Here is a 57,671-nt window from a genome sequence, read left to right as displayed (position 1 = left end):
AGGGTGCTAGACCTGTGGCAATCACCCTGCAACATTATACTTTAAAACTCCAAGAATTCCAAGTTTATTGACTGAATTATCATCGCGCGAAGCGTAGCAACAAAGCAATCCAAAATCTCGCTTTAAAGATTCCATTGTCTATTTACTTAAGTTCCTTGGTATAGATTGCCACGAGTTTTTACAAAACTCTCGCAATGACGCAATAGTAGAATCGCGAACTGCCACACTCTCTCACAACAACAAAAGGCAAAATCTTAACAATTTCTTGCAAAAACCTACAACTTGTTTTGATGAAGCGCAGAATCAATCCCTTGCACACACACCCACGCGCTCGCCCACGCAAACGCAAGATTATAGCCCCCGCGCTCCCCTACAATATCCAACATTTCACCGATGATATAAAGGTTTTTATGCTTTCTAGATTCCATTGTGTTAGGATTGATTTCCTCGCTTCTCACGCCTCCACCGCTTACTTCCGCGCTTTCAAAGCCTCGTGGAATAGGGTTTTTTAATTCAAAATTTTTTAGCCCAAACACAAATTGCTTCAACTGCTTTGTGTTTGCGAGATTCCAAGTGTTGTTTTGTGTAAAAGCTTTGGCGATTTTAGGGTGCAAAAACCCGCTTAACAAAGTGGCAAGATTCCGGTTCGGATAAGCTTTGATAAGACTTGCAAGTTGGTTTTCTAGTGTTTTTTCTTCTAAAAATGGCAAAAAATCTAAGTAAATGGTCAAACCCTGCTCCAACGCCACAAATACCGATAAGTCTAAAACCCCAAATCCAGAGATTCCATAATCTGTAAAAAGCGTATCTCCAAGCACTTCTGCTACGATTTGATTGCTCTTTTTTAGCGTCAATTTTGCCTTGATTTTCACACCGCTTAAACTACTAATCAGCCGAGATTCCACACACAGCGGCACTAAAGTAGGGTAGGTCGGGGCAATCTTTAAATTAAGACTCTTAGCGAGTTGCAATCCTTTATTACTCCCGCCTAGCTTTGCTGCCGCTTCACTGCCACAAGCCAACACGACAAAAGAACACAGAATCTCGCCACGATTGCTTTTAAGTGCAAATTTTTCATCTCTTTTTTGCAGTCCCAAAATTTCAGTTTCCAAACAAATTTTGCAATCTTTGGAAGTTTTAAGCAAATCTTCAAAGACTTCCAGCACAGATTTTGCCGCATTTGCAAGAGGATAGACTTTGCCATCTTCTTGAATCTCCAATGCGATTCCAAGCTTTTGGCAAGTCTTGCAAAACATCTTGAAATCAAATTTTTGTAAAATGCTTTGGATTTCTTTCGCCTTAAAACTTGAAGTTTGGTAATGCTTTACACTTGTATTTTGGTTATGGATATTGCAGCGTCCATTTCCAGTGGCAAGGAGTTTTTTGCCTAAAGTTTTGTTTTTGTCTATTAAGATAACAGGAATCCCCAAAGATAAAAGCGTAATTGCGCAAAAGATTCCACTTGCTCCTGCACCGATGATTGCGACTTTTGGAATATCTTGCAAAGGATTTACCTAACTGCGGAGATTTGATAAAAGCTTTAATTAAGGCTTATTGGAAGCTTCCATAAGCCATTAATTTATTATAGCGATTCTGCAAATAATTAGAATCTGATTGAATCTCTTTCAAAGCAGTTAAAAAGTAATCTTTAATCGCCTGTGCTGCGCTTTCTTTGTCCCTATGTGCACCGATTTGCGGCTCTTGAATAATCGCATCAATTAATTTGGATTCTTTCAAAGCTTCCGGAGTGATCTTTAAAGCTTGTGTAGCGTTTTCAATCTTGCTTGGGTCATTCCACAAAATCGCGGCGCAACCCTCCGGAGAAATTACGCTAAACACGGAATATTGCATCATCGCAAGTCTATCTGCAACACCAATAGCAAGTGCACCACCACTGCCCCCCTCACCAATCACAATAGAGATTGTCGGCACTTTGAGTTTGCTAAATTCCTGTAAATTTTTGGCAATCGCCTCACTCTGTCCGCGCTCTTCCGCTCCAATTCCGGGATAAGCTCCGGGAGTATCTACAAACATTAGAATCGGGATTCTAAACTTTTCCGCCATTTTTGCCGCACGCAATGCTTTGCGATAGCCTTCTGGATTTGGCATACCGAAGTTTCTTTGGAGTTTGTTTTTTGTCCCGCGCCCTTTCTCCTCGCCAATCACCATAACTTTTTGTCCATCAATTTTGCCAAGAAAACAAACAATTGCATGATCATCGCTAAAATGCCTATCTCCGTGAATCTCTAATGGCTCTTTTAGCAACAAAGAAATATAATCCATCGCATAAGGTCTATCCGGGTGTCGCGCTAATTGAAGTTTCTGATAATCCGAAAGATTGGAATAGACTTTTGCCACTTCTTTGTCTAAATCCTTTTGCAGAATCGCAATCGCGTGGGTGTCGTTTTTGAGTTGCGCGGTTGCAATGTTTTCTTGAATCGTTTTGATTTTTACTTCAAAGTCTAAATAAGTCGCCACGATTTACACTCGTTTAAAAATCACAACCCCATTAGTTCCGCCAAAACCAAAAGAGTTACTCATAATTGCATTGACTTTTGCTTCCCTTGCGTAGTTTGGAATGTAATCCAAATCACAATCTGGGTCTTTTTGGATTTGGTTAATCGTTGGTGGCAGGATTCCTTTTTGCATCGCCATAATAGAAATTACCGCTTCCAAACCTCCCGCAGCTCCCAAACAATGCCCAATTTGTCCTTTGGTAGAACTCACAGGCGGAACTGCGCCATTGAAGATTTTTTTGAGGGCTAAAGTCTCGTAGTAATCGTTATATTTCGTGCTTGTTCCATGTGCATTGATATAATCAATCGGAATCCCCGCCATTTGCAATGCCATTTTCATCGCGCGATAAGCTCCCTCGCCCTCTGGTGCTGGGGTTGTGATATGGTTTGCGTCTCCACTCTCACCAAACCCTGCAAGTTCTGCGTAGATTTTCGCCCCTCTTGCTTTGGCAGTTTCGTATTCTTCAAGCACTAATGCAGCCGCTCCCTCACCCATAACAAAGCCATTGCGCTCCCCATCAAAAGGTCGGCTTGCGAGATCTGGAGCGTCGTTTCTATCGGATAATGCTTTCATTGCAGCAAATCCACCGATTCCAACACCGCAAATCGCAGCTTCTGCGGCGACAACCAACATTCTATCTGCGCAGTTTAGCATAATCGTTTTACCCGCCTCACTGATTCCATGTGTCCCCGCCGCACACGCGGTAACACTTGCTAGATTTGGACCTTTAAGAGAGAAGTCAATAGAAATAAACCCGCCAAGCATATTTACAAGTGCCGATGGGATAAAGAAAGGTGAAATACGCTTAGGACCGCGTTCAAAATTAATAATAGAGTTTTTTTCAATATTTCCTAAGCCCCCAATCCCTGCGGCAGAACTCATACCAAATCGCTCCGCATTGACGCTCTCTAGTAACTTCCCGCTACTATCAAGCAAACCGCTATCTTCCATTGCTTCTTTGGAAGCTTTGATTCCAAGCTGGATAAAGCGATCTGCCTTTTTGACTTCTTTTGCGTCCATTACACAAGTGGGGTCAAAATCTGTAATTTCTGCGGCGATTTTGACGGGAAATTCAGAGACATCAAAAGAGGAGATTGTTTTAACTCCACATCTGCCATCTACAATAGCTTTAAAAGAATCTTCTCTATTTAATCCGAGTGCATTAATCATTCCTATCCCGGTAACTACTACGCGTCTCATATTTCTCCTTTGTTGATAATTTTAAACAAGGTATGCCCAGTGGCATACCAAAAGCCTTAAAGAATCCAAAGCAGCCAATTAAGCTTTTGCTTTTTCAATATATGCTACAACATCGCCAACGGTTTGGATTTTTTCTGCTTCCTCATCGGGAATTTCAATTTCAAATTTCTCTTCTAGTGCCATTACAAGCTCTACTACATCTAAAGAATCCGCACCCAAATCATCTACAAACTTAGATTCTGGCTTCACTTCGCCTTCATTTACATTGAGCTGTTCTACTACAACTGCCTTTACATCATCAAACATTGCCATTTGCTTACTCCTTAAAAAATTTCAATAAGTTGATATTGTAGCTAAGTTTTTCTTAAAAAACTTCTTAGTCTGCTACATATATAATCCGCCATTGACTTTTAACACTTCACCGGTAATGTAATTTGCGTTCATAGAGAGCAAAAACGCTACCGCACCCGCGACTTCTTCTCCGCTTCCAAATCTTCCCAATGGGATATTTTGCGCATAAGCTTGTTTAATCTCTTCTTTGAGTGTTTTTGTCATATCGCTTTCAATAAACCCGGGCGTAACGCAGTTAAATCGGATTCCTTTGCTTCCACCCTCTTTGGCAAAAGATTTCGTCATCGCAATCATTCCACCCTTACTTGCGGCATAATTACACTGCCCCAAGTTGCCAATCTCACCGATGATAGAAGCGATATTTACAACCGCTCCATAGCCTTGTTTGCGCATAATCTTCAAGGCTTCTCTGCAACCAATAAAACTAGAAGTGAGATTCGCTTCTAATACCGAAGTAAAATCCTCTACTTTCATACGCATAGAAAGCTTATCATTGGTGATTCCCGCGTTATTAACCAAAAAGGCTAATTCCCCATCACTCTCGCAAATCGCATTAAGTCCTGCTAAAAACTCCTCTTCTTTCGTAGCGTCAAAGCACACAACCGCAGCTTTTCCTCCTGCTTGTTCAATTGCTTGTTTTAAAGAATCCGCAAGTTCAGGCTTGGAGCGGTAATTAATCCAAACTTTCAAGCCCTCTTTGGCTAAGACTTTGGCAATCTCCGCACCAATGCCCTTACTTGCTCCGGTGATTAAAACATTTTTTCCACAAAACTTCATTAAAAATCCTTAAAAATAAAAAAGGTAAGAAATTATACACTATTTCAAATACTTTTGATAACATAAGTCAAAACAACGCGCCTTAGGGATTCTGTGTGTGCTTGGCAAACAGAATCTAGCTCCAAACCCTCTAAACAAAGATTCTCTAAATCCCCCAAATGTCTTATTTGAGACTGCGCACAAGCCCGAAGCAAAATACCACGATAATGTTTAGCATAATGGCTCACCACCTTGCCATTTTTAATAAAATTTGGCTCATAAACCAAAATTTCGCAATTTTTAAGATTCTTTGGGGGTTTGCCTAAATCCAAGCATTTTTGATAGAATCCCGCGCGTAAATCCAAAAACTCCAACGCTTCTTTAGGATTCTTTGGGCTTTGGGATTCTTCGTTTTTGGGATTGATGAAATATTCCCAAATCCTTTCTGTGTTTTTTGCATAAAATGATTTGGTTTGAAATTTTGTGTTTTGCCAAAGAAACCCGACTCCTTGCTTCAAATCATAATAAGGAATCTTATCAAAACAGCGCAAAAGCCCAAAAAGATTAGAAAATATCAACAAATGTTGGCGCAAATACTCCTGTGCTTTTGCGTCTAAATGTTCAAAATCCAATGCGCTAAAAGCTACGCCAACATAACGCAAAACCGCAGGTAGCAAGGGGGATTCCATCAAATTTTGTGCGAGGGCTAATTCATCTAAAACAATGTTTTTGACGCCAAAGACTTGCCCAATCTCTGCCTCTCCACCACTCTCTAACAATCCTTTATAAGCTTGTAAAGCTTCCTCCAAACCATTTTTGCAAATAAAGTTTTGATAAAAACGAAGTGTTTGGGATTCTTTATTGGGGTATTGTGATTTGGCGTGTTCTAGGCATTTCTTTTCGCTGGGGGAAAATAGAATCCACATTTTGACTCCTTTGAAATTGTTTCTAGCATTCTACAATGAAACCTTTTAAAATGACTATGGGATTATGGATTGCTTCGGCTTTGCCTCGCAATGACGCAGTAGTAAAATTGTGGGTAATTTTAGATTATGGATTACCACGACTTCTACGAAGTCTCGCAATGACGAAAAGCCGAGATTCAACATTGTAAATTGCTTTGTCGCTATGTTCCGCGCAGACGCATTGGCGGAATCACGGTTGTTGCAGATTGCAAATTACCTCACTGCGTTTGCAATAATGCGAGGCTTAGCTAAGGTAGTATCGAGTCTTTCGAGTTACTATTTTACACAAAGTGGATTCTATATAGAATCTCTAATGGGGCGATTCATTATCATTTGTAAATGTGCTAAGCATTTGCGTAATATGTGCGGAGGTTCTTGCATTGTTTGTCTCCAAATCAAAAACTGAATAAAAAAAGATTCCAAAAATAATCACTAAGGGCAGAATCAAAAGCGTTTTGGTTGTGTGCAATCGCCAAAACTGATTCCACCGATTTTCTTTGCATTGCGGATTGAATTTCTTTTCAAACACCATTTCTGGATTGGAATCCAAAAGGGGCGTGATCGCAGAAGCAATGTTATTACAAAGTAAAATCACTCTTTCTTCCACATCTTTTTTTTCGGAATACTTGCCCTTATATCCCAAAATAAGGCAAGTATAAATAAACTCCAAAAAGTCTTTATTGTTTGCAGGATTGTTGAGCCAAAACTTCACAATATCATAAAAGTTATTCCCGCCTAAAGTTTCATCAAAAAGTCGGACGGTCAAAGTGCTGTGCGCCCACGAACTATTCATAAACAATTCATTGCGCATAATAATTTCGTCCATAAAGACACACAAACAATATCTAAACTTGATAATATCCTTTTCGTTATATTCGCGATAAGAGCCTAATTTAGCACTAATTGCTAGAATATTGTTAATCATATTTTCTTTGATTTCTTCAATTCTGCTCATTTCTAGTTCGTTGATTTTAGATAGCCTAAAAGTAAGCAACAAAAGCTCCAATGATAAATCTAACACTTTGTTTCTATACAAGCCACAAAAGCCATTGCTAAGCAACAAACTAGGTTCTTGTTGTGGGTTTGTTATTGCTTCTTCCATTAAAACACCGCCCATACTTTTATGTCTGGATTCTTAATGTTGTTGGTGATATAAATGCTAAGAGTGCTTTCGCCCTTGAAACTAGAGAATAATTCATCTCTTTTGTCTAGTTTATAATAAATATATCCATTCAAATAGGGAATCGTTGTTGGAATGCTAGGGATTTGTTCAATATTAAGCCCTCTTAGTTGGGTTGCTACGATATTTTTGATTTTGCTTTGTGTATGCACTTTGCTTTGCGACTTGAAATTTCTTAAGAGATATTCATGATTGACATTTGCGTTAATGGCAAGATAGATTTCTCCCTCTTCTAAAATCCCCGCATTATCAAAGAGTATATCATAGAATCCATTTCCATTGTCTGCGATTCTTGCCATTGTGTATTTTGGACTTGTGATTTTAGCAAACAAGATTCTAACATTATTCATAAGCGGCAAAAATGTTTCGCTAAGTCTCTCGTGTTTATAAGGTATAAACTCCAAAAACATATCTTCACTATTAAAAGAGCCTAATTCTCCTTGAAATTCTATAAGTTTTTCATATAAAAACTCCGGGTGGAGTTTGTCTTTGTTGGCTAGATAAGAAAGCATTAAATACCATTTTTTAAGAAGATTCAAAGATAAATAAGTGCTAAAATCCAAAGTGTTTTTGGTTTGATCAATCCCTTTGAAAATGTTGTTTAGCACCATTTTGTGCTGTTTGATAGAATGGATAGTTTCTTTCAAAAAAGATTCAATCATTGGAATCTTATTGATGTTTAAACAAGTCGGGATAAACTCATAGTCTAATTCTATGCTTTTATCAGCTCCCACGCTTTTGATTCTTGCGATAGGGATTTCAAACTCATCGGTTACAGAATCTCTAAAAATGCCTAATTTCAGCCTTAAACTCGCGAGTGTTACATTGAATTTTTCTTGCGTGAGGGATAGCTCATTTGTCTTATAATCCTCGTTTAACTGCTTGAGGACTTCGTTGCTTTCATCATCATAATTTCTTGAAGCAATCACGCTTCTCGTGCTAATGTATTTAGAATCTGACAAATTGTTTTTTAAAGCAAGATCCGCAATCGCCGATAATCCAGTTGGAATCTTTAGCGTAACAACAGAATCCACTAAGGAATCGTAACTCACTTCAAAAGGTTCGGGCAAAATATCTTGTTCGGGAGCGTCAAAGATACTACCATCTTGCGCGATTCCTGAAACGCTCGTAAGGGCGATTTTGCCTTGAGCAAGCATTGCACTAGAAAATTCTAGATTAATAATTCCATACCAATTATCAAGAACTTTTATTGTTTTGGAATCTATACTTCTTTGGATAAATCTTTCTTGCTGTTCAAAATGAACAGAACTTACATTCATTCCATCAAACCACGCGACTTTTAATTTGTTAGCCATATTTTATTGCTCCGATATTTAAGCTACTTCAACGATTTGTTTTAACGCCTTCCTTTGTGATTTCAAATTCTATTCTTTTTTCTGCGAACCAAAAACCACTAGCGTCCTCCGTTTTAACCCACGCTTTAGTTGTCTTTTTAGCACTATTTGCAAACAAAGCCATAAGCCCTATGTATTGCACTTCTTCATCATCAACCTTAACAGCAATCACCTCATCTTGGGGGGCTATTTGGATTCTAATAGAATCTATTTTGTCTTTGCCCAATATCGCATCTTCTCTTGTGGCTAAATCCAAATCACTTGCGGATTCAAACTTCTTAATATCATTGAGTTGATACACGATAATGGTTAGAGGCACATCATCTTCTCTGTTGTTTAGATTAGAGCCTTCAATATTATTGACCTTGACATTTACCATACTTGAACACGCAGATAATAACAATGCCACTACGAAAGGAAATATTATTTTTGACATTTAAAAACCCTTTATTTGGTTTTAATTTTTTAAAGTGGGCAATTTAACACAAACTTTGTTAGAATATGATAAATTATAAGCTTAAATCTACCTTGATTTAAGAATCTTGTTTTGGAGATGGCAATATGGCTTTTTGTGAGCATTTTAACAAACAAACAAACGAACTAGAAATTTATAATATACTAGAAGATGAAATGTCTAAATACAAGACATTAAACCATGAAAAAATCCAATGGAATCTAGTTTATCAATCTTCATTAGAGATTCTAACTTCGCATTCTTTAGATATGAAAATATGTAACTATTTTACACTTGCTTGTCTTCATTTAAACCAAGTAGAATACTTTAACCAACTCTTAGAATTTCTTGTTTTTCTAAATAAGATTTTTAAAAGCGATTCAGAAAATTTAGAGGAATCGCGATTCGCCATTACTAACCAAAAAAAGCGATTCATTGCAGCGATGAAAAACTTTGTCGATGAGGTAAATAAATCGGATTTTCATCTCGCAAAAACAGAAGAATTTAACGCTGTTTTTAAAGAATTAGGAGCGATTTTAGAATGCAGTTTTCCCGAACTTAAAAATACTTCTTCCACTCCAACAAACAATCAAGAAAACAAAAGTATCACCAACCAAACCCACCACGCAAATACCAAAGAAATCAATATAAATTCTTTGGATGATAGAGAATATAGAATCTTTTGCGAGAAGATTACCTTAGAGCTTTTAGAAAATGATTTGGACAATCCCAATGCTTATGCAATGTTTTTTGAAGCAATGTGGGGAAGAATCCATAGTTTGCCCCCGAATAATAACAATATAACGCACATTAGATACCCCGATTCTCATTTGATTAGATTGTTAAAAAACGACAACGAAAACTATCCCGAACAAATCAAGTTTTTTGTTAAAAACCTAATACTACAACCTTTTTGGATAGACGGATTACAAATTTTTTGTGAAGTTTTAGAAAAGAATCATAAAGAGAATCTTTGCAAGACATTTAAACTCTCAGTCAATTCCTTTTTGAAAAAATTTCAAAATCTTAAAAACTTAAAATTCCAAAATGGGGAAAATCTGTGCAGCAACTCTGCATTGCAATACTTCGCTAAGGATTTGTATTCTGATAAGGAGACGCAACCCAAAAGCAAAAAAAAGCAATCCAAACTTAGCATAGAACAGCATCTTTTGCAGCTCAATAAAGAAAACTCTGATAATTCTTTGTATTCTAATTTAAACGCATTTATGGAAATGAGTCAGTTGTTTGAAGAAAATCAGATGAATCAAAATGCTAAAGCAATCTATTCTTATCTTGTAGATAAAATGGAAAACACGCTATTAAAAGATTATTTGAAAGAATATTATTTGTCAATTCAACAAAAATTAAAGAAAGATTAGATTACATTTATTATTTTTTCACTATAATTCAAGCGAAAATAAATCTAAATTTTAGGATTGTCTTATGTCTGAGGGTTCAAATGCTCCAAAAGAGCGCATTAATATCACATACAAAGCGAAAACAAACGGGCAAAATGCAGAGGTTGAATTACCTTTAAAGCTAATGGTAATGTCTAATTTGACAGGTGCGGATAATGCGCAGCCATTGGAAGAAAGAGAGATTTTACAGATTAATAAAAACAACTTCAATCAAGTGATGGAAAAGTTGAATATCAACGCGAGATTTAATGTCAAAAACACTCTAAATAATGGTGCGGAAGAATTGGATATTCATCTAAATATAGCAAGTATGAAAGATTTTTCTCCTGATAATATTGCAAAACAAGTTCCAGAGATTGCAAAACTTCTTAAGCTAAGAGAAGCTTTAATGGCTTTAAAAGGTCCGATGGGGAATATTCCAAATTTCAGAAAAGCCGTGCTTGAAGCGTTAAAAAACAAAGATACTAAAGAAAAATTACTCTTAGAAATCAAGCAAGAAGAAAGCGAGGAACAATAAATGGCGCAAACAAAAACGAACTTGCCAATCATTGAAAACATTATGAAAGAAAGTAAGTTTTCGCAAGAAGATGAGAGTTATAGTATCGCTAAACGCGGGGTTGCAGAGTTTATTTCTGCGATTATTGAAAGTGATAATGTTGAAGACAAAATCAATAAATTCGCCCTTGATGAAATGATTGCCCACATAGATGATGTAATTTCAAAGCAAATGGACGAGATTTTGCACAATGAAGAATTACAAAAACTAGAATCCACTTGGCGCGGATTGCATTTTTTGGTTGAAAGAACGGATTTTAACGAAAACATCAAGATTAATCTTTTTAATGTTACCAAAGAAGAGGTGTTAGAAGACTTTGAAAACAATCCAGATATTACTCAAAGTGTGATTTATAAAAACATTTACTCTGCTGAATATGGACAATTTGGAGGTGAGCCTGTTGGTGCGATTATTGGCGATTATCAGCTTAGTGCATCAAGCCCAGATATGACATTTCTAAACAAAATGGCAAGTGTATCTGCGATGAGCCATGCTCCTTTTTTAACCTCTTGTAGTCCTAAGTTTTTTGGGCTTGAAAACTATTCAGAACTTGCAAATATCCAAGATTTAAATAGTTTGCTAGAAGGTCCGCAATATACGAGGTGGAGAACCTTTAGAGAAAATGAGGATTCAAAATATGCAGGGCTTATGGTAACAAGATTCTTAACGCGCTCGCCCTATGATCCGGAAGAGAATCCTATCAAATCTTTTAACTACAAAGAAGATGTCCATCAATCCCACAACCACTTATTATGGGGAAATTCTGCGTATGCGTTTGCAACAAGATTGACAGAAAGTTTTGCCAAATACAGATGGTGCGGTAATATTATTGGTCCAAAAAGCGGCGGAAGCGTGAGAGATTTACCCACTTACTTTTACGAAAATTTTGGCACTTTACAATCCAAGATTCCAACAGAAGTCTTAATCACCGATAGAAGAGAATATGAATTAGCAGAGGCTGGATTTATCACATTAACCTTACGCAGAGATACCAACAATGCAGCTTTCTTCTCTGCAAATTCCGCTCTAAAACCAAAGGTGTTTCCCAACACGCCTGAAGGCAAAGAGGCGGAAACAAATTACCGCTTAGGAACACAACTCCCTTATATTTTCTTGATTTCAAGATTGGCGCATTATCTAAAAGTCTTGCAAAGGGAAGAGATTGGAAGTTGGAAAGAAAGAAGTGATATAGAAAATGGATTGAATGAATGGGTAAGACAATATATTTCAGACCAAGAGAATCCACCTGCAGAAGTCAGAAGCAGACGCCCTTTTAGAGGTGCTAAAATCAATGTAGAGAATATTCCGGGTGAAGCTGGTTGGTATAAGATTGGCTTAAGTGTCCGCCCACACTTTAAATATATGGGAGGCAATTTTGAACTCTCGCTCGTAGGCAAGCTAGATAAAGAATAATGTCGCTGTTAGATAAAGTTATTCACGAGTTAGATGATCAATACCAAGGAGTTCCTTTTCATCAGAACCAACATAAAGATATAAAAAACAATATTGGGTTATTGCTAAACACAAAACTTGATGATTGCCTAAGCACAAGGGATTTGGGAATGTCAAGTCTCGCAGAACTCGGGCTAAACTCAAGTGAGTTGTGTTCTGCAATGGCGCGAGAAATCCATAGGCTCATAGAAAAATATGAACGACGCGTCAAAGTAACCTATATTGGCTGCGACAATCATCTAAGCCCTTGGCAGCTCACATTTGCTTTGCGCTGTATTTTACATAACGATAGTTTTCAAGAAATTAATATAGAGATTGTTTTTAGAAATAACCGCTATTGCGAGGTATTTTAGTGAATAAGGACAATCTTTTCTACTACCAAAAAGAAATCGCTTATCTCCATGAAACAAGGGAATTGTTTATTAAAAAATACCCAAAATTAGCCCCTTTTTTAGCGTATGATAGCAAAGATCCTGATGTTGAAAGAATGATTGAAAACTTAGCCGTGCTAACCTCTAAAATTCATCAAGAAATGGACCAAAATATCCCTTATATTGCGGAATCCCTTATTAATATCATTTCTCCAAACTATACAAGCCCTTTGCCTTCTTTGTGTATGCAGGAATTTAGCTTTGATAAAAACAACAAAGACAATTATGCTTTTATTCCCAAAGGAACTTATGTCAAATCCTCTGCAACACATCAATGTGAATGTCTGTTTAAAACCATCTATGATGTGCATTTGTATCCGCTTGTTATTGAAAATGCCTCTATAAGCAACGAAAGGCAATTCCACACTCTCAATCTAAGCTTTAAAGTGAGCAAAGAAAATATCAATCTTTCAGAGATTCATTTAGAAAAGTTAATGCTATATCTTGGAGATGATGTTTATATCTCTAGCACCTTATTAATGTATTTTCACCTTTATCTTCATCAGATAAAAGTCGTTTCTTTGGATACCAATGAGATTTTTAGATTGAATATTTATGATATTTGCAGAATGGGATTAAATCCAGAGGAAAGCTGTTTGTCTTACAATGAATTAGGATTTGAAGCATTTTCGCTTTTGCGCGAATATTTTTTCATTCCAGAAAAATTTAATTTCATTTGTATTAAGGGTTTAGAGATTCTGCAAAATTGTATGGGCAAGAGATTTACTATTGAATTTAAATTCACAAAACCTTTTCCTGAAGAATGCGTTATTAGAAAAGAGCTATTTTCTACTAGTATTACGCCTATTGTCAATGTCTTTGAAAAGAGTGCCGAACCAATCATTTACAGGCATAACAATGACGGAGAAAGAATCTTTATAGATAGATCCAAGCCCGATTCTTACGAGATTCTTAGCATTAAGCAGGTAAGGGCGCACAATAGTGATTCAGGAAGAAGAATCCTAAAAAACTATCATGGCTTTGAAAGATTTAGATTCCTACAAGAGAGTGAAAATGAATTTTATGCTACAGCCAACAAAAGAAATTCCAAAGGAGAAACCTACAAAGTAATCTCGTTTTTCTCTGAAACAAATCAGATAGAAACCATCACGATTGATGCACTATGTTGCAACAAAAACTTGCCCTCTACCTTGAAGATAGGAGATATTAACTCTTGCAATCTTCCTGATATTTTTACAAAAAACATCAAGATTCCAAGTATTATGCGGAGTTACAAGACAGATGGTAATTTGCTTTGGAAACTAGTCTCGATTCTTTCTTTTAGCTATCAAACCATGCTAGATAAAACTTCGTTTTTTAGCGTCTTAGAAAGTTATAGTTTCGCTGATGATAGGGAAAATCTAGAAGCGTATGCAATTTTGAGAGAATCTATTATAAAGATTCAAAGCAAAAGCACTTATTTGGTTGATGAGCAGATTATCAAAAAGGGAACAATGGCGATTTTTTTTATCAAGGATTCCAACTTTTATTCTCTAGGGGAAGTTTATCGCTTAGGGCTTATCCTGTCCAAATTTCTTTCATCTTTTGCAAGTATTAATTCTTTTTGCGAACTCAAGATTAAATGCTTGGATTCAAACGAAATCCTATACTATCCCGCTTCTTTTGGTAAAAAAGCAATCCTATGAATCCCGCCTCATCTGCTTCATTTCATAAACTTTTAAAAAGGCTTTTAAAAATCTACAACAAAGACGAGATTTTCCTAAGAAGCAACAAAAGCCTTAAACACCCAAACAAAGAAATAGACTTCACGATTTTCAATGAAAATAAAGAATTTTTGGTAGAAATAATGGTGAATTTTATGGGATTGCATGGAAGCTCTTCTCATTTGCCTTCTTATATGCTTGACAAATTATCCAGAAATGAAGATGGAAACGAGGGTTGGACATTATTTTTTGATTTTTTCAACCATTACATTTTATGGATATTTTTTGAAACCATTAGCCTAAAAGGTTATCCGCGCTCATTTACAAAAGACTTTAGCGATTCTATTTCTAAGATATTGTTTTCAATTTTGGGGATTAGCAACAAAGAAATTGCTAAAAAATATCTTCCTTTCTCCCCGATTCTATTAAGCTTAAGAAGACCTAAATACTACATTGAAAGGGTATTGCAAAGTAATTTTAACCTGCATAACAAACTAAGTATTATAGAAAATATACCGCATAGGATTCTAATCCAAAAATCACAAAAAAATTCTCTAGGAATCAAAAATCATATTCTTGGTAGAAACTTTATTTTAGGCGATAAATTCTTGTCTTATCAGGATAAAATCGCAATCTTGATTCAAGATATTGAATATATGCAAGCCATTGAATATTTGCCCAAAAAGCCAAAATACAACGACTTGCGAGAAAGTATTATGTTTCTAACAAACAATGAATTTTGTGTTGATTTGTATCTCAAAGTCAAAGATAGCGACAAGCTTAAATTTATTTTAGGAGACAACACGACGGCTAGGTTGGGTTGGGGGAAGATTCTAGGAAAAAGCAAAAAATCTTATCATATTATGCACATTAGGCTTTGTGAGTGATAGAAAATAGGCTATCATCTCCACGCAAAGGCTCATTAAGTTTTTATCTCAAAGCAAAAATTAAATCTAAAGATTCCAATGTTTTTACAGCAACTCAATCCCAGCCTTTGGAATCAGGGTGATTTTATTGGCTTTAAGCAAAGCACTTAAGGCGCGTTTAAAGGCTTTTTTGCTCATTGCGCAAACCAATTCTATCTCTTTAGGGTCGCTATCATAATGCAGATTCAACTTCCCGCCCTTTTGGCGCAAAATCTCCAAAACTTTCTTGCCCTCTTGGATACTAGAAGTTTTTTGGATAGGATTCTTAAGGCTTAAATCACATTTACCATCAGGATAAATGCGTTTGATAAACCCATCTTTCTGCTCACCAAGTGGCAGTTTTCCAAAGACTTCATTTTTGTGCAACAACCCCAAATTTAAGCCATTTATTACACATTCATATCCTAAAGGAGAGATTCTAAAGGGTAGAATCTTGACTTGAAAACCAACCTTAAAATGCCTAAGCTTTTCTTGAAAATTGTTCAAATAGGGTTTGATATTTTCCTTTGCAATCAAGCGATTCTCTCTATCTACACTCACAAACACTACCGCTTGGCTACCCAAAGGATATTTTTGCGGAGAGTTTGTCGGCATAAAAATATCTTTGGCGATTCCTAAATCCAAAAAACAACCGAAGTTATTTTTATCCACTACTTTTAGCGCGGCGATTTCTCCTCTTTGGGCTTTAGGCGTCAAAGTCGTCGCTATGGGACGATCTTCGGAATCCGTATATAAAAAAACTTGTAGTTTATCCTCTATTTTTGCGTCTTTTGGCAAATATTTGTTGGGCAGTAATACTTCTTCGCTTCCACTTTGCAAATACGCGCCTACTTTGGCAAAACGCACAATCCTAAGTTCTTTGCAAACACCAATTTCTATCAATCGAAAATTTCTCCTAATACTTCATAAAGTCCGCGTCCCAGCGGCATACCATAAACTTCTGAAATCTGCATTCCCACAAAAAACACCATAATCATAAAAATCACAAACCCAATAAATCCCAAAATCAAAAATGCCTTGATGACTTTGAGGTAAAACTGCTCTTCTAGCGCATCATTGAGCGTTTTATAAAACTTCAAAAAATCCGCGAAGAATTGAATCCAAAAAACAAAAAGCCCCACAAGCACGATACATAAAATCCCAAAAATCACCATAGAAATATAGGGAGAAAAGTTCGTGCTAAACTCATAAATATCAACTTCCCACATTAAGATTGCATAACCAATATGCAACCCAAATCCCGCCAAGTTTAGCAAAACCATAAAAAACAAGAATCCCACAAAAAGTTCTGTCATACTAGAATATTCGCGAAACTTTTTGTGCATATTTCTTTTGATTGCGCTATCTTTTAAGCCATTATAACGCAACTCCATAATCTCTGCATTAAGGTTTTTAAGCCAATTTTTGCGCGTTTGATTCATTGCTTTTGCTTGTAAATTCGCATTCATCATTTCACCTTCAAGTCCATTTCTTTTATGTGAAATTTTACTTAAAAATTGTCAAGTAAAACTTCATACTTTTAACAATAAGACTTATCAATAGCAAAAGCACGATAAAATTTATCCAAATCGCCAAATTCCTTAAGCAATCCAAGCTTTTCTAATCGCTCTAAAACTTCGCGCGAACAATCGGTTTCTTTGGGCCACTCGCGGTGGTAACCATCACGCGCATCTTTATCGCACGCATCAAGTAGTAAAATTTTCCCGATGATTTTCATATCACGCTTGACATCAATGTTATTTACCACGCGCCAAAGCAACAAGTAGAGATTCTCCAAATCATTCTTCCGCGCATCTACAATAATCACAATCCGCAGACTTTCTTGCATTTTTTGGATATTTTGCACCAAAGATTCCGTGCAGGATTCCACAAAAGCGCAAGAGGATTCTGCGTTGCTTTTCAAATCATAAGACAAACTCCCTAAATAAGCTTGTTCTAATGCCAAAAAGGATTTTTTAAGACTTTCTTTTTTGTCTAATCCAACTAATACAATCGGATTCTTTGTCTCTGGATAGATTTGTCGCACATTTCTAACTTCCCCACTAGCACTTAAAGCCTCATTTAAGATTCCGCGCAACTGCGTTTCATTAAGCAGCTCTAGCGGATTTTCCACTTCTAAAGCGCGTGTGCAATCTAAGCCTAATTTCCCTCCTTCTGCGAAGTTTGGAGAGGCGTGGTCAAGCGCATCACATACGCCCTCACTGACTAAACAATTCTCCACTGCAAAACGATTTAAGATATAAGGAACAATTTCTGCGCTTTGCAAACGAGGAGCGTCCTCTCCGACAAAAATCGCATGTTTTACAAAGCTCATTTGCCCCACTCCCCAAAACGCGTGCATACTTTGCTGTGCAACACGCGGGAAGCGAGAATGGATACTTGCCAAAATCAAGTTATGAAACACCCCATTTTCTGGCATATAATAATCTATCAGGTTGGGCGTTGTTGTCTGCAAAAGTGGCAAAAAGATTCTTTCCGTCGGGAATCCCAAATATTTATCCTCCAAAGGCGGTTTGCCAACCACGGTTGCGAGGTAAATCGGATTTTTTTTATGCGTGATTGCGCTCACTTCTAGCACAGGATAAGGTTCAATCGGAGTATAGAATCCATTATGATCTCCAAATCTCCCCTCATCACGCATTACACCGGGTTCTACGAATCCCTCAATCACAAAATCCGCATCATAAGGGACGCAGAGTTCATTACTCACACAGCGCACCATTTTCGCGCGGCTTTTGCGGATAAACCCATAAAGCATTAATTCAAACAAGCCATAAGGCATTGGCGCGGTTGCACACCAAGTATAAAGCGGGTCTCCGCCAATGGCAATGCTCACAGGCATTTTTTTGTTTGCCTTTTGGTATTCCTCTAGCAAACACACGCTGTCTTTGTGAATCTGCCAATGTAAACCCAAATGGTTCTTATCATAAACTTGCAAACGATACATTCCAAGATTCCGCACATTGCCATCTAAACTTTGCGTATAGCATTGTCCCATTGTGATGAATCTTCCGCCATCTTCGCTCCAAGTTTTTAATATAGGAATTTCAGCGAGATTCACTTCTGTGCCTCTATGGATTACTTCTTGGCATAAGCCTTTTTCTTTGGAGATTTTAGGAGCTAAAAAGCGCAGATTTAGCATTTTTGGGAGGAATCCCAAAGCTTCTTTAATGGATTTTGGAGGTTTGAGTTTTAGGAATCCTGCGACTTCTTGTGCGATTTCTTTTGTATCGCCTATTAGTAATTGCACACGAGAAAAACTCCCAAATAGATTCATCAGCACAGGCGTTTCATAGCTGATTTTGTTTGCTTTATCTATCGGATTGACAAAAAGCAAGGCTTTGGATTCTTTGCGTTTGACTTCCAAATAAGCCAAATGTGGAATCTCTAATTCCACATCTAAAGGTTCTGTAATAATTTTTATCTCATTGTGCGCCTTAAGCAAATCAATCGTTTGTCTCACAACCACTCCTTATGCTACTAATTTTCACATTTCTTTCGTTATCGCCCTGCATTGCTTTGACGCCCTATTTTTGTTCCTCACGCAAGGATTTCACAATATCCACTTCCCAAAAAAATTCCACCCAATCATTCGCCTCACGCACGATAAAATCCGGTTTGAATTGCGCGGTTGGTTTATGGAAAATACATGCGGTTTTAAAGTCTATGTTGGAGTTAATCGCGCTTAAAATGCTATAAACCTTTTCCATGCTTGTGCCACTATCTACAATTTCATCAACAATCAAAACGCGCCCATTTCCGCCAAGTTCCGGAATATTTGAAATCTGAATCTCTTGTTGCACTTTGTTAAAGAACGAAGACGCATTAATTGTATAAACGCGTCTTAAATCCAATGCGATTCCTAAAAAATGCGCCATTGTCAGCCCTCCGCGAGAAATCGCAACAATTGCATCGGGATTAAAATCAATCCTATCCACCAATTCTTTCATATCTTCCCTAAACATTTCGTAGCTATAATACTGCATTTTTCCTCCTTAAATTTAGATTCCACAAACTTCTAATACAAACGAATCTCGTTATACAAACTATCGCGCTCGACAGGCGTAAATCCTGCGTTTTTGATTTGTGCTATTAATTCATCTTTTAAGATTCCATTGGCACTTTTGCTCCCACTTGCACTTTGGATTGCTTCGCGTTGAATCGTGCCATCAATATCATCTGCGCCAAACTCTTGGGCAACCATTGCCAAATTTAGCCCCAAAGTCGCCCAATAAGCCTTAATATGCGGGATATTGGGTAGCAAGATTCTAGCAATTGCGATTGTTTTTAGAATCTCTTGCCCACTTGGGAAGTTTTTGACATTTAAAAAATTATTTTCTTTTTGATAGACAAGCGGAATAAAGGCATTGAATCCTCCGCTATCCTCTTGCGCATAATAAAGACGCAATAAATGATCAATGCGATGTTCGCGGGATTCTATATGTCCAAAAAGCATTGTCGCATTGGATTTTTTGCCTAAACTATGCCAAATTTTATGGATTTTAAGCCAATTTGTAGAATCTACTTTGCCCTTACAAACAAACGCGCGAATCTTTTCATCAAAAATCTCCGCCCCCCCACCGGGCATAGAATCCACGCCACTTTGCGCCATTAACTTCAAAACTTCCTCATAAGATTTGCCGCTTAAGACGCTTAGATAATTCACTTCTGCTGCGGTTAGGGCTTTGATATGGATTTGTGGGAAATTGGCTTTAAGCGTTTTAAAAAGCTCTAAATACCATTCTAGATTTAGCTTTGGATTATGCGCACCTACGATATGGAGTTCTAATGCTCCTGCTTCTATGGAATCTCTTGCGATTCTTAAAATCTCCTCTTGATTCATTGTATAAGCATTGGGATTCTTACGATGCGCAGAAAACCCACAAAACTTGCAAACATCTGCGCATTCATTCGTAGGATTGATATGGCGGTTGGAATTGAAAAACACTTTTTTGCCAAAATAGTCTTGCCGAATGGAATCCGCCATTTTGCCAAGCGTAAAAATATCCAAATCATAGAGTTTTAATGCTTTATTAGGGTCTAAAAATTCTTGATTGTCCATTGATTGATTTGCCACAATTTCGCCTTTTGTTTTCTCTGAAAATAAAATTATATAAAAATTTCTTTAACTTTAAATAGTTTTTGAGAATATTCTCCCCAATAAAAACCAAAAATAAAATTCAATCTTATTTTTAATTGATATTTTATTAAATTTCTATATATAATTAGCATTATTGACTTCTACAACACTAGGAACGCATTATGCACAGAACCCGCACCTTTGATTTGAGCAAAGAAATTTTCCTCAATGACGATACTCTCATCACTTCCAAAACAGACTTACAAGGCAGAATCACCTATGGCAATCAAGACTTTGTTAGATTCAGCGGATTTACCGAAAGAGAATTTCTCCATAAACCGCACAATTTAATCCGCCACCCCTTAATGCCTCGTTGCGCTTTTAAATTGCTGTGGGATTTTATGTATCAAGAGTTGGAATTTTTCGCTTTTGTATGCAATCTCTCCAAAACCGGAAACACTTATTGGGTTTTTGCCAACATTACCCCATCGTATGATGAAAATGGCAAAGTTATCAGTTATTATTCTGTGCGCAGACGCCCGAGTAAAAAAGGCGTAGAAACCTTGCAAGGCATTTATCAAACACTCTTAGAGATTGAAAAGGACAAAGGAATGGAAGCAGGTGTGCAGTTTGTCTTAGACTTTTTAGCCAAAAATCAAATTTCTTGGGACGAATTGATGATTAATCTGCAAAACGAAGGAAAAGTAGGAGGCTACCGATGAAAATCTTTTTGCTTAGCGGAATCGCACTAAGTTTGCTTGGGTTTGTTGTAGAGATTCTATTCAAAGGTTTTAGCGTTAATCTTGTATTTTTTGTCGCACTTGGAATCATCTTCCTGCTAAGTCTCATCAAATTTAGAAAACGCGAAGAGTTGATTCAAAAAATCCTAAAAGTCTCACGCCTCTATCAGCAAGGTAAGTTTGAAGCGCGTGTTTTAGAGGTTTATGGAGATTTGGATTTGCGCACGATTGCCAACACTTTAAACAATGTCGCGGACAATTTAGAAGCTTTTATGCGTGAAATCTCAACAGCGATTAAATATTCTCAAGAGGGGAAATATTTTCGTCTCGCGATTCCGCAAGGATTAAAGGGGGCGTTTATTTCTAATATTAATGGTATCAACGATGCTTTAACCAAAATCAAAGAAAATGCAAAAGACAATATCTCTAACGCACTTGCAAAATCCCTTATGGATATGAGTTTGGGTAGCCAAAATGAGAATCTCACGAAAATTTCCTTTGATTTAGATGGCGATATGCAGCATATGGAAATCGTGAATGAAAATGTTACCAATATCACAACTTCGGCTAAAAACTCCCAAAAAGATGTGGCTTCTATCACGGAATCCATAGATAGATTAATGGATATTATTAACGACAATTCTAGCACGATAGAGAGTTTCACGCAAAAGTCCAAAGATATTAATTCGGTAGTAGAAATCATCGCAGATATTGCCAACCAAACAAATCTACTCGCGCTCAATGCGAGTATTGAAGCTGCACGCGCGGGAGAACATGGACGCGGATTCGCAGTCGTGGCTGATGAGGTGCGCAAACTTGCAGAAAAAACGCAAAAAGCAACTAATGATATTTCTATTGTCGTCCAAACTATGCAACAAGAAATCGCAGGGATTCAGGATAATTTCGGCAAAGTATCGGAGTTTGCGAGTTCTACCCATAAATCTATCGCGGATTTTAACGAAATCTTTAGCGGTATGGAAAGCACCACTGCGACGCTCCAAGAAGTCTTTAACAAACTCTCTAGCAAATTGCTTCTTAGCGTTTCCAAGCTAGAACATATTGTATATAAATCTAATCTTTATCTAAGTTTTGACCACAAAAGAGAAACTTGCAATTTCAATGAAATCAACCCAATTTCCAAATATTTAGATGATGAGGATTCTATCCGAAAAATCGGAGATTTGGACATCGCAAGTCTGAATCGCACGAAAGTTGCTTTACTAGAAAACACCAATCAAGCCTTAGCGAAACTCAAAGAACCGCTAACTAAGGAAAATGCCGAATCTATCGTAAAAATCTTTGAAGTTATTGAAGAGACTTCTAAGCAAGCCATTACGCTTTTGGAAGAACACTAGAAATATCATCTCACTCCGCTGCGAGATTCCACTCTATACTAGAGACAAAATAGCCTTGCATTGTGGAATCCTACCCGTCATTGCGAGTAAGCATTGGTGAGTGTGGCGGTCCATAAGTCTATAAAGCGTTCGTGTTCTACTGCGTCATTGCGAGACTCCATAGAAGTCGTGGCAATCTATAATCTTAAATAAAATAGGATTCTACAATGGCGAGATTCTATATTATGGATTGCTTTGTCGCTACGCTCTGCGCAATGACGAGAGAGTGCGCTAAGGCGTCATTGAGAGAAATTATAGAATCTCCATTGTGCCATTTCCGCGAATTGCATTGTAATTTTCACAATGGCACAAAGCGGAATCTTGGGCAATCAATCGCAAGTGGAATCCTTTTTGCTAGAGAGAATTTAAAAGTCTAAAAGGATTGCTTGATGATTCGGTTTTTATTACTATTGGTTTGTGTAGTTTCCTTTGGGTTTGGTTATAGTGAGAGAAATGGAGTTTATGCTTCACAAAGCAACACCCACCCGCTTTATGAAGAGCGGCGGAATCGTCTTTTGGGGATTTATGGTATTTATAACTTGTCGGATTCTGACGCGGAGTTGCATGTTGCAGGTTATGAATCCCAAACTCATAAATTAAGTGAAAAGCAGTTTGGATTTGGTGTGCAAGGGGGTTATTTGCTTAATGAAAATCATAGAATCTTGGCAAATTTTGAATATAATTTAAAGAAAAATGGATTCTCTTATCAGACGCTTACACTTGGCTACGCCTTCACTCCAAGAGTGCCAAATACGACAAATTGGCGCGGATTGTTGGGTGTGAATGCAGGTTTGGTAAAGGCAAAGTTTGATAGCGGAAGTTTTGTAATTGGCGATAGTTCTATGGGGTCTTTGGATTTCACAGGATTTACTTATGGCGTGAAAGCAGGAGCGATTTATGAAATGGGCAATAGTGAGTTGGAGTTTGCCGTGAGTGCTAATAGACTGAATCTAGGTGAGGAAGAGGATAACATAGAAGTAAATGGAAGTCCAACAAACACCAAACTTGACTTGGGGCAAACCTCAAATATCAGTTTTTCTGTGGGATATAACTTTTTATTCTAAGTCTAGACTTCTCGCAATGATGCAGTAGCAGAATCCCACATTATAGATTTGCAAGTGTGGGTGCAATTTGTTCCACAAATTGCACTATGATTTTTGCTCTAGTTTTAGCTTGAATCCTTGTAGATTCCATTGTATAATATTGCCAACAAAACAATATCAATCCGCTAAACTTGGGAGTAAAACGCCTAAATGAAAAAAGCAAATCTTAAAACAACTGCGATTCCAAAGCTATTTTTATCTTATTTTTTGCCCTCGCTTATTGCGATGCTTGCGCTTTCTACTTATTCTACGATTGATGGAATCTTTGTTGGCAAAAAGCTCGGCGAAAACGCACTTGCAGCCATTGGAATTGCATGGCCTATTTTCCCGATTCTCATCGCATTTGAATTGCTCTTTAGCGTGGGAGCTGCCGCAATGGCTTCTTATTTTTTAGGGCGGGGCAAAGCATTTCGGGCGCGGATTGTCTTTAGCAGTGTGTTTTATTTTGCCCTAAGCACAAGCATAATAGGCGGAATCGCACTGTATTTTTATAGCGATTCTATTGCTTTGCTTCTTGGAAGCAGTGAGACGCTTTTGCCTCTTGTGCGTCAATACACTGAAGTGATTTATTTGGGGGCATTCATTATCGTCTTGCACCCTATGTTGGATATTTTTGCGATTAATGACAAACAGCCTGTTCTTGCGATGGTGGCGATGATTGTGGGTTCGGTGGCGAATATCGTCTTTAATTATTTTTTTCTATTTGTGTTTGAGCTTGGAATTGCAAGTAGTGCTTTGGCTACTCTACTAGGACACGGGATTGGAATGTGTATTTTGTTGCAACATTTTTTGCGCAAAAAGGGCGATTTGTATTTGATTAGAGCCTTTGATATTTACGCACTTTTGGGAGCAACGAAAAACGGAATCCCCCAAAGTAGTTCGGAAATTAGCGTGAGTTTGATGATGTTAATTTTTAACCATACGATTGAAGGAATCTCGGGAGATAGGGGGTTGGCGATTTATAGTGTGTTAATGTATGTCGGGATTATTCCTTTTACGATTCTGCTTTCTATGGCGCAAGGAGTGCAACCGATTGCGAGTTTCAACTATGGCGCGAAGCTTATGGAGAGGGTGCGCGGAATCTTTAACTTTGGTTTAGTTTTTAGTTTTTTGGGTGGAATCTCGCTTTATTTACTTTCGTTTATTTGTGCCCCTTTTCTTGTAATGTGGTTTTTGCCTGATGATATTGTGCTGCGAGATATGAATCTAGTAGAAGAAACGCAAAACGCGATGAAACTATACTTTTTAGGCTATATTTTATTAGGTGTTAATATTGTGAGTGCGATTTTTTTTCAATCTATCCAGCGCACCTTAAGTTCTTTTATTATCACCTTTGCTTATACTTTGTTTTTCGCGCTTTGTTTTGTGATGATTTTGCCTAAAATTTATGGATTTAATGGAGTGATTTTATCTTATCCTCTTGGGATTTTGTGTGCAACTTTCGTGGCATTTGGAATCGTTGTATATGAGTCTAGGTGTGGAATCTTGAAGAAAAATTAAATAAAAATAAAATATTTTTTTTATATTTTTAGATTAATGAAAAATATAAAATATTAGGTGTAATATCTATTTTACAAAGATTATTCAAGGTTAATCTTTAATTTAATTATAAGAAGGGTTATCATGGGAACTAGAAAAGAACATGACTTCATCGGCGAGTTAGAAATTGACGATTCCGTGTATTATGGAGTTCAAACTTTCAGAGCTTTAGAAAACTTCAAAATGACTGGAAGAACTCTTAAAAACTATCCTTTTTTTGTCAAAGCATTTGCACAAATCAAAAAGGCAGCTGCATTAGCAAACAAAGAGGTAGGAGTGCTTGACGCAGATAAAGCAGATGCGATTGCGAAAGCTGCGGATAGATTGATTGCTGGTGAGTTTATTGATCAATTTGTAGTAGATATGATGCAAGGCGGTGCGGGAACTTCCACAAATATGAATGTGAATGAAGTAATTACAAATATTGCGCTAGAAAGTATAGGGCATAAAAAAGGTGAGTATCAGTATTTACACCCAAATGATCATACAAACTTGGGACAATCCACAAATGATACCTATCCAAGTTCTATTAAAGTCGCAACTCACGAGAAATTGGGACATTTGCTAGAAGCTATGGAAGAATTAAAAAATGAGCTAGAAGTGAAAGCAAAAGAATGGAAAGATGTTATCAAAATGGGAAGAACAGAGTTAGAAGACGCTGTGCCAACCACACTTGGTAATACATTCAATGCGTTTGCGAGTTATATCAAAAGTGATATTGCCAAAATCAAAGCAGCAAGAGAATCTATGGCGGTGCTTAATATGGGCGCAACTGCGATTGGAACAGGGATTAACTGCCACCCAGATTACAAGTTTGTTGTAGAGAAAAAACTAAAAGAAATCACAGGGGTAGAGTTTAAACCCGCAGATGATTTTATCGCTGCAACTCAAGATACAGCGGATTTTGTGCATGTTAGTGGTGCGCTTAAAACCGCAGCGGTGAGACTTTCTAAAATCGCAAACGACATTCGTCTTATGAATAGTGGTCCTAGATGCGGTTTGGGCGAAGTAAATTTGCCAAAAATGCAGCCCGGAAGCTCTATTATGCCCGGAAAGGTAAATCCTGTAATTTGTGAAGTAGTAGGCGAAGCTTGCTATGAAGTGATTGGGAATGATGTAACCATTATGCTTTGTAGTGAGCGAGGCGAGTTTGAACTCAACGCGTTTGAACCCGGCATTGCTTACGCGCTTTTCAATTCTGTAACTGTGCTAGAAAATGCAATGAGAACTTTAGCTCAAAAAGCAATCAAAGGTTTAACAGCGAATCCTGAAGCTTGCAAACAATCTGTGCTTAATTCTATTGGAATCGTAACTGCATTCAATCCTGTGCTAGGCTATGAAAAATCCGCTAGTATGGCAAAAGAAGCATTGCAAACAGGCAAATCTGTCGCGGATATTTGTTTGGAAAGAGGCTATCTTCCTAAAGAAGAGATTGACAAAATCCTAGACCCAAAAAATATGCTTAATCCGCAAATGAAATCTAAAAAATAAGGAAAATAAATGGAAATGTTAATGCTTATCCTACAAGTGATTGTGCTACTTGGTGCGATTTTTGTAGGGATTAGACTTGGAGGAATCGGAATTGGTTACGCCGGAGGTTTAGGCGTTGTGATTTTAGGACTTGCGCTTGGTATGAAGCCCGGCGCGATTCCATGGGATGTTATTTTGATTATTATGTCTGTTATTGCTGCAATTTCTGCAATGCAACTTGCAGGAGGTTTGGATTATTTGGTTCAGATTGCCGAGCGAATCTTGCGTTCTAATCCAAAATACATTAACTACCTTGCACCTACCGTTACTTATTTTCTAACGATTTTAGCAGGGACAGGACACACTGCGTTTTCTATGATTCCGGTTATCGTGGAAGTAGCAAAAGAGCAAAACATTAAACCTTCTGCGCCACTTTCTATCGCGGTTGTTGCAAGTCAGATTGCAATTACTGCATCTCCTGTATCTGCCGCAGTTGTGTATATGACAGGCGCATTAGAGCCATTGGGTTGGAGCTATCCGCTATTGTTGGCAATTTGGATTCCAACTACATTTATCGGTTGTATGCTCACTGCATTCATTGTTACAATGTTCTCAAATCTTGATTTAAGCAAAGACCCTGTGTATCAAGATAGATTAGCAAAAGGCTTGGTAAAACCCTCTGTTGGCGCACAAAATATGCAACTTAAAGAAGGTGCAAAACTCTCTGTTGGTATCTTTTTGGTTGGCGTTTTATTGGTTGTTCTCTATGCGACTGCAATTTCAAAAATTGGCGGTAAGCCTGTTTTAATTGAAAATGTTATAGTTCCTAGAGATGCGGCGATTATGAGCTTTATGCTTGGAGTTGCGACTTTTATCACGATTCTTTGCAAAATTGAAGTGGGTAAAATCACTGAATCTAGCGTATTTAAAAGCGGTATGATTGCGTGCGTGTGTGTGCTTGGTGTGGCTTGGCTTGGAAATACTTTCGTAGATGGCTATAAAACACAAATTGGTGAGCTTTCAAGCGATTTGGTTAAACAAATTCCAGCTTTATTAGCTGTTGCTTATTTCTTTGCTGCAACTTTACTATACTCTCAAGCAGCGACTGCTAAAGCTATTACTCCAGTGGTGATTGCAGCACTTGGTATTAGCGCAGCAAATCCGGGAGATTCTTATATGATTGTTGCTTCATTTGCCGCAGTTTCTGCACTCTTTGTATTGCCTACTTATCCAACTTTGCTTGGTGCGGTGCAAATGGACGACACAGGCTCAACAAGAATCGGGCATTATATCTTTAACCATGCATTCTTGATTCCGGGCATTTTGGCGATTGCATTTAGCGTTATCTTAGGATTCGTTGCAGTTGCTTTTGTATAAATAAAATCCCTCAAGCTTCTTGCTTGGGGTTTTTGAATATTCTTAATTTCTAAGTATCTCTTCTATTGTGTCATTGCGCGGAGCGTAGCGACAAAGCAATCCTTAATATAGACTACCTACGATTCACTACCTTTTCATTGCTAACGCAGTAGAGATTCTATTTACCAATGATTTACTTTTTGATTTAAATCAAGGAATTTTCTGTCAATCCAAAATAAAATAATGCCCTTGAATTTGGAATCTCTTTGGTGATTTTGGATTCAAAAAATATTCAAAGGAGCGTAGATTGCAAGGTAAAGAATCTAAACCGCTCCCATTTGTCGCTTTGTTGCTCGGGATTCTGTGTGTGTTTGCTTGTATTGTGGGGCTTTATACTTTTTATAATGCAAAGGGTATGTCCTATTTCAGTAATGAGAGTGAAGCCTGTAACAACTGCCATATTATGAATGATGTTTATAATGATTGGTTGAAAGGTTCGCATTCAAAAAAAGTCGCAGGGAAACCGCGTGCAACTTGTAATGATTGCCATTTGCCGCATGAATTTGTAGAAAAGTGGATTGCAAAAGCGGAAAGTGGTGTAGGGCATGCGTATGCTTTTACCTTTAAATTAGATGTGTTGCCGACAAACTTAAGTGCGACAAAAAAATCTAAGGGTATGATTCAAGATAATTGTGTGCGTTGCCATAGCGAAATGGTGAGTAATGTCGTAAATCCTACGACTAATCCACATGGAAATGGGTCTCTTAGTTGTGTTTCTTGCCACGCAGGGGTAGGACATAAACGAGGTTTTTAAATTAACTTTAGGAGGTTAAAATGCAAAAAAAATCGCCTTTAATGCCAATTTTGGTGGTGATTGTTTTAATTGTGATTGCCGCGATGTTTTGGCTAAACTCTGATATTAGCAAAAAACAGGCGGAAAGCGTAGGTGGGCTAAGCTCTAAGGGCTTTGTGGAAATGAGTGATGAGAATCCTACATTTGATCATTGGGGCAAAAATTTCCCAGATTATTTGGATATGTATTTAACGGTGGAAAAACAAGCTCCAATTTCAACAGAATTTGGTGGAAATTTGGCTTATTCTAAATTGATTCGTTATCCACAGCTTACGATTCTTTGGGCGGGTTATCCTTTTAGCATTGACGCAAACGAAGAAAGAGGGCATTTTTGGATTCAAGTGGATCAAATGGATACCGCTAGAAACAACAAAGACTTCTTGAATGCTCACGGATTTGGCGCATTTGGCGGGCAACCTACTGCCTGTATGAATTGCCATAGTGGTTGGAGTCCTTGGCTTATGAAAAATGTTGGAATCGGGGATACTTTGGAAGAAAAATGGGTTTCTTTTAACTCTACGAAATATTGGACAATGATTAAAAATGTCCCTGCAGTTAATGGAATCGCTGAAAATTCACCTGAACACAGCGGACCACATGGTGGGAAAAGAATGGGTGTAACTTGTGCAGATTGCCATAATCCAAACGATATGCAGTTGCGCCTTACGCGACAAGCTGCGATTAATGCGCTTGCAAGTAGAGGATACGAAAAAGACCCCGTAACGGGCATTAAAGCAAGTCGTGATGAAATGCGCACACTTGTTTGCTCCCAATGCCATGTAGAGTATTATTTCAAACCAACTGGCACAAAAGTCAAAGTTATGGGCGAATCTATCGCAAACGATTCTACTCAAAAATGGTGGAATGGCACACAAAAAACTTATGATGAGTTTGATTCTTGGAGAAATGGTAACCAGCCAACAGAAATTGAAGTTGCAGGACTTGAATTGGTATTCCCTTGGAGTGCGTGGAAGAAAAACGAGCCTTTTAGAATTGAAATGTTTGACGAGCATTATGAGAAAGTGCGCGAGATTTTCCCACAAGATTGGCAACATAAAATCACAAAAGCTCCAATGTTGAAGATTCAACACCCTGAAACTGAACTCTTTAGTGGCGGTGTGCATGCAGCAAATGGCGTAAGTTGCGCGGATTGTCATATGCCTTACAAACGCAAAGGTGCGAAAAAAATGACAGAACATAATATCACTTCTCCATTGCAAGATATTAATGCAGCGTGCAAAACTTGCCATACTCAAAGCGAAGAGTATCTTAAAGCGCAAATTTTTGATATTCAAAAATCTATCGCATTTGATTTAAGGAGCGCGGAATATGCGACCGTTAGCTTGATTGAAGACATTAAAGTAATGCGTGAAAAACTCGGTGCATTGCCCGCATTCCAAACAGATGGCAAAGCAGACGATAAGAAAATTTCTGCAGCTTTAAAAGAGCCTTTAGAACTTCATCGTAAAGGGCAAATGCGAGGCGATTTCGTAGGTGCTGAAAACTCCACAGGATTCCACAATCCAAGAGAGGCAAGTAGAATGTTGCTTCAAGCTGTAGAAATGGCGAGAATGGGGCAAACTAAACTTGTTGAAATTGCAAACGCGAATGGAATCAAGGATTTCACAACTTCTAATTTAGGGTTTGAGGAGATTCAAAAATTCAACCCCGGAGAGATTCGCTACAAAGTGGATTTAAATGGTCATAAAGCGGGTGAGCGTTACTACAAGCACGAAGAAATCAATGGTCCAGCACCAAAAGAGTTGATGGAGTTGGATAAAAACAATAAACCTTATAATTATAAGGCGATTGACGCGAAAACTTCTGCCTATTAATGTGTAAAACCTAAGGCGTTCCGCGCTTTAGGCTAATGCAATGTAGAATCCATTGCTTTTTGTTGCGGGATTCTAACTTGCGTTTTGCGCTACTTATCGTTATGTGTTAGAATTGCAACGCAATTCGTGGCAATCTACCGCTTAGAATCTCACCCAAGATTTTTACCACCTTGTCATTGCGAGAAAATTTGAAAAATTTTCGTGGCAATCTATGATTTCGGCAACCAATAAACATACAATGGAATCCCAAAATCCGCATTTAATCACGCAAATAATCCTAGTCAAAGCCTAATGCACAACTCACAGACAAAGAAAAGGTAACCTTGATTTTCTTTTTTGCTAACGCTCCAAGGAAAATCTTTCCTTATTGTCTGTTCGTCTTACATTAGGCTTTGACTTTTGTTATTGCAAAGAATCCTCCACTGCGTCATTGCGAGACTTCGCAGAAGTCGTGGCAATCCATAATCTAAAGTCTCGCCAAAAAGTATTTTATAGCAACCCTTTTAGTTTAATATCGTAGATTTGCAAGTGTGGGCAAATCGCTAATGCAATGCGCACCACATTCACTACGCTCACTCCTCGCAATGACGGGTGGAGACTTTATTTTTGGCTTTGTCTCGTAATGACTTTGTGAATGCACAAATGCAGGGATTCTAAAGGTGGGATTTTAGTTTGTCAAGCGATAGATGATTGGAATCTGCAAATGCGCATTGTTAGTGTATATGGGGAAATACGCGGAGGCTTTTTGTATCGTCTGAAGCGCGTTTTCGTCCAAAACATCATAGCCTGAACTCTTAAGGACTTTCAAGTTTTTTAACTGCTTGTGCGTTGTCCATAAAAATCCCACGACAACTTCGCCTTGCATACGCATTTTTCGCGCTTTTCTTGGATAGTCTAGGGATTTATCAATAGAAGATTTCACTGCCCTTAAGAAAGGATTATCATCTTTGCCATACGATAGATAATGTGTGGAATCCTGCGAGGGCGCATTTGTGGAATCCTGCGAGGCTTGTGCGGTTTGTGTTTGCATTGTCTGTGGAATAGGTTTTGGTTTAGATTCGGCTTGATGGCGTTTCTTGTGTTTTTGATTTTTATGCTTGAAGTCTTTTGGGATAGGCTTTAGGCTTTCAAGTGGCTGTTGTATGGATTGTGTGCTAGAAGTAGCGGAGCTTTGCATTGCAAATTGCTTCATGGATAGCGTAAAGCTATTTTGACTTGCAGAAGGATTGATTACAAGCAAAGAAGTCGTCCAAAAAAGCCCGATTGCTAAAGGCAAGAAGCAAAGAATCGTTAAATAAAAAGCTTGGGATTTATGATTTAAAAACGGATTCATTGGGCTTTCTCGGTGATGATTTGGAAATTTTCGTGATGTTGGCTTCGCAAAATATCAATGATTTGTATAAAGCTATCAAATTTCGCATTTTTATCGCTTTTAAGCTCTACGATGGTTTGTTTATCTAAAGCATTGATTTTTTCTGTAATCTCTTCCAAACTCGCTTCTTTGTCTTCTATATAAAATACATTTTCAGCATTAATAATGATTTGCAATTTATGAGAATCATCAGAGCTTTGTTCGCTAGAATCGCTCTTAGGTAATTCTATCTTAATTTCTCCATGCGCGATAAAAGTAGAAATGCTCAAAACCATAGCTAAAAGCACCAAAATCACATCAATAAAAGGGACGATATTTAGCCCTTCTGAATGTTGGATTTTAAGCATTATTTATCCTTTTGGTAACGACTGCTAAGGAGGCTTACTTTGCGAAAAAGCGCATTGTGTGCCATAAGAGATGGAATCGCGACGACAAGCCCTAAGGCAGTTGCTTTAAGCGCAAGAGATAATCCTACGACAATAGATTTTACATCAATATTTCCGCTCATTCCCATATCATAAAAGGTAATCATAATCCCAATAACTGTGCCAAGAAGTCCGACATAAGGAGCGTTAGAGTAGATAATATGTAAGGTTGTGAGATTTTCTGTAATCGCATCGTCAAAGTCTTGTTGGCTTTGGAAATCTTGTAGATTCAACTTCCTAAAAAACAACAATCGTTCAATCACGCACCAAAGGGCAATAAATGCCATTAAACCAAGAATGCTAAAAATAATAATATCAATGTAGGTTTTGAGTGTCTCCATAGATTCCTCTTTCCTTGAAAAATAATTTTCGGATTATAAGAAATCAAAACTTATATAATAATTAGAATAGTTATTATTTATTTCAGATTATTTTTAATAATAGTTATTATAATTCCACATTCCAAAAAACCTAAATATTCATATAAATATTGCGAATTTTGGAAAAATATTTTTAAAATTAAAGGTCTAAAAATGCGAAAAATAGTTTTAAGCATTCCTGCTTGCTTGTTGCTTACGCAAGGCTTATCTGCGCAAACAGAGCAGTTTGTATTGGGAAATTCTGTCGTGAGTGCGGCTGGATTTGAACAAGACATTAAAGACGCACCCGCAAGTATTTCCGTCATCACAGGGGAAGAGATTATGGAGCGTCCGATTCGGGATTTGGGAGATATTGTGCAAGAAGTTCCAGGTGTTTCCACGACGGTTACCAAAACAGGAGGCACGACAATCGAAATGCGTGGTATGGCTTCGAAATACACTTTGATTCTCATTGATGGTAAGCGTATGAATATGGATTCTGGATTTGATGGTAATGGATTTGATTCTACAAGCGGATTTATTCCACCTGCAAGTATGATTGAACGCGTGGAGGTGATTCGTGGTCCTGCTTCTATTATCTATGGAAGTGATGCTATGGGGGGGGTGATTAACATTATCACCAAAAAGAATCCGGGTAAAGTTACAGGGACTATTTCAGCAGAAACAAGATTGCAAGAACACCATGATAATTGGGGGAATACTTATGGGACAAATGCGAATTTGTTTGCGCCTTTGGGTGAGCAGTTTTCGCTCAATCTAAGAGGCAAGGTTTATTATGGAGAAGCAAACCACTTCTACAAAAAAGACATTCCCGGTTATACGGTGCCACCCAATGATCCTAACCCCTACACAAGTCATTCTCCAACAAGCTATCGCAACTATTCCGCAGGTGGGAGATTGAATTATCTTTATGATGCACAAAATAGCTTTTATGCCGATGTAGATTATGGATTCCAAAGGCTAGGGAGCTTAAATACTTCTTCTTCACAGATTACCGCTGTGCGCGAATATCACCGCTGGAATACCGTGCTAAACCACGATGGAAACTATGAATGGGGAAGTATCAATAACTATCTCCAATACCTAAACACAACAAAGATTCCACATAGAGCGGAGGATTTAACAATGGGATTGCACCCCGGTCAAAGCTCTGGAATCAAAGATAGGACAAAACTAGTAGAAGACCAAAATATCATCGCAAGTTCTGCTTCTAAGTTAGATTATGACTTTGGTTCTAAAGGTGCTTTGATTCTCACAGGCGGTCCTTACTATAAATACGAGAAACTCTTAGATAGAAGCACGCATTTTCTTAAGGATTCCAATCTCTTTGCGGTATTTGGGGAAGGGGAATATTTCTTTAATGAATATATCTCCGCAACCGCAGGATTAAGAATCAACTATGACGATACTTATGAAGAGTTTTTCAACCCGCGATTCTATGTCAATACTTATCCTACAGAGTGGCTAACAATCAAAGCGGGGGTTGCAAGTGGTATGCGATTGCCCGAACTTGCTACGCGCTATGATGGGCTTTATGATATAAGCACAGATAGATTTGGTAATAATGTTGCAAATTATGGAAACTCAAGTCTCGAGGCAGAGGAAAGCTGGAATTATGAGCTAAGTGGAATCATAGAATCGCCCTTTGGGTTTTTTACTATTACAGGATTCTACACAGATTTTAGAAACGCAATTGCCACAGAAGATTATCAACAAAATATGAATCTACCCGGAGGATATGGCGTGTGTAATTATGCGACTTGCCGTATCTATGATAATGTAGATAAAGCGGCAATTTCAGGGTTAGAGGCTTCGCTTAAAACCAAGCCTATGCTCACAAGCATTATCCCTAATGGAATCACAGCGGATTTATCTTATGCTTTGACGGAAACAGAAAGAAAGAGTGGCGACAATAAAGGAACAGATTTAAACGATGTCCCTAGACATAACTTGTCTGCGAAAGTTTCCTATAAAACCGGCAAATGGAATACTTATGTGCGCTATGTGGGCAAACTCAAAACTCCAACAACCAACGCGCACACTGCAAATATCGGTCCCGGAGCGTATTATAAAGATATGCACACAGTGGATTTAGGTGTGAATTATCAGTGGAATAAAACTTGGCATTTTGGAGCGGTGATTAACAACTTGTTTGATAAAGATTATATAGATTATGTAACCTATCCTAGCGGTAGAGGTCAGTCTTATACGAACAATTACCAAAGAATGATTCCCGGACGCAACCTTTGGCTGAATGTCCGCGCAGAATTTTAAGGAAAAGAAATGTCAAAGAAGTTGATTTCTAATAAAACTTGGATGCAGATTCATTTGTATGTGAGTTTGTTTTTTATCCCTATGGCGTTGATTTATGCGATTACCGGTTCTTTGCATATTTTTGGGATTCGGCAAAATGCTGGGGCGGAGATTGTGGAAGTCAAAGTAGAATCGCAAATGGCGCAAAATATGCGAGGAAACGAACAGCAAGTGATATTAGAGACATTAAAGGCAAATGGACTAAAGATTCCAAGCAATACCGAAGTGAGATTCTTTAGAAACTCCCATTCTATGGGAGATTTGAAATACTCCGCTACACTTGCTAAAGACAAAGAGGGGAATCCTATCGTTAGGAGTGTGGATAGGCATTGGTATGGTGTGCTTTTGATGTTGCACAAAGCAGCTGGGAAATGGTATTTTGATGTTTTGGCGGTTGGGTTTTCTATCGCATTGATTGTATTGTATCTTTCTGGATTATTCTTGACTGCATTTTGCAAACGCAGTTGGAAGAGTGCGAGTGTTGCTGTGGTTTTGGGCTTTGTGATTACTGCTTTGGCGGTGGCTTGGAGCTTGTAGGGATTCTATTGTGGAATCCCAACGAACCCAATTTTGCTTTGTCCTTGCGCAAGGCATTGCAATGACGCAATGGCGTAACCCACCGTCATTGCAAGAAAATTTGAAAATTTTCGTGGTGTGCAATTTGTGAAACAAATTTCACCCGCGCTATGCAAATCCCTAATCCACAACATTAAAACAATAAAACAATCAATGGAAATTTATATAACAAAAGTAGAATCCACAGGACAAATTCATCATAGCCCCGACAAAGCAGGGCTAAGGCTTAATAAGCCTTGACAACGATTATACAAAGTAGTATAATCGCAACCAAGATGAATTTTGCTGACATCATCTTAGCTCCTTTTAGGGCATAGATTTTGCCGCAGGGTGCTAGACCTGTGGCAATCACCCTGCAACATTATACTTTAAAACTCCAAGAATTCCAAGTTTATTTACTGAATTATCATCGCACGGAGCGTAGCAACAAAGCAATCCAAAATCTCGCTCTAAAGATTCCATTGTCTATTTATTTAAGTTCCTTAGTATAGATTGCCACGAGTTTTTACAAAACTCTCGCAATGACGCAAAGCAAGATTCCAAAAATCTTTATTTTGGTTTAATTTTTTTAAATTATAATTCCAATCTCATTTTGGTGCAAGGTTTGCATATAACATTACTACAAGGACACTTTAATGCTTTCGATTTTAAGGCAATTCAAACAAAAATATCTTATCTATTTTTGGGATACTTCAAAGGCTATGGTTGCACTTGCGATTATTGCTTCCATTTATTTCGGATTTTTTGGGACAGGTTGGCAAGTTACGGGCGAGATGACGCGCTGGGGCGGTGAGTTTTTGGAGCTTTTTGGGCTTGATACGAGCAAATATAGCTATTATCAGATGACAAACCTCTCTGGTAATCCGCTCACTCGCTATGAGGGGCTTGTGCTGATTGGTATGTTCTTAGGTGCGCTCATAGCGGCTCTTTGGGCGAATAAAGTGAAATTTCGTCTTCCCGCTTCTAAGATTCGTGTTGCTCAAGCAATCCTTGGTGGTCTTTTATCTGGTTTTGGCGCGAGACTTGCGTTTGGTTGTAATTTGCTTGATTTCTTTACCGGGCTTCCATATTTCTCGCTCCACACTTGGGAATTTGCAATCTTTATGGTGCTTGGAATCTTCGTCGCAACAAAAGTTGGCAAACTCAAAATCTTTATGCCAAAAACCACACTTGAAAAATGCGGTGCAAATGGCAAAGGAATCGTGCATGATAAAAATCGCGCAAATCGCCATTTCAAGTATGGCTTAGCGATTTTGATTTTAACTCTTATTTGGGTTGTCTATCTTTTTGCCACGACTGAACCCTTTACTTTGAAAGTCAAATCCACTTTTTTACCGCTTGGATTGCTTTTTGGCTTGGTTTTTGGATTCGTGATTTCGCGCGGTCAAGTCTGCTTCACATCGTGTTTTCGGGATTTGTTTTTGTTTGGCAGAGATAATGCCGCAAAAGGCGCGTATTTCGGTATGATTATCGCCACATTTATTATCTTTATCCTTATGCTCAATGGCTACACAGCCTTTGTTAGAAGCCTTTCGGTCGCTGTTGCACTTGGTGCTTTTTTGTTTGGCTTTGGGATTGTTTTCGCCGGTGGTTGTGAATGTGGTTGGACATATAGAGCCGCTGAAGGGCAACTCCATTTTATGATAGTTGGTGTGGCAAATTTCGCGGGGACTGCTATTTTGGCATTGATTTATGATAAGATTCCTGATTGGATTAAATCCGGTCCCAAAATCCAACTTTTAAACGAAATGGGTGCTTTGCCCGGACTTGCTTTAAATATCGGGTTTTTGCTTCTCTCACTCGCACTCATTTTTGCTTACAAAAAACAATTTTTTGCTAAAAGGGGGCTATAAATGGCGAATTTAGAAAATGTTGAAATCACCTATACGCTTGATATTCAAGGCGAGGCTTGTCCAATGCCTGCTATTGCGACAATGGAAGTATTGCCACAGCTTAAAAAGGGGGAAGTTTTGGAAGTGCTTTGTGATTGCCCACAAGCGATTAATTCAATCCCTGTAGATGCTAAAAATAGAGGGTTTGAAGTCTTGGCAGTAGAACAAGATGGACCGACTTTAAGATTCGTGATACGCAAACCTTAATAATTCTTCTTGATTAAATTTTCGCCAAACATTCTTAAATGCCTTTATGTGGGCATTTGGTTGTTTGGTTGGAATCGCAAAACAATCTATAATCTAGCAAATCCATTTGGACTACTATTGTATTATTGCGAGAAAATTTGCAAAATTTTCGTGGCAATCTATAATCGCATATAAAGTAGATTTTACAATGGCGAGATTCTAGGTTATGGATTGCTTCGGCGTTGCCTTGTAATGACGCAACGAAATCTTAAATAGAATTGCAAAATGCTTCGTTTAAATATCACTAATTCGGATTTATTGTTTTAACTAAAGTAATTTTTAGTTTTTTGTTGAATAAATATAAAGAAGCCCTTTGTTAATTAAACATTAATCATTAAAAGGTAAAATTTCAAAAATTTTTAACTAAGGTTTCATCATGAAAAAGATTCTTATTAGTTCAGCATTGGCATTGGCGTTATGTCAGAGTGTAGGTTTTGCGAAAAATTATGCAGAAGTGAATGGTAAAGCAGTTACAGAAAAAGACATCGCGCCTTTAATGCGCTCACTTCCGGGCGTTGCATTTGAGCAGTTGCCAGAAGATGCTAAGGGGCAAATCATCAACCAAGCAATAGAGCGCAAACTCTTAATTGAACAAGCCAAAAAAGACAAAATCCAAAATTCTAAAGAGTTTAAAGAAGCACTTGCAGCCGCAGAAGAGGAGCTAATGCTCCAAGCTTGGATGGGCAAACAAATTGAAAAAATCAAAGTCAGCGAAGCGGAGATTAGCCAATTTTATAATCAAAACAAAGATAAATTCGTCCAACCTGAAATGGTAAGAGCAAGTCATATTTTAGTAAGCAGCGAAAGCGACGCGAAAGCAATCATTGCAGACCTTAAAAAAGCAGGGAAAAACGCAGCGGCAAGATTTAATGAAATCATTAGAGAAAAAATGCAAAATGGTTCTGCAAAAGATGGGGGAAATCTAGGATATTTCGCCAAAAATCAAATGGTTCCAGAGTTCTCTAACGCCGCATTTAAACTTAGCAAAGGCACTTACACAACTACCCCTGTTAAAACACAATTTGGCTATCATGTGATTTATGTAGAGGATAAAAAAGCTTCCGGCACCTTGGCGTTAAATGATATTAAAGGGCAGATTGAACAAAATATCAAAATGAAAAAGTTTCAAGAGAATCTTAAAAAAGAGGGAGAATCACTCCGTAAAAAAGCAAAAGTTGAGATTTTTAAATAAGGAATCCCAATGCTAGTTTGTGGAAATTCTATCTTAGATAAGGCAAATAAAGAAAACTACGGCGTGGGTGCGTTTAACTTCGTGAATTACGAAATGCTAAGTGCGATTTTTGAAGCGGCAAATCGCAAAAATTCTCCAATCATCGTTCAAGCAAGTGAGGGTGCAATCAAATACTTGGGGATTGATATGGCGGTGGGAATGGTCAAGATTCTAGCCAATGCTTACCCTCATATTCCTGTGGCATTGCATTTGGATCATGGGACAAGCTTTGAATCCTGCGTTAAAGCGATTCGTGCGGGATTTACTTCGGTGATGATTGACGCAAGTCATCATTGTTTTGAAGAGAATCTTAAAGAAACCAAAAGAGTAGTAGAAGTCGCGCATATTGCCGGAGTGAGTGTAGAAGCGGAACTCGGGCGTTTAATGGGGATTGAAGATAATATTTCTGTTGATGAAAAAGACGCGTGTTTGGTCAATCCTAGTGAGGCAGAAGAGTTTGTTAAAGAATCCAAAGTGGATTTTCTAGCTCCAGCTATCGGCACAAGTCATGGAGCGTTTAAATTCAAAGGCGAACCCAAGCTAGATTTTGAACGCTTGATTGAAGTTAAGAAACGCACAAAGATTCCATTGGTTTTACATGGTGCAAGTGCGATTCCACAAAATGTCAGTGAAGCCTTTTTGGCAAGTGGAGGGGATTTAAAAGGAAGCAAAGGTGTGCCTTTTGCATTTTTACAAGAAGCAGTGAAAGGTGGGATTAACAAAATCAACACCGATACGGATTTAAGAATCGCGTTTATGTCAGAAGTTAGGCGTGTGGCAAACGAAGACAAAACACAATTTGATTTGCGTAAATTCTTCGCCCCTGCTAAAGAATTTATGGTTAAAGTAATCGCCGAGCGTATGGATATTTTAGGAAGCTCTAATAAAATTTAAATAAAGGACAAAAATGGCTTATTCAATGGGAGATTTAAAAAAGGGTTTAAAAGTGGAATTAGAGGGGATTCCTTATAGAATCACAGAGTATCAGCATGTTAAACCCGGCAAAGGTGCGGCGTTTGTGCGCGTTAAAATGAAATCTTTTTTAGATGGCAGAGTGTTAGAAAAAACATTCCACGCAGGGGATAAATGCGAAGAACCCAACTTACAAGAACGCTCTATGCAGTTTTTATACCACGATGGCGATTATTTTCAGTTTATGGATAACGAAAACTATGAGCAAATTGGCTTAAGTGAAGACCAAGTGGGAGAGGTTGCGAAATGGCTAATTGATGGAATGGCAGCGAGTGTTTTGTTTCACAATGGCAAAGCAATCACGGTGAATGTGCCACAAACCGTGGAATTAAAAATCATCGAAACGCCCCCAAACTTCAAAGGCGATACAACAAGTGCGGGTAAAAAACCTGCTACACTAGAAACAGGCGCGGTAGTGCAAGTGCCTTACCATGTATTAGAGGGCGATGTGATTCGCGTCAATACAGAAACAGGCGAATATTTGGATAAAGTAAAATAAGGGGAAGCAATGGCAACGAGAGTTTTAATACCACTTGCAAAAGGGTTTGAAGAGATTGAAGCGATTTGTGTGATAGATGTGCTAAGGCGGGTAGGCTGCGAAGTAATCCTTGCTGCGGTAGATAAAGAATCGCAAGAAAGTCTTGTTGTGGAATCTCAAAGCGGTGTTAAGATTGTCGCGGATTTGAAAATTTCAGAAATTCAAGCCAATAATTTAGATGGAGTGGTTTTGCCCGGTGGTTGGGAAGGTACACAAAATCTAATCGCCTCTACTGCTTTACACGCGATTCTGTCCGAATTAAATGAAAAAGAAAGAATCTGCGCTGCGATTTGTGCAGCACCTTTAGCACTTTTTAAGCACAAGATTTTGACTAATCAAAATTTCACTTGCTATCCTAGTATTGAAAAAGAGATTGACAATCCTCATTACAAAGCAGATTCAAATGTCGTGCAAGATGGTAATTTGATTACTTCTAGGGGACCTGCGACAGCATTGGAGTTTGCGTTTTTTCTCGCGCGTGTTTTTGCAGGTGAGCAGAAGTCTCAAGAAGTTCAAACAGGAATGTTAAGCGTTTGAAAATCCTTAGAATCGCAAAAAATTTCAGCATTATTATAGGAAGCGGAATCCTATTAAGCGGTTGTTTGTTTGGTGTGAGGGATTTGATTTATAATCCGCAGATTCTCACTCAAGGTATCTCCAAAGAACAGGTGATTAAAAAAGCTGTAAATTACGCGCTAAATCCCGAGCAAATTGAAGCGGATATTAAAAGTTTTCAAGCAAACTTCAAAAAAGTTGTGGAGACTTTGACACAAAATGCTTCTAAAAAATGGGGCGAAGACAATGCGCCTACCGCCTCGCAAGAAGTGTATGTTAAATACACAGATTCTTACCTTTCACGCGCTCAAGTGGATTTTAGCAAAGGCGTGATTTCCGTAGCAACACTAGATACAAAGAATCCCGAAGAATCCCTCAAAAAGGCAATCGTTACGACGCTATTAACGCCAGAAGACCCAGAAGAAGTGGATTTGTATTCAGACAAAGAAGTTACCTTTACAAGCAAACCTTATTTGGCGGATTTGGTAAAGGATAATGAGGGAGAAGCGGTGCTTTATCCATGGAGAGCGAATCGCTATGCGGAGTATTTACTCGCAAATAAGCTTCAAACGACAGAGATTACAGAAAATGGCACAAAAAAGAAAGTTTATTTCGTGCAATTTGATATGGTAGAAGATAGAGAAGCGCAAAGTGAGCATAAATACGGCGAATATGTCGCAATTTTTGCTAAACAATATCAGCTAGAACAGGCATTAATCTTCGCAATTATCAAAACAGAATCTAGCTTTAACCCTTATGCGGTGAGCCATATTCCAGCTTATGGATTAATGCAAGTCGTGCCAACAAGTGCCGGAAGAGATGTTTATAGAACTCTTAATAATCAAGATGGAATCCCAACTAAAGAAATGCTTTTTGTGCCAAAAACCAATATCCAATATGGTTCTACTTATCTAAATATTCTTTTTACGCGCTATATTACGGGTGTGAAAAACTCATTATCCCACGAATATTGCGTGATTGCAGCTTATAATACAGGAAGCGGAAATGTCTTAAGTGTGTTTGACAAAGACCGCACAAAGGCAGTGCAAGTGATTAATTCAATGACTTCTGCTGAAGTGTATCGTAAATTACGCACTTCCTTGAAATACGAAGAAGCGCGTAATTATTTACAAAAAGTAACGACCGCTAAAAAAGAATTTCAAACACAAAGTGGCAATGCAGAATCCCTAAAAGATTCCAAACTTCATTTAAGTTTAAAGTAGTCAATGGAAGTTTATGAGTTAGTCCAAGCTCCAAGACCTTGTAGCTATTTGCCAAATTTAGAAGCGTCTTTTCGGTATTTTTATATTAAAGATTGCACGACTTATCTTTATTATGCGCTGTTAGAGCGTGGTTGGAGGCGATTTGGGAATTACTTTTTCGTGCCAACTTGCAAGAGCTGCGATGCGTGTATTTCTATCCGTCAAGATTGTGCGAATTTCGTATTTTCTAAATCCAACAAACGCACACTAAAAGCTCCTCTTACCCTGCAAGTTACGCGCCCAAGAGTGAGTAATGAGCATTTGTCTCTTTATGAAAAATACCACCAAAAAATGCAAGAAAAAAAGGGTTGGGAATATCAAGGAATCACCTTAGAGGCATATTATGATACTTTTGTGCAAGGATATTTAGACTTTGGTTATGAATTTGATTATTATGTGGGAGAAAAATTAGTAGGTGTTGCCTATGTGGATATTTTGCCTCCCGTGATTTCGGCGGTTTATTGTTTTTATGACCACGATTATGAGCATTTTTCTATCGGCACTTATTCTATTCTCAAACAGATAGAAGTTGCAAAAAGGTATAATATCAAATATCTTTATCCGGGCTATTGGATACCAAATCATCTTTCAATGGGCTATAAAGAGCGTTTCAAGCCTTTTGAAATTCTTTGCAATCGTCCGGACTTAAATGAAAACCCTCTTTGGGTTAAGGAGTAGTTTTGCATTACACAAATATGCTTTCTTTATGTTTTGAAAGGTTCGCTCGTTATAGATTTCACCCTAGATTGCAGCGTTGGATTAATGCGGCTTATGTGAAGATTTTTGATATTAAATTAGATGAATTTGATACTTTGGCGAGTTTCCCGAATCTCAACGCGCTTTTTACGCGCTCACTTGTCAAAATGCGCCCTTTTGATAAAGCGAAATTTCATTTGATTGCTCCTTGCGATTCTAGGATTATGGAAATGGGTTTATGCCAAGAAGATTATGCAATGCAAATCAAAGGTAAAAGTTATCGTGTGAGTGATTTTGTGAGGAAGAAATTAGAAGAGGGCTATTATTTTGTTAATTTCTATCTCTCGCCTCGCGATTATCATAGATTCCACGCACCTTTGAATCTTAAAGTCAAGTATTTGGAGTTTATCCAAGGCAAACTGCTTAGCGTGTGTGAAAAATCCCTACTTAAACACAATGAAGTTTTCACCCAAAACAAACGCGTCGTGCTAGAATGCGAAGATGAGTTTGGGGAATCGTTCTATTTAATTGCTGTGGGTGCGCTTAATGTGGGCAAGATTCAAATAAACTTCGCGCCTGAAGTTGTGGAATTTAAAGAATCTCAAAGCGTGTCCTTTGAACCTCCTATATCGCTTCAAAAGGGCGATGAAATTGGAAGTTTTTTGATGGGTTCTACGATTGTGTTATTGACCAAAAATTGGCATTATGATTTGAAAATTGGAGAAGAGGTTTATTTCGGGCAATGTATAGCGGCTCATAGCTCAAAAACGCAAACCATAGAATCTCAAATACCAAAGGATTCTCAAGATTCCAATTATTTTGAAGACAAATCATCATAAGGAAATATCAATGAAACAACAAATTAGAGATTTATTGACAGAATTAGACGCACTTTTGGTTGCGCATTTTTATCAGCGTGATGAAATCGTAGAAATGGCTGATTTGACAGGAGATAGTTTAGAATTAGCGCGTAAAGCTAGTGCGAGTGAAAAATCTAAAATCATCTTTTGCGGTGTTGGCTTTATGGGGCAAAGCGTAAAAATCTTAGCCCCGACAAAACAAGTCTTTATGCCAAGAATCGCGTGTTGTTCTATGGCAAGAATGATAGATAGTGATTATTTTGATCAATCTATCGCGTTGTTAAAAAGCTATGGAATCACAGAGATTTTTCCGATTACTTATATTAACTCTAATGCCGAAGTGAAAGCCAAAGTCGCAGAGCTAGAGGGTGTTGTTTGCACGAGTTCTAATGCGGCAAAGATTTTAGATTTTGCTCTTAAATCCAACAAAAAAATATTCTTCTTGCCCGATAGCTGTTTGGGACAGAATCTTGCAAGTCAAAACGGGCTTAAAAGCGCGGTTTTAGGTCTGGATTCTGTGGAAGCTATCAAGGAAGCGCAAGTGATTTGTTATAATGGATTTTGTTCTGTGCATCAGCTCTTTACCCCACAAGATATTGACTTTTATCGTGCTAAATTTCCTGATATTTTGATTGCCGTGCATCCTGAATGTCAGCCCAGTGTTGTCCAAAAAGCGGATTTTGTCGGCTCAACTAGCCAAATAATCCAATATGTGCAGAGTTTAGATGAAGCCCAAAAAGTCGCCGTAGGCACGGAATTTAATCTCGTCAATCGCTTAAGAAAGCCTATTAATGGAATCCAAAACACTTTTGTGCTAAGCTCTACAAAGCCCGAATGCCCAACAATGAATGAAACGACTTTGCAAGATGTGTTAAAATGCCTACAAGCAATCCAAAAAGGCGAATCTTATAATGAGATTCTTTTGGATTCTAAAATCGCAAAGAGTGCAAAAAAAGCATTAGATAAAATGCTACAATTATCTTAAAAAAGGAGTAAAAATGCACAAGATTTTACTAGATAATTTTTTGAAAGAAGTGTTACAAGAGGATATTGGACGCGGTGATTTATATACGCGAATGAAAAACGATACTAACATAGAAGCTTATATTCTTGCAAGAGAAGAGGGCGTGTTGTCAGGGAAGATTTATATTGAACGACTTTGTGAGTTGTTAAACCTAAAATGTGAATTTATCTTTGATGATGGTATGGTGTTTAGGGCAGGTGAGCGAATCGTGAATTTTGAAGGAAATATGAGCGAATTGCTAAGCGCAGAACGCACGATTTTGAATTTATTGGAGCATTCTAGCGGAATCGCAACCCTAACGCACACCTATGCACAAAAGCTAGAAGGCACAAACTGCGTCTTGCTAGATACAAGAAAAACGCGCCCTTTGCTTCGGGAGTTTGAAAAATACTCTACACGCAATGGTGGCGCGGTGAATCATCGTTCGGGCTTAGATGATTGTTTAATGCTTAAAGATACGCATTTGACAAGGATTCTTTCACTGAAAAAATTTATTGAAGATATACGCGGGAAGACCCCCTTTGTCGCAAATATTGAAGTAGAGTGTGAGAATCTTTTACAGGCAAAAGAAGCCCTAGAGGCGCAAGTGGATATTTTAATGTGCGATAATATGGAGATTCCAATGGTTAAAGAAGTCGTCAAAATGCGCAATGAAATGGCTCCTAATGTTTTGCTAGAAGCAAGTGGCAATATCAACCTTAGAAATATCCGAGAATATGCCCAAAGTGGCGTTGATGCGGTATCTGTTGGGGCGATTACGCACCAAGCGGTTTGGATTGATTTGAGTATGAAAATAGACTAAAATTAATGCGTGATAGGGAAAAGGCATTTATTAGCGCACTTAAGCAAAGCGGCGCAACTTTTGGAATCGGAGATGATGGCGTCTTGCTAGATTCCTATGTGATTGCCAATGACGCGTTTTTTGAAGAGGTTCATTTCAAATTAGCGTGGGCGGATTTGGAATCTCTTGTAGAGAAATGCTTTTTGGTTAATCTCTCTGATATTTACGCGATGAATGCGATTCCACGCTTTGCGCTTTTAAGCCTTTGTATCCCTGCTTGTTTTCAAGAAGTTACAAGACTTGCACAAATCATAGGAGAAAGTGCCAAAAAACATCAACTTCAAATTATCGGTGGCGATACGCTTGTGGGCGAGAAGTTGCACTTTTCTTTGACACTTTTAGGACAAGAAAGGCGCAAAACTCTATATCGTAGCGGAATCAAAAGAGGAAATTTATTGGGATATATCAGCCCTAAGGGTGCTTTAAATCACGCCAAAGCGCAGAGTTTTGGGCGCAATCTCCAAACCCTAAAAACTTGTTTGCGATTCTATGCTAATAAAAGAATCCCGAAATTTTCTCGCTTTGCCAAGCCTCTTTTGTATCCTGATATGCTTTTTAGTCTAAATCAAATCGCAAAGGCGGGTATGGATATTTCTGATGGAATCTTTATGGAGCTTTCGCGCCTAAGCGCAATCAATCGTTTGGGATTTAGGATTTTTAAGCCTAAGGGCGCGTGGTTTTTCTCGCCTGAAGAGTATCAAATGCTCTATGCAGTTGATAGTCGGAATCTCAAAAAAATGCGCAATTTTGCGCTGAAGTTCCGTCATCAGTTCGTGCCTTTTGCGGTTGCGATTCGTGGCAAATACCGCGCAAAAAAGCAAAATTGGCATCGGTAATTGTGTTGTTTTAAAAATCAAATTGGCTATGGAACCTCACCTGTCGTCATTGCGAGGAAGCGAAGCAGACAAAGCAATCCATAATCTAGAATTTCGCCTTTGAAATTTCCATTGTAAAGTTTTCTGAATCTCTACATTATAGATTTGCGCTGAAGCGGGTGAAATTTGTTTCACAAATTGCACACCATGAATTGCGTTGCAATTCTCGCAATGACGGCGAGGGCTAACGCACGATGCGAAAGCCCTTATGATAAAGCATAAGCTAAAGAGGTGTTAGAATCTATGCGGTCTAGTTGGGCAGTCTAGATTCCGCTTCCCATGCCCATAGCCTTTAGTATCGTGAAAGCCTCTATTGTGATGAAAGCCTCTTCCCATCAGCCCACTTTCTCTAATCTCTGCGCCCGTCATAGAATCCATATGCTTTTGTATGGCTATTCTGCGCTCTTCTTGATACTTGCGATATTCTGTTTCTGACATTTTTTCTGTCGCCTTTAAATGCGCTGCGCGTAGTTGTTCTTGAAATGCTCTTGCGTCTTTGACTTTCATTTCTTCTATGCGTTTGTGGATTTCTATTTTATAATCAGGATAATCCTTGGGAGAGACTTTGCCCGATAGTTTGACAAGCTCTTCATTGCTTGTTTTAGAATAATCCGCACTTAACGCGCTAGAGATTAAAGCACCTACGAGTGCAACAGAGAAAATAAATTTTGTTTTCATTGTTTGCTCCTTAAAAATTTGGATAGTGCGATTTTAGCTTGTCAGTGTGAAGCTAATGTGAAGCTAAGCTGAAACTAGTGTGAAGAGAGGGAGATTTTGTAGAGTTTTTTGCGCTCACTAGAACTTGCGATATTAAGTTGGGCGCGGTATTTTGTAATCGTGCGTCGCACCATTTTGATATTAAATTTCTCCTCAATTAGTTCTAGGATTCTATTATCGCTTAGCGGTTTTTGCTTGTTTTCGTTTTTGATTAAATCCGAAACAAAGTCTTTGATGGTTGTATTGGCAGTTTCCTCATCAATCGCTGTGGCGAAGAAGTTTTTAAGTGGGAAGATTCCGCGTGAGCATTCTAAAAACTTATTGGAGATTGCGCGTGAAATGGTGCTAGGAGCGTGTCCAAACTCTTCGGCTAAATCTTTAAGCTTCATTGGCTTGATTTCGCCTCCTTTGAAAAATTCGTATTGGTATTCTACAATCATTAATCCAATTTTATACAAGGTGGCTTTACGCATTTCAAGCGCATCTACGAGGTCGCGCGCTTCTTTGATTTTGGTTTTGATAAACTCTTCTTTGGATTTGATTTTATCATCTTTGGGTTGTGTTTGGATTTCAATGCTTGGATAATATTTTTCATTGATTTGCACTTGGATATTGTTTTTTTCTTCCAAAACCAAAATATCCGGGATAATCGCTGCTTCTTTTTGGAAAAAATCAAGGGCAGGGGGGTTTTTGAAGCTTTGAATCACACGCATGGCTTTTTCATAAAAAGGCGCGTTTTTGTGCTTAGCGTGATTTGCCAAATTCTGCAGAATCTCAAGGCATAGAGAATAAACCTCGTTTGATACATCTAAATTGTCTAATTGGAAATAAAAAGATTCTATCAAATCCAATGCCGCGATTCCGGGCGGGTCAAGATAGGCGAATCTTTTGCGGATTTTTTCAACCTCTGTGGCGTGGATTGGAGTTTGGAGAATCTCGCTACAAGTCTGTGCAATCTGCTCACAATCCCCTTCGAAATAACCCTCTTCATTAAGATTTTCAATGATCATTTTCGCGATTTCTTGAGAGCTTTTCGTTGGAAACAAAGGCGGCACGATTTGTCCGCTAAGCACGACTTCTAGGGATTCTTCTTGAATGCAAAATTGTTCAATCCCATCTCCCTCTAAACTAGAGCCTTTCGCGCCTCTTTGGATTTCTTTTTGACGCTTTTTTTGTGCAGAGTTTTGGGAGCTAAAATCTTGCGCAATGTTGGATTTGATATTAAAATAAGGATTCTCCTTGCCAAACTCGCTTAGCGTTTCTTCTAAATCACTCATTCCGCTTTGGAGAATCGGAAGCCAACTTTTAAGCGTGGAAGAGAGTTTTGTTTTAAGCGTTGTTTGGGTTTGGGTTCGTAGTTTCATATTTTGAAATTCTCACCTAAGTAATGTTTGCGGACAAGTTCGTTTTCGTAAATCTCATTAGAATCTCCACTTGCGAGTAAAGTGCCTTTGTTAATCACATAAGCGCGGTTGCAAACGCCGAGCGTTTCGCGCACATTATGGTCTGTGATAAGCACACCAATGCCTAATTCCAGCAGTTTTTTGATGATGTTTTGAATATCCAATACCGCGATAGGATCAACTCCCGCAAAGGGTTCATCAAGCAAAATAAATTTCGGCTTTTTAACTAAAGCGCGTGCAATTTCTACGCGTCTTCTTTCACCTCCGCTTAAATTGATTCCTTTGCGATTCCGAATAGGTTCAATGCTAAATTCTTCCAATAACTCTTCAATGCGCTTGTCTCTTTCTTCTTCGTCTAGCAAACAAACTTCCGCGGCAATAAGGAGATTTTCTTCTACGCTCAAATCTTTAAACACGCTAGATTCTTGCGGTAAATAGCCAATTCCAAGTTGTGCGCGTTTGTGTAGGCTTAAATGCGTGATGTCTTGATTGTCAAAACAAACTTTGCCACTACTTGCCCCTAAAAGCCCACAAATGATATAAAAAGTCGTTGTTTTTCCCGCTCCATTGGGTCCTAAAAGCCCGACTACTTCTCCGCTTTGCACACGCAAGGAGATTCCACTAATGATTTTGGTTTTTTTGATGGTTTTGCTTAAAAGTATCGCTTCTAGTGTGTGCATAATGTTCCTTGAATGCTGTATTTTCGCTGATTTTGTTCTATATTAATGATAATGCGACAAAATGGCAAACCAATTTGTTGTAGAATTTTAGCTAAATTTTCATCGCCCCATTCAATAAAATGCCAACCTTCTTTTTCAATTTCTTCTAAAAACCCTAAAGCAAAGAGTTCTTTTAAATCTTTGTTGTAAATATCATAATGGTAGATATGATTGCCATAATCCAATGCGGTTAAAAAAGTCGGAGAAGTAACCTTTGCCTTGCTTCCTAGTGCATTGACTAGGGCTTTAACTAGCGTTGTTTTGCCGCTTGCCAAGTCTCCGCTTAGCAAATAAATGCCTTGATGATTCTTCAAATCCAAAATTTGTGCGAGTTTTGCTAACTCCTCTTCTTTTAAAATCCATTCCATTTTATGCTCACATTGTATTTGGAGATTTGGGGCGCACTTTGATTTGCTTAATCTCTAGGAGTTCTTTCGCACTTTGTAACAAAGGCAACTCCAAAGCCGCATTGACTTCGGCAGCAATCGCAGTTTGTGCGTCGTTTGTCGGCTGTGTTGTTTGCGATTCTGCTTGTGGTGTCTTTAGATTTTGCGTTTGTGTTGGAATCTCTGGAGTTTGCGTTTGCTCTACTTGGTGATTTTGTGGGATTTTAGGCTGTTTTTCTTGGGTGGAATCTTCTTGTGATTCTTGAATTGTGGGAGTTTGGATTGGTTTATTGATGGATTGGATTTGCGTTTGGATACCAAAAATCTCTAAAACAAAATTTTTAATGATAGAATAGCTGTTTTTAAGTCTTTCGCGATTCTTATCTTGTGCGCGACTTTCCCAAGTTAAGAGATTGTTTTCAAAAGAAACAAAGGAAATTTCTTTGGCAAAAATTTCTCCTAATTCGTAATTGCGGTCGTAAATTTTTTGGTTTAGTAGTGCAAACATTGCTAGATTGCGCTCATTATCGGGCTGTTTTTTGGGATTAGTTTCAAGTGGGGATTCCGCTTGTGGTTGGGTTTGTGTGGTTTGGGTTTGTGGAATCGCATTTGTAGTTGGTGGAATCTCTTGAATCGCTGGAGCTGTGGAAGTATTTGGAAGCTGTTTGGGGAGATTATCAAGCAAACCTTTTTCTAAATTTTCAATCGCTAAGTCAATTTGTTCTACCTTGAGGGCTTCTAGCATTTTAAACACGCTAAGTGTGAGGACAAACTCATCTTCAGAACCCAAAAACAATAATTCTTTCGCTTGAGCTAGAATCCTAAAAAAGCGGTCAATCAATAAAGTGTTATAACGAGAATCCTCACCCCTTAGGAGTTTGTCTTTGAGAAAAATGCTCATCTCATCTAAAAGCATTTCGCTTTCATATTCAAAAAACGCTTCAATCTCGCGTAGTAAAGCTTCTCTATCTTGTTTAAAAATACATTCAAACAAAGCATTGAGGCTTTGGGGATTGATTAAGCCTAGCATATTTGCACATGATTCTGTCGTGATATTGTAGTTGGAATAAATAATCACTTGATCTAGTAGAGTTAAAGTATCACGCAAAGAACCGCTACCGCTACGAATCAGCATATTTAAGGCTTCTTCTTGATAGGTGATTTGTTCTTTTTGCAGAATGTTTTTGAGATGTTCCAGAATGCTTTTGTCTGAAATGCGCTTGAAGCGAAAATGTTGTGTGCGACTTAGAATCGTCGCGGGGAGCTTTAAAGGGTCAGTTGTGGCTAAGATAAACTTCACATATTCTGGTGGCTCTTCCAAAGTCTTTAAAAGCGCGTTAAAGGCTTCTTTGGTGAGCATATGCACTTCGTCAATGATAAAGATTTTGAATCTTCCCATATTGGGGTGGTATTTGGTTTGTTCAATCAAATCACGAATATCATCAATCTTGCGACTTGAAGCACCATCTAATTCTATAATATCAATGTGTCGCATTTTGTGAGGATTCGCCGCGACGCAGTTAGCGCAGACGCCACAAGGTTTAGCCGATGGACCATTTTCGCATTGTAAAGCGCGCGCAAAGATTCTAGCACTAGAGGTTTTGCCGCTTCCGCGTAAGCCTGAAAATAAATAAGCATGAGAAAGTCGCTTACTGCTTAATGCTAAAGAAAGAGTGCGACTAACCGCTTCTTGTCCGATGAGTTCTTCAAAATCCATTGGACGATATTTTAATGCTAACGCTTGTTGTTCCATTTTGTTAATCCCTAATTTTAAAAATTCAAATTCTACACAAAGCAAGCCTAAAAAATTGTTAATTCATTAAATTTAAACGATTGAAGTTGAAGTCGGTTCAATCTTAGGTATAATGTTGCAAATAACTTACAAAAGGCATAAAATGTTTAAAATTGGGCATAAGCCAAGTGTATTTGGTGGGACGATGATTGTCGCTGGGACTGCCATTGGCGCGGGAATGTTGGCATTGCCCACAATTAGTGCGGGAATGTGGGTTTGGTATTCTTTTGGATTATTGATTTTGACTTGGTTTATGATGTTGCTTTCTTCCCAAGCTTTGCTAGAAGTGAATCTGCATTACAATCCCGGTTCAAGTTTTCATACGCTTGTTTTGGATAATTTGGGCAAATTTTGGAATCTCATTAATGGCTTAAGTGTCGCATTTGTGCTTTATATTTTAATTTATGCTTATGTAAGTGGCGGTGGTTCTATGGTTGTGCATATTTCTATTGTCGCCTTTGATTATGAGATTCCTAAAACTCTTGCAAGTTTGCTTTTTGCGATTCTGCTTAGTGGCTGTATTTGGTGGAGCACTTATGCGGTGGATAGATTCTCTGTTATTATGATTGGTGGAATGGTTTTGACCTTTTGCTTTGCGATGAGTGGAATGCTAAGTGAGCTAAAAATGTCTTATTTGCTAGATTTGCACCACGATGACAATGCGTATGAAATCTTTGTTTTTGTCGCACTTTCTACTTACCTCACTTCTTTTTGTTTTCACGCAAGTGTGCCAAGTCTTGTAAAGTATTTTGGCAAAGAACCAACAAAGATTAATCAATGCTTAGTTTATGGCACTTTGATTGCGTTTTTCGCTTATGCAGTGTGGAATGTCGCGTGTGATGGCAACATTGAACGCACTGCTTTTAAGGAAGTTATCGCCGCAGGAGGCAATGTGCGCCATTTGATTGAAGCAGCAAGTCTTAATCTAAACACCGCGTTTTTGTTGCGAATGTTGGAGGGATTCGCCTTTTTGGCTGTAGCGACTTCGTTTTTGGGTGCGGGGCTTGGTTTGTTTGACTATATGGCGGATTTATGTGGATTTGATGATAGCCGATTGGGGCGCACGAAAACAATGCTCGTTTCTTTCGTGCCTCCAATTATAGGTGGAATCCTCTATCCTGATGGCTTTTTGTTGGCGATTGGTTGGGCGGGACTTGCCGCGACGATTTGGTCTGTGATTATTCCTGCATTATTGCTCAAATCCCACAGAATCGCGCGTCAAGCCAATGCGCAAGATTCCAAAACTGATTTTCGCGTCAAGGGCGGAAATTGGACGATTTATGCTTTGTTGGGTTTTGGTTGTGTGGTGGGCGTGTGCCATATTCTTTTTGTGTTAGATTGGCTACCAATGTATAGATGAAAGGGGCGAAGTGAAAGAGTTGTTACGGATTTTTCAATATATTCAAAAATACCACGAAGATAATTTTGATGTGTTGCGTTTAAGTTTGGAGTTTTTGCTAGTTGCCCAAAATCAAGCTTTGGTTGCGGAAATTTTAGAATATAAGAAGCGTGAGATTCCACCAAGCTTTTATGAAGAGTTGCAAAAATACGATTTAAGCTCTCAAATCCTTATCAATCCGAAGTTAAACTATAAAAAGGTTTTCAAAATCGCGCAGAATCTCAAAATTAATGCGCAAGAATTGGAGGATTTTATCCAAACCATTGCGTTGCAAAAAACAATTTTAAAGCTCTATGATTATGCCACGCCCGCAGAGATTAACGCTCTCGTGTGCGGATTGCTTCATTTGCAAAAGAATGAAAGCATTTATAATCCTTGCTGCGGTATGGGTTCTTGGCTTTTATCGTTAAGTGCGCATCATAAAGAATGCCGATTTTTCGGCGTAGATATTCACCCAAAACTAATTGGAATCGCCAAAGTCCTTGCGGCTCTTTTGGGATTCAAAAATTGCTATTTAGAAGTTGCGGATATTTTCAAAGAATCCGCTAAATTTAAGGAAATTTCAAACCCACAAAAGCAATCCAAAAATTCATCAAACAAATTTGATAAAATCTTTTGCCATCCGCCCTTGCTTACGCATCTTAATCTTAAAGCCCCAAAAGATTCTCCACTTGCTCCTTATACCAAAACAGCCCCCGAGATTCCGTTTTTGGATTTTGCGCTTTGCAATTTTGAAAAAAAAGCGATTTTCATTATTCGTTCTGTGTTGTTAAACAAACCCATAGGAGAACGATTGCGCCAATATCTCATAGAATCGGGATTGATAGAGGCGATTATAGAATTACCGACAAACATTTTTCCGCATCAAATGGGGGAGTTTTGTTTGCTTGTGCTTTCTCCAAACAATAAGCGCGTGTTTTTTATGGACGCACAGAGTTTTTATCTCAAAGAGGGCAAATACAACAAACTCATCAAACAAGAAGAAATATTGGATTTGTTTGCGCTTAAACAAAACAGCGACATTACTTGTTTGCGAGATTATCAGGCGTTGGATTTGGAAAATCTCAAACCCTCGTATTATATGCAGTTTCAAAACAGCAATCATTCCAAACAAACCGCAGTGTTATTGGGACAATTCATAGAAAAATGCTATCGCGGAGTGCGCATAGAGACGCAACAAGATAAGGATTTGTTGGGTTGTTATGATTTGGGAATCAAAGATTTTGCAAACTATGGTTTTAGCAATGCGTTTGATGATTATGTGTTAAAGCCAAATCTTAAGCGTTTGCACGAACTCAAAGTGCAACCTTATGATCTTTTGCTATCCATGCGGGGAGTTGCTCCAAAAGTCGCAATCATCGGCTCAAATGCGGCACAAAAGATTGTTTTGCCAAATGCCGGAATCCTCGTGCTTAGAGTGAAAGATTCTAGGATTGCTAGGGCGTTGTATTTTTACTTTTTGTCCTTTGAAGGGCATTCCATGCTTAGCAAAATCTACCAAAGCAACAACGAGCGCGTGGGCGAAAAGGAGCTAAAAGAAATGCCTTTGCCAAATTGGTTTTTGGATTCGCAGATATTAGAAGAATATCAGGAGCATTTTTATGAGTTAATCGCGCGGGGTGAGCAGATTCAAGCCCAAAAACGAGGAATCGCAAAGCTACTAGGATACAAAAATCCGCTTGGATAGGGACGCCTTGCCAACGCGGAATCCCCCGCATTTTGTCATTGCGAGACTTCGTAGGAGTCGTGGTAATCCATAACCAATATCTCGCCTTAAAGATTCCATTGCATTATTTTGTATGCAATCTACATTGACGATAAAGATTCCGCAAGTCAAAGTGTGAAGAAAATTTGTTGTTTTTGGCAAAGTTGTGCTAAAATATAAGGTTAATTATATTAAAAATATCCAAAATTCCTAAAATTGTTTGGGTAGTAGGGAGAGGAAAATGGAGAGTTTTTTGCGACCCGATAGAGGGTTTAAAATCAACAAAGAAGATTTACAAAAAGCAAGTATTATCTTTGCGTTTGTATTAGCGATTATCGTAATGGTTGCTTTTGCGGAAAAGGTTACGAATCCCATTCTTTTAGGATTTGCAGCAATTGTCGGTGGTTATATGGCACTTAATATCGGCGCAAACGATGTTGCCAACAATATGGGACCCGCAGTAGGCTCTAAAGCCTTGACGATGACAGGCGCGATTATTATTGCAGCAGTTTGCGAGATTTTAGGAGCATTGATTGCCGGAGGAGAAGTCGTAAGCACCGTGAGTTCGGGTATTATTTCCGTAGATGCTATTGGAGACCAAAAGCAGTTTGTTACCCTTATGCTTGCCGCGTTGGTTTCTGGTGCGATTTGGCTAAACATTGCCACCGTGATTGGTGCGCCTGTTTCCACGACACACGCGATTGTGGGCGGTATTTTAGGTTCTGGAATCGCAGCGGGTGGATTTGGAGTAGCGAATTGGGGCGAATTAGGCGGAATCGTAGGAAGCTGGGTTATTTCCCCTGTAATGGGCGGAATCATCGCAGCGATTCTATTGTTTTTCATTAAACACACGATTACTTACAAGAAAAACAAAAAAATATCTGCTGAAAATGTCGTGCCTTATCTGATTGCCTTTATGACTTGGGCATTTAGCTTATATTTGATTAATAAAGGCTTGCGCCACATTATCACACTAGATAGTAAGGTAGCCTTTGGGTTGAGTGTGGCAATCGCAATCGTGGTGCTTTTTGTCGTGAAACCCATTATTAAAAAAGCTTTAGAAAAGCTAGAGAACAAAAAAGAAGAAATTAACAAGCTTTTTACGATTCCATTGATTTTTGCTGTCGCGCTTTTGAGTTTCGCGCATGGTGCAAATGATGTTGCCAACGCAGTAGGACCTTTAGCGGCAATCAACAATTCCCTTAAGATTGCTTTTGAATTTGGTAATATGAGTGTGCCTTTTTGGATTATGCTAATTGGTGGGCTTGGAATCTCTATTGGACTTGCGCTTTTTGGACCACGACTTATCCGCACGGTGGGAAGCGAGATTACAGAATTAGACCAAATGCGTGCTTATTGTATCGCAATGAGTGCGGCACTAACCGTGTTAATTGCAAGTGAATTAGGAATGCCTGTAAGCTCCACTCATATCGCGATTGGTGCGGTGTTTGGCGTAGGGTTTTTGCGCGAACATCTCAAACGACAATATAAAGAAATGGAATTTAAGATTCTTGAATCTCGTGAGGGAGAAGATGGCGAGAAAGTCAAAGAGTTTTTGGATAAATTCCGTAATGCTTCCATTCGTCGCAAAAAAGCGATTCTAAGCATTATTGAAAAAAAAGAAGCAAAAAAGAAAATCAAAAAGTCATTGTCAAAAAACATTGACATTCCCGAATTGAAGAAAAAAGAACAAAAAAGGCTTAAAGAAGCTTATCAAGAAGAATTAGTCAAGCGTTCCGCGATTAACAAAATCATTGCGGCTTGGGTGATTACCGTGCCGGTATCTGCGGTTTTTAGCGCAATTTGTTATTTTATTCTTAGTGCGGTTGGGTTTTAAGCAATAAACGTGACAATGCAGGAATCTTAAAACTTGGAAGCGAAAAACTTTGACAACTCACAGCCTGTTTATGTGATTGGTGATGTGCATGGTTGTTATGATACTTTATATTTGTTGATTGAAAAATTACCGCGTAAATGGGAATCGCAAATCATTCTAACAGGAGATTTGATAGATAGAGGCGATAAAAGTTGCGAGGTGATTGATTTGGCGATTTCGCATAATTTTGCTTGTGTGCTTGGAAACCACGAAGAGTTAATGTTGGAGTATTATCATAAGATTCCAAGCAGCGGCAGAGGGAGCGTGTGGATTAGCAATGGAGGCTATGAGACGATGGAAAGCTATCGGCGGTATGGGGGATTGCGCAAGATTCACGAACACTTAGAATGGCTTGTAGAGTTGCCTAGATTTCTAGAGATTGACATTTGCGACGCTCAAGGGAAGCGGTTGCTTGTTACGCATGGCTTTGGGTTGCCTTATTATAAAGTGCGCGACAAGGAATCCCAAGCGATGACTTGGAGTAGGCTCAAAATGCACAATCTACAAAAAGAAGCCAAAAAACGCTATGGAGTGTTTAATGTTTTTGGGCATGATGTGCAAAAAGAAGTGTTGATAACAGATAATTTTGCCGCCATAGATACGGGTTGTGTTTATCACAAAACAAAGCCAAATGCACGATTGACTGCGTTAGAATATCCTAGCAAACGAATTTTTGAACAAGCATTCGTGCTTTAACTGCCGCATCATTGCGAGAGATTTGTTAGAACCTCGCCCTTAAAGATTCCATTGCATATTTACTTAAGTTTCTTATTATAGATTGTCGCGTCTCTCACTTCGTTCGTTCCTCACAATGACGACTAGAACCCATAATTCACAATATTAAAACAATAAAAACAATCAATGGAAATTTATATAGCAAAAGCAGAATCCACAGGTTAAACTCATCATAGCCCCGCCAAAGCAGGGCTAAGGCTTAATAAGCCTTGACAACGATTATACAAAGTAGTATAATCGCAACCAAGATGAATTTTGCTGACATCATCTTAGCTCCTTTTAGGGC

The 57,671-nt window shown here is 38.4% G+C and carries 60 protein-coding genes; 37 read left to right on the top strand and 23 right to left on the bottom strand.

The genetic code is table 11. The features are described 5' to 3' along the window. Positions 1–275: 275 nt before the first annotated feature. The 6 genes from LS69_RS05480 to LS69_RS05455 all read right to left on the bottom strand — a co-directional run bounded on the left by LS69_RS05480 (position 276) and on the right by LS69_RS05455 (position 5,750). Positions 276–1,505, bottom strand: a complete 1,230-nt coding sequence (locus LS69_RS05480) for an aminoacetone oxidase family FAD-binding enzyme (protein WP_238699177.1) — start codon at positions 1,503–1,505, stop codon at positions 276–278. Positions 1,506–1,551: 46 nt separating this feature from the next. Next, complete coding sequence (gene accA / locus LS69_RS05475; RefSeq protein WP_138122947.1) at positions 1,552–2,478, bottom strand: acetyl-CoA carboxylase carboxyl transferase subunit alpha; 927 nt, start codon at positions 2,476–2,478, stop codon at positions 1,552–1,554. A gap of 3 nt (positions 2,479–2,481) precedes the next feature. Then, positions 2,482–3,717 (bottom strand): beta-ketoacyl-ACP synthase II, encoded by a 1,236-nt coding sequence (locus LS69_RS05470; protein WP_138122945.1) that lies wholly within the window; start codon positions 3,715–3,717, stop codon positions 2,482–2,484. A 78-nt stretch (positions 3,718–3,795) separates the two neighbouring features. Further along, on the bottom strand, positions 3,796–4,029 hold the full coding sequence (gene acpP, locus LS69_RS05465) for an acyl carrier protein (protein ID WP_026944368.1): 234 nt from the start codon (positions 4,027–4,029) through the stop codon (positions 3,796–3,798). Positions 4,030–4,101: 72 nt separating this feature from the next. Next, positions 4,102–4,845, bottom strand: a complete 744-nt coding sequence (gene fabG / locus LS69_RS05460) for a 3-oxoacyl-ACP reductase FabG (RefSeq protein WP_138122943.1) — start codon at positions 4,843–4,845, stop codon at positions 4,102–4,104. 44 nt (positions 4,846–4,889) lie between these two features. Beyond that, entirely contained in the window at positions 4,890–5,750 is an 861-nt protein-coding gene (locus LS69_RS05455; protein ID WP_138122941.1) for a YaaA family protein, read from the bottom strand. Positions 5,751–5,785: 35 nt separating this feature from the next. On the opposite strand from LS69_RS05455, the gene LS69_RS10405 reads away from it, so the two are divergent. Then, positions 5,786–5,938: a hypothetical protein gene (locus tag LS69_RS10405; RefSeq protein WP_194145425.1), complete on the top strand. Its 153-nt coding sequence runs from the start codon at positions 5,786–5,788 to the stop codon at positions 5,936–5,938. 161 nt (positions 5,939–6,099) lie between these two features. Here the strand turns inward: LS69_RS10405 and icmH are convergent, their stop codons facing one another. Genes icmH through tssJ form a run of 3 tightly spaced genes read right to left on the bottom strand, consistent with a single transcriptional unit; the run spans position 6,100 to position 8,760 of the window. Then, positions 6,100–6,891, bottom strand: a complete 792-nt coding sequence (icmH, locus tag LS69_RS05450) for a type IVB secretion system protein IcmH/DotU (protein WP_138122939.1) — start codon at positions 6,889–6,891, stop codon at positions 6,100–6,102. After that, the gene (gene tssK, locus LS69_RS05445) at positions 6,891–8,285 is read right to left on the bottom strand and encodes a type VI secretion system baseplate subunit TssK (RefSeq protein ID WP_138122937.1); all 1,395 of its coding nucleotides are present in this window, start codon (positions 8,283–8,285) and stop codon (positions 6,891–6,893) included. Before tssK ends, icmH begins: the two co-directional genes overlap by 1 nt. A 28-nt stretch (positions 8,286–8,313) precedes the next feature. Further along, entirely contained in the window at positions 8,314–8,760 is a 447-nt protein-coding gene (gene tssJ / locus LS69_RS05440) for a type VI secretion system lipoprotein TssJ (protein ID WP_138122935.1), read from the bottom strand. A gap of 125 nt (positions 8,761–8,885) precedes the next feature. Between tssJ and LS69_RS05435 the strand changes: the two genes are divergently transcribed. From LS69_RS05435 to LS69_RS05410, 6 genes are all read left to right on the top strand, one after another. Further along, positions 8,886–10,157 (top strand): type VI secretion system domain-containing protein, encoded by a 1,272-nt coding sequence (locus tag LS69_RS05435; protein WP_138122933.1) that lies wholly within the window; start codon positions 8,886–8,888, stop codon positions 10,155–10,157. A 64-nt stretch (positions 10,158–10,221) separates the two neighbouring features. After that, complete coding sequence (gene tssB, locus LS69_RS05430) at positions 10,222–10,713, top strand: type VI secretion system contractile sheath small subunit (RefSeq protein WP_138122931.1); 492 nt, start codon at positions 10,222–10,224, stop codon at positions 10,711–10,713. After that, entirely contained in the window at positions 10,714–12,165 is a 1,452-nt protein-coding gene (gene tssC / locus LS69_RS05425) for a type VI secretion system contractile sheath large subunit (protein ID WP_138122929.1), read from the top strand. It abuts the gene before it with no gap. Next, the gene (locus tag LS69_RS05420) at positions 12,165–12,557 is read left to right on the top strand and encodes a GPW/gp25 family protein (protein WP_138122927.1); all 393 of its coding nucleotides are present in this window, start codon (positions 12,165–12,167) and stop codon (positions 12,555–12,557) included. Before tssC ends, LS69_RS05420 begins: the two co-directional genes overlap by 1 nt. Further along, positions 12,557–14,281, top strand: a complete 1,725-nt coding sequence (tssF, locus tag LS69_RS05415; RefSeq protein ID WP_138122925.1) for a type VI secretion system baseplate subunit TssF — start codon at positions 12,557–12,559, stop codon at positions 14,279–14,281. The genes LS69_RS05420 and tssF overlap by 1 nt, the downstream gene beginning before the upstream one ends. Further along, on the top strand, positions 14,278–15,186 hold the full coding sequence (locus LS69_RS05410) for a type VI secretion system baseplate subunit TssG (protein ID WP_138122923.1): 909 nt from the start codon (positions 14,278–14,280) through the stop codon (positions 15,184–15,186). The genes tssF and LS69_RS05410 overlap by 4 nt, the downstream gene beginning before the upstream one ends. Before the next feature lie 84 nt (positions 15,187–15,270). On the opposite strand, the gene LS69_RS05405 is transcribed toward LS69_RS05410, so the two are convergent. From LS69_RS05405 to mqnE, 5 genes are all read right to left on the bottom strand, one after another. Next, positions 15,271–16,107, bottom strand: coding sequence for a S1-like domain-containing RNA-binding protein (locus LS69_RS05405; protein WP_238699175.1), 837 nt, complete (start codon positions 16,105–16,107; stop codon positions 15,271–15,273). Next, entirely contained in the window at positions 16,104–16,673 is a 570-nt protein-coding gene (locus LS69_RS05400) for a hypothetical protein (RefSeq protein WP_238699174.1), read from the bottom strand. The genes LS69_RS05405 and LS69_RS05400 overlap by 4 nt, the downstream gene beginning before the upstream one ends. Before the next feature lie 71 nt (positions 16,674–16,744). Further along, positions 16,745–18,688, bottom strand: coding sequence for a menaquinone biosynthesis decarboxylase (locus LS69_RS05395; protein ID WP_138122921.1), 1,944 nt, complete (start codon positions 18,686–18,688; stop codon positions 16,745–16,747). 64 nt (positions 18,689–18,752) lie between these two features. After that, positions 18,753–19,211, bottom strand: a complete 459-nt coding sequence (locus tag LS69_RS05390; protein WP_138122919.1) for a phosphoribosyltransferase family protein — start codon at positions 19,209–19,211, stop codon at positions 18,753–18,755. Between the two features lie 32 nt (positions 19,212–19,243). Further along, the gene (gene mqnE, locus LS69_RS05385; protein ID WP_138123025.1) at positions 19,244–20,287 is read right to left on the bottom strand and encodes an aminofutalosine synthase MqnE; all 1,044 of its coding nucleotides are present in this window, start codon (positions 20,285–20,287) and stop codon (positions 19,244–19,246) included. Between the two features lie 200 nt (positions 20,288–20,487). Between mqnE and LS69_RS05380 the strand changes: the two genes are divergently transcribed. From LS69_RS05380 to LS69_RS10400, 10 genes are all read left to right on the top strand, one after another. Beyond that, the gene (locus LS69_RS05380) at positions 20,488–21,027 is read left to right on the top strand and encodes a PAS domain-containing protein (protein ID WP_138122917.1); all 540 of its coding nucleotides are present in this window, start codon (positions 20,488–20,490) and stop codon (positions 21,025–21,027) included. Beyond that, a complete protein-coding gene (locus LS69_RS05375) occupies positions 21,024–22,400 on the top strand; it encodes a methyl-accepting chemotaxis protein (protein ID WP_138122915.1) in 1,377 nt (458 codons plus the stop codon). Before LS69_RS05380 ends, LS69_RS05375 begins: the two co-directional genes overlap by 4 nt. A 206-nt stretch (positions 22,401–22,606) precedes the next feature. Beyond that, positions 22,607–22,816: a hypothetical protein gene (locus LS69_RS05370; RefSeq protein ID WP_138122913.1), complete on the top strand. Its 210-nt coding sequence runs from the start codon at positions 22,607–22,609 to the stop codon at positions 22,814–22,816. A gap of 12 nt (positions 22,817–22,828) precedes the next feature. Further along, positions 22,829–23,503: an outer membrane beta-barrel protein gene (locus LS69_RS05365; protein ID WP_194145424.1), complete on the top strand. Its 675-nt coding sequence runs from the start codon at positions 22,829–22,831 to the stop codon at positions 23,501–23,503. Positions 23,504–23,692: 189 nt separating this feature from the next. Further along, the gene (locus LS69_RS05360; RefSeq protein WP_138122911.1) at positions 23,693–25,042 is read left to right on the top strand and encodes an MATE family efflux transporter; all 1,350 of its coding nucleotides are present in this window, start codon (positions 23,693–23,695) and stop codon (positions 25,040–25,042) included. A 123-nt stretch (positions 25,043–25,165) separates the two neighbouring features. Beyond that, complete coding sequence (locus LS69_RS05355) at positions 25,166–26,572, top strand: aspartate ammonia-lyase (protein WP_138122909.1); 1,407 nt, start codon at positions 25,166–25,168, stop codon at positions 26,570–26,572. Positions 26,573–26,581: 9 nt separating this feature from the next. Beyond that, positions 26,582–27,928: an anaerobic C4-dicarboxylate transporter gene (locus LS69_RS05350; RefSeq protein WP_138122907.1), complete on the top strand. Its 1,347-nt coding sequence runs from the start codon at positions 26,582–26,584 to the stop codon at positions 27,926–27,928. 325 nt (positions 27,929–28,253) lie between these two features. Further along, positions 28,254–28,721 carry a cytochrome c nitrite reductase small subunit gene (gene nrfH, locus LS69_RS05345; protein ID WP_238699182.1) on the top strand — a complete coding sequence of 156 codons (468 nt, stop codon included), beginning with the start codon at positions 28,254–28,256 and terminating at the stop codon, positions 28,719–28,721. Between the two features lie 20 nt (positions 28,722–28,741). Continuing rightward, positions 28,742–30,595, top strand: coding sequence for an ammonia-forming cytochrome c nitrite reductase subunit c552 (locus LS69_RS05340; RefSeq protein ID WP_138122903.1), 1,854 nt, complete (start codon positions 28,742–28,744; stop codon positions 30,593–30,595). Between the two features lie 367 nt (positions 30,596–30,962). After that, the gene (locus tag LS69_RS10400; RefSeq protein ID WP_194145423.1) at positions 30,963–31,115 is read left to right on the top strand and encodes a hypothetical protein; all 153 of its coding nucleotides are present in this window, start codon (positions 30,963–30,965) and stop codon (positions 31,113–31,115) included. Positions 31,116–31,262: 147 nt separating this feature from the next. Here the strand turns inward: LS69_RS10400 and LS69_RS05335 are convergent, their stop codons facing one another. Genes LS69_RS05335 through exbB form a run of 3 tightly spaced genes read right to left on the bottom strand, consistent with a single transcriptional unit; the run spans position 31,263 to position 32,733 of the window. Continuing rightward, positions 31,263–31,928 carry an energy transducer TonB gene (locus LS69_RS05335; protein ID WP_138122901.1) on the bottom strand — a complete coding sequence of 222 codons (666 nt, stop codon included), beginning with the start codon at positions 31,926–31,928 and terminating at the stop codon, positions 31,263–31,265. Beyond that, a complete protein-coding gene (gene exbD, locus LS69_RS05330; RefSeq protein WP_138122899.1) occupies positions 31,925–32,314 on the bottom strand; it encodes a TonB system transport protein ExbD in 390 nt (129 codons plus the stop codon). The genes LS69_RS05335 and exbD overlap by 4 nt, the downstream gene beginning before the upstream one ends. Next, on the bottom strand, positions 32,314–32,733 hold the full coding sequence (gene exbB, locus LS69_RS05325; RefSeq protein WP_138122897.1) for a TonB-system energizer ExbB: 420 nt from the start codon (positions 32,731–32,733) through the stop codon (positions 32,314–32,316). Before exbB ends, exbD begins: the two co-directional genes overlap by 1 nt. A gap of 192 nt (positions 32,734–32,925) precedes the next feature. On the opposite strand from exbB, the gene LS69_RS05320 reads away from it, so the two are divergent. The 16 genes from LS69_RS05320 to LS69_RS05255 all read left to right on the top strand — a co-directional run bounded on the left by LS69_RS05320 (position 32,926) and on the right by LS69_RS05255 (position 46,614). Next, on the top strand, positions 32,926–35,046 hold the full coding sequence (locus LS69_RS05320; protein ID WP_138122895.1) for a TonB-dependent receptor: 2,121 nt from the start codon (positions 32,926–32,928) through the stop codon (positions 35,044–35,046). Between the two features lie 9 nt (positions 35,047–35,055). After that, positions 35,056–35,622, top strand: coding sequence for a PepSY domain-containing protein (locus LS69_RS05315; protein WP_138122893.1), 567 nt, complete (start codon positions 35,056–35,058; stop codon positions 35,620–35,622). Between the two features lie 126 nt (positions 35,623–35,748). Beyond that, positions 35,749–35,901 (top strand): hypothetical protein, encoded by a 153-nt coding sequence (locus LS69_RS10395; RefSeq protein ID WP_194145422.1) that lies wholly within the window; start codon positions 35,749–35,751, stop codon positions 35,899–35,901. 80 nt (positions 35,902–35,981) lie between these two features. Continuing rightward, positions 35,982–36,152, top strand: a complete 171-nt coding sequence (locus LS69_RS10390; protein ID WP_194145421.1) for a hypothetical protein — start codon at positions 35,982–35,984, stop codon at positions 36,150–36,152. A gap of 144 nt (positions 36,153–36,296) precedes the next feature. Next, positions 36,297–37,514: a selenium metabolism membrane protein YedE/FdhT gene (gene yedE, locus LS69_RS05310; RefSeq protein ID WP_138122891.1), complete on the top strand. Its 1,218-nt coding sequence runs from the start codon at positions 36,297–36,299 to the stop codon at positions 37,512–37,514. Continuing rightward, a complete protein-coding gene (gene yedF, locus LS69_RS05305; RefSeq protein ID WP_138122889.1) occupies positions 37,515–37,760 on the top strand; it encodes a sulfurtransferase-like selenium metabolism protein YedF in 246 nt (81 codons plus the stop codon). It abuts the gene before it with no gap. Between the two features lie 415 nt (positions 37,761–38,175). Next, positions 38,176–38,991 (top strand): peptidyl-prolyl cis-trans isomerase, encoded by an 816-nt coding sequence (locus tag LS69_RS05300; protein WP_138122887.1) that lies wholly within the window; start codon positions 38,176–38,178, stop codon positions 38,989–38,991. A gap of 9 nt (positions 38,992–39,000) precedes the next feature. Then, on the top strand, positions 39,001–39,924 hold the full coding sequence (locus LS69_RS05295; protein WP_138122885.1) for a class II fructose-bisphosphate aldolase: 924 nt from the start codon (positions 39,001–39,003) through the stop codon (positions 39,922–39,924). A 13-nt stretch (positions 39,925–39,937) separates the two neighbouring features. Then, positions 39,938–40,501, top strand: a complete 564-nt coding sequence (gene efp, locus LS69_RS05290; RefSeq protein WP_138122883.1) for an elongation factor P — start codon at positions 39,938–39,940, stop codon at positions 40,499–40,501. 9 nt (positions 40,502–40,510) lie between these two features. Next, positions 40,511–41,077 (top strand): DJ-1 family glyoxalase III, encoded by a 567-nt coding sequence (locus LS69_RS05285; RefSeq protein ID WP_138122881.1) that lies wholly within the window; start codon positions 40,511–40,513, stop codon positions 41,075–41,077. Beyond that, on the top strand, positions 41,074–42,318 hold the full coding sequence (locus tag LS69_RS05280) for a murein transglycosylase domain-containing protein (RefSeq protein WP_238699172.1): 1,245 nt from the start codon (positions 41,074–41,076) through the stop codon (positions 42,316–42,318). Before LS69_RS05285 ends, LS69_RS05280 begins: the two co-directional genes overlap by 4 nt. Positions 42,319–42,321: 3 nt before the next feature. Beyond that, positions 42,322–43,035, top strand: a complete 714-nt coding sequence (locus LS69_RS05275) for an arginyltransferase (RefSeq protein ID WP_138122879.1) — start codon at positions 42,322–42,324, stop codon at positions 43,033–43,035. 2 nt (positions 43,036–43,037) lie between these two features. Continuing rightward, positions 43,038–43,892, top strand: coding sequence for a phosphatidylserine decarboxylase (locus tag LS69_RS05270; protein WP_238699170.1), 855 nt, complete (start codon positions 43,038–43,040; stop codon positions 43,890–43,892). 10 nt (positions 43,893–43,902) lie between these two features. Further along, a complete protein-coding gene (gene nadA / locus LS69_RS05265) occupies positions 43,903–44,898 on the top strand; it encodes a quinolinate synthase NadA (RefSeq protein WP_138122877.1) in 996 nt (331 codons plus the stop codon). Between the two features lie 13 nt (positions 44,899–44,911). Next, positions 44,912–45,739 carry a carboxylating nicotinate-nucleotide diphosphorylase gene (nadC, locus tag LS69_RS05260; RefSeq protein ID WP_138122875.1) on the top strand — a complete coding sequence of 276 codons (828 nt, stop codon included), beginning with the start codon at positions 44,912–44,914 and terminating at the stop codon, positions 45,737–45,739. Positions 45,740–45,744: 5 nt separating this feature from the next. Beyond that, the gene (locus LS69_RS05255; RefSeq protein ID WP_138122873.1) at positions 45,745–46,614 is read left to right on the top strand and encodes a thiamine-phosphate kinase; all 870 of its coding nucleotides are present in this window, start codon (positions 45,745–45,747) and stop codon (positions 46,612–46,614) included. 273 nt (positions 46,615–46,887) lie between these two features. Here LS69_RS05255 and LS69_RS05250 read toward each other — a convergent pair whose 3' ends face one another. The 5 genes from LS69_RS05250 to LS69_RS05230 form a co-directional block, all read right to left on the bottom strand. Then, positions 46,888–47,331 carry a DUF1104 domain-containing protein gene (locus LS69_RS05250; RefSeq protein ID WP_138122871.1) on the bottom strand — a complete coding sequence of 148 codons (444 nt, stop codon included), beginning with the start codon at positions 47,329–47,331 and terminating at the stop codon, positions 46,888–46,890. Between the two features lie 74 nt (positions 47,332–47,405). Beyond that, entirely contained in the window at positions 47,406–48,734 is a 1,329-nt protein-coding gene (locus tag LS69_RS05245; RefSeq protein WP_138122869.1) for an RNA polymerase factor sigma-54, read from the bottom strand. Next, on the bottom strand, positions 48,731–49,453 hold the full coding sequence (gene lptB, locus LS69_RS05240; protein WP_138122867.1) for an LPS export ABC transporter ATP-binding protein: 723 nt from the start codon (positions 49,451–49,453) through the stop codon (positions 48,731–48,733). The genes LS69_RS05245 and lptB overlap by 4 nt, the downstream gene beginning before the upstream one ends. Next, a complete protein-coding gene (gene tsaE / locus LS69_RS05235) occupies positions 49,441–49,860 on the bottom strand; it encodes a tRNA (adenosine(37)-N6)-threonylcarbamoyltransferase complex ATPase subunit type 1 TsaE (protein ID WP_138122865.1) in 420 nt (139 codons plus the stop codon). Before tsaE ends, lptB begins: the two co-directional genes overlap by 13 nt. Before the next feature lie 7 nt (positions 49,861–49,867). Next, a complete protein-coding gene (locus LS69_RS05230; RefSeq protein ID WP_138122863.1) occupies positions 49,868–51,631 on the bottom strand; it encodes a DNA polymerase III subunit gamma/tau in 1,764 nt (587 codons plus the stop codon). A gap of 142 nt (positions 51,632–51,773) precedes the next feature. On the opposite strand from LS69_RS05230, the gene LS69_RS05225 reads away from it, so the two are divergent. Both LS69_RS05225 and LS69_RS05220 read left to right on the top strand, forming a co-directional pair. After that, positions 51,774–53,030, top strand: a complete 1,257-nt coding sequence (locus LS69_RS05225; RefSeq protein ID WP_138122861.1) for an aromatic amino acid transport family protein — start codon at positions 51,774–51,776, stop codon at positions 53,028–53,030. Positions 53,031–53,040: 10 nt separating this feature from the next. After that, positions 53,041–54,756, top strand: a complete 1,716-nt coding sequence (locus tag LS69_RS05220) for an N-6 DNA methylase (RefSeq protein WP_138122859.1) — start codon at positions 53,041–53,043, stop codon at positions 54,754–54,756. Here LS69_RS05220 and LS69_RS05215 read toward each other — a convergent pair. Further along, the gene (locus LS69_RS05215; protein ID WP_138122857.1) at positions 54,730–54,936 is read right to left on the bottom strand and encodes a hypothetical protein; all 207 of its coding nucleotides are present in this window, start codon (positions 54,934–54,936) and stop codon (positions 54,730–54,732) included. The two genes, LS69_RS05220 and LS69_RS05215, sit on opposite strands and share 27 nt — an antisense overlap. A gap of 79 nt (positions 54,937–55,015) precedes the next feature. On the opposite strand from LS69_RS05215, the gene LS69_RS05210 reads away from it, so the two are divergent. Next, positions 55,016–56,611 (top strand): inorganic phosphate transporter, encoded by a 1,596-nt coding sequence (locus LS69_RS05210; RefSeq protein ID WP_138122855.1) that lies wholly within the window; start codon positions 55,016–55,018, stop codon positions 56,609–56,611. 33 nt (positions 56,612–56,644) lie between these two features. After that, positions 56,645–57,346 carry a metallophosphoesterase family protein gene (locus LS69_RS05205; RefSeq protein ID WP_138122853.1) on the top strand — a complete coding sequence of 234 codons (702 nt, stop codon included), beginning with the start codon at positions 56,645–56,647 and terminating at the stop codon, positions 57,344–57,346. The last annotated feature ends 325 nt before the right edge of the window (positions 57,347–57,671 follow it).

Origin of the sequence: Helicobacter sp. MIT 05-5294 (assembly GCF_000765675.1) — a bacterium.
Lineage (GTDB): Bacteria > Campylobacterota > Campylobacteria > Campylobacterales > Helicobacteraceae > Helicobacter_D.
The sequence above is the reverse complement of the archived record's forward strand: the minus strand, read 5'-3'. Positions and strand labels throughout refer to the sequence as shown.

Coding starts and splice junctions, on each gene's coding strand:
- LS69_RS05470 (WP_138122945.1), bottom strand. CDS start 3,717: ATGAGACGCGTAGTAGTTACCGGGATAGGAATGATTAATGCACTCGGA.
- acpP (WP_026944368.1), bottom strand. CDS start 4,029: ATGGCAATGTTTGATGATGTAAAGGCAGTTGTAGTAGAACAGCTCAAT.
- fabG (WP_138122943.1), bottom strand. CDS start 4,845: ATGAAGTTTTGTGGAAAAAATGTTTTAATCACCGGAGCAAGTAAGGGC.
- LS69_RS05455 (WP_138122941.1), bottom strand. CDS start 5,750: ATGTGGATTCTATTTTCCCCCAGCGAAAAGAAATGCCTAGAACACGCC.
- LS69_RS10405 (WP_194145425.1), top strand. CDS start 5,786: ATGAAACCTTTTAAAATGACTATGGGATTATGGATTGCTTCGGCTTTG.
- icmH (WP_138122939.1), bottom strand. CDS start 6,891: ATGGAAGAAGCAATAACAAACCCACAACAAGAACCTAGTTTGTTGCTT.
- tssK (WP_138122937.1), bottom strand. CDS start 8,285: ATGGCTAACAAATTAAAAGTCGCGTGGTTTGATGGAATGAATGTAAGT.
- tssJ (WP_138122935.1), bottom strand. CDS start 8,760: ATGTCAAAAATAATATTTCCTTTCGTAGTGGCATTGTTATTATCTGCG.
- LS69_RS05435 (WP_138122933.1), top strand. CDS start 8,886: ATGGCTTTTTGTGAGCATTTTAACAAACAAACAAACGAACTAGAAATT.
- tssB (WP_138122931.1), top strand. CDS start 10,222: ATGTCTGAGGGTTCAAATGCTCCAAAAGAGCGCATTAATATCACATAC.
- tssC (WP_138122929.1), top strand. CDS start 10,714: ATGGCGCAAACAAAAACGAACTTGCCAATCATTGAAAACATTATGAAA.
- LS69_RS05420 (WP_138122927.1), top strand. CDS start 12,165: ATGTCGCTGTTAGATAAAGTTATTCACGAGTTAGATGATCAATACCAA.
- LS69_RS05410 (WP_138122923.1), top strand. CDS start 14,278: ATGAATCCCGCCTCATCTGCTTCATTTCATAAACTTTTAAAAAGGCTT.
- LS69_RS05400 (WP_238699174.1), bottom strand. CDS start 16,673: ATGAATGCGAATTTACAAGCAAAAGCAATGAATCAAACGCGCAAAAAT.
- LS69_RS05390 (WP_138122919.1), bottom strand. CDS start 19,211: ATGCAGTATTATAGCTACGAAATGTTTAGGGAAGATATGAAAGAATTG.
- mqnE (WP_138123025.1), bottom strand. CDS start 20,287: ATGGACAATCAAGAATTTTTAGACCCTAATAAAGCATTAAAACTCTAT.
- LS69_RS05380 (WP_138122917.1), top strand. CDS start 20,488: ATGCACAGAACCCGCACCTTTGATTTGAGCAAAGAAATTTTCCTCAAT.
- LS69_RS05375 (WP_138122915.1), top strand. CDS start 21,024: ATGAAAATCTTTTTGCTTAGCGGAATCGCACTAAGTTTGCTTGGGTTT.
- LS69_RS05370 (WP_138122913.1), top strand. CDS start 22,607: ATGGCGAGATTCTATATTATGGATTGCTTTGTCGCTACGCTCTGCGCA.
- LS69_RS05365 (WP_194145424.1), top strand. CDS start 22,829: ATGATTCGGTTTTTATTACTATTGGTTTGTGTAGTTTCCTTTGGGTTT.
- LS69_RS05360 (WP_138122911.1), top strand. CDS start 23,693: ATGAAAAAAGCAAATCTTAAAACAACTGCGATTCCAAAGCTATTTTTA.
- LS69_RS05355 (WP_138122909.1), top strand. CDS start 25,166: ATGGGAACTAGAAAAGAACATGACTTCATCGGCGAGTTAGAAATTGAC.
- LS69_RS05350 (WP_138122907.1), top strand. CDS start 26,582: ATGGAAATGTTAATGCTTATCCTACAAGTGATTGTGCTACTTGGTGCG.
- LS69_RS05340 (WP_138122903.1), top strand. CDS start 28,742: ATGCAAAAAAAATCGCCTTTAATGCCAATTTTGGTGGTGATTGTTTTA.
- LS69_RS05335 (WP_138122901.1), bottom strand. CDS start 31,928: ATGAATCCGTTTTTAAATCATAAATCCCAAGCTTTTTATTTAACGATT.
- exbD (WP_138122899.1), bottom strand. CDS start 32,314: ATGCTTAAAATCCAACATTCAGAAGGGCTAAATATCGTCCCTTTTATT.
- exbB (WP_138122897.1), bottom strand. CDS start 32,733: ATGGAGACACTCAAAACCTACATTGATATTATTATTTTTAGCATTCTT.
- LS69_RS05320 (WP_138122895.1), top strand. CDS start 32,926: ATGCGAAAAATAGTTTTAAGCATTCCTGCTTGCTTGTTGCTTACGCAA.
- LS69_RS05315 (WP_138122893.1), top strand. CDS start 35,056: ATGTCAAAGAAGTTGATTTCTAATAAAACTTGGATGCAGATTCATTTG.
- yedE (WP_138122891.1), top strand. CDS start 36,297: ATGCTTTCGATTTTAAGGCAATTCAAACAAAAATATCTTATCTATTTT.
- yedF (WP_138122889.1), top strand. CDS start 37,515: ATGGCGAATTTAGAAAATGTTGAAATCACCTATACGCTTGATATTCAA.
- LS69_RS05300 (WP_138122887.1), top strand. CDS start 38,176: ATGAAAAAGATTCTTATTAGTTCAGCATTGGCATTGGCGTTATGTCAG.
- LS69_RS05295 (WP_138122885.1), top strand. CDS start 39,001: ATGCTAGTTTGTGGAAATTCTATCTTAGATAAGGCAAATAAAGAAAAC.
- efp (WP_138122883.1), top strand. CDS start 39,938: ATGGCTTATTCAATGGGAGATTTAAAAAAGGGTTTAAAAGTGGAATTA.
- LS69_RS05285 (WP_138122881.1), top strand. CDS start 40,511: ATGGCAACGAGAGTTTTAATACCACTTGCAAAAGGGTTTGAAGAGATT.
- LS69_RS05275 (WP_138122879.1), top strand. CDS start 42,322: ATGGAAGTTTATGAGTTAGTCCAAGCTCCAAGACCTTGTAGCTATTTG.
- nadA (WP_138122877.1), top strand. CDS start 43,903: ATGAAACAACAAATTAGAGATTTATTGACAGAATTAGACGCACTTTTG.
- nadC (WP_138122875.1), top strand. CDS start 44,912: ATGCACAAGATTTTACTAGATAATTTTTTGAAAGAAGTGTTACAAGAG.
- LS69_RS05255 (WP_138122873.1), top strand. CDS start 45,745: ATGCGTGATAGGGAAAAGGCATTTATTAGCGCACTTAAGCAAAGCGGC.
- LS69_RS05250 (WP_138122871.1), bottom strand. CDS start 47,331: ATGAAAACAAAATTTATTTTCTCTGTTGCACTCGTAGGTGCTTTAATC.
- LS69_RS05245 (WP_138122869.1), bottom strand. CDS start 48,734: ATGAAACTACGAACCCAAACCCAAACAACGCTTAAAACAAAACTCTCT.
- lptB (WP_138122867.1), bottom strand. CDS start 49,453: ATGCACACACTAGAAGCGATACTTTTAAGCAAAACCATCAAAAAAACC.
- tsaE (WP_138122865.1), bottom strand. CDS start 49,860: ATGGAATGGATTTTAAAAGAAGAGGAGTTAGCAAAACTCGCACAAATT.
- LS69_RS05230 (WP_138122863.1), bottom strand. CDS start 51,631: ATGGAACAACAAGCGTTAGCATTAAAATATCGTCCAATGGATTTTGAA.
- LS69_RS05225 (WP_138122861.1), top strand. CDS start 51,774: ATGTTTAAAATTGGGCATAAGCCAAGTGTATTTGGTGGGACGATGATT.
- LS69_RS05210 (WP_138122855.1), top strand. CDS start 55,016: ATGGAGAGTTTTTTGCGACCCGATAGAGGGTTTAAAATCAACAAAGAA.